The following is a 56330-nucleotide window of genomic DNA, read 5'->3' on the forward strand; positions in this document are numbered from 1 at the left end:
GGGGGCTTGGTGGCCGAAGATGACCGGCCCCGACGGCGAGGAAAGCCCGAGCCCGATCAACCCGTTCATCATGTGGCAGCAGCCGCATCCGATCTATCTGGCGGAGATGCTCTATCGCGCCGGGGGCGGGCGGGCGGCGCTCGACCGTTATGGCGCGCTGGTCGATCGCACCGCCGCGCTGCTGGCGAGCTGGCCACGGCGGGTCGGCGACCGGCTGGTGCTGGGGCCGCCGATCGTACCGGTGCAGGAAAATCACCCGCCGCTCGCTACCACCGATCCGACGTTCGAGATCGCCTATTTCCGCTGGGGGCTGGAAACCGCGCAGGCGTGGCGGGTGCGGCGGGGCATTGCCCGGCGGGCGGACTGGGACCGGGCGATCGCCGCGCTGCCGCCGTTGCCGCAGGCGGACGGGCGCTACCTGCCGGTCGCGACCGCGCCGGGCTTCTGGCGCACGGCGGCGAGTGCGGCGTGCAGCGGCCATGCGATGGGGCCGGACTGCCTCAACCGCGACCACCCCTCGTTCCTGATGGCGCATGGGCTGATCGGCGGCGGCGGGGTCGACCAGCAAGTGATGCGCGCGACGCTGGCGGGGGTGCGCGACCATTGGGACCTGCGCCAGACATGGGGCTGGGACTATCCGATGATCGCGATGACCGCCGCGCGGCTGGGCGACCGGGCGGGGGCGATCGACTGGCTGTTCAGTCCGCAGGCGAACAACCGGTGGGGGCCGACCGGGCTGACCCCGCGCGTTGAACTGGCGCCGGGCGAGCGCGGGCCGGACGGCATGGACACGAAGCGGGTGGCGGCGCTGTACGTGCCGTCGAACGGATCGCTGCTGCTGGCGGTGGGGATGATGGCGGCGGGCTGGGACGGATCGGTCGGGCCGATGCCGGGCTTCCCGAAGCAAGGCTGGCGGGTGCGGGTGGAGGGTGTGCGGCCGCTGCCGTAGGCCGGATCGACCTTCGACAGAACGTCCGGCTTCTCCCCTCCCTGGAAGGGAGGGAGCGGGGGTGGGTCGGCCGGTTGTGGAAAACGTACCGTCCCTCACGGACCTACCCACCCCCAGCCCCTTCCTTCTCAGGGAGGGGAGCAAGAGTTCTGGCGTTCCGGCTGAGTGTCGATCGGTCCTAAAGCATCGCCGCGAGGTCGACCGGCACGCCCTGCCGGCGCAGTTCGATCGTCACCTGCGGCATGTCGCCGGTGCCGGCCCGGCCGATCGGGGTGCCGGCGACCACCCGCCCGCCGACCGGGCCGACGCTGGCCGACAGGCCGGTGACGAGCGTGGTCCACCCATTGCCATGGTCGAGGATCACGATCCGGCCATAGCCGCGAAACCGCCCACTATACGCGATCTTGCCGGGCGCGGGGGCAACGACGTCCGACCCGGAGGCGACCGTAAAGGTGAGGCCCCGCGCGCGCACCCCGCTGTCGCTCACCTCGCCGAACCCCGTCGCCAGCCGGCCGCCATCGCCGAGCGGCAGGCGATAGGCATAGGCGAAGGCGGGCGGCATGTCGTCCGCGCCGGGGCGGGGCAGCGGGCCGGACAGCGCGCGGAGCCCGGCCTCGGTATCGCGCGCATTGTCGAGCGACTGCAACTGGTCGACGATGTCGCGTGCCTGTTCGCCGAGCGCGATCGCCCGGTCCGATTCGACCATCGCCCCGCGCGCGAGTTGCCGCGACCGCGCCCGCTGCGCCGCTTCGGCCTGCACCAGCGCCAGCCGCTGCGCCTCCAGTGCGCGGTTGCTCTGCGCCAATGCGGCAAGCGCGATCCCGGCCTGATCGCGCAGCCGTGCCGCCTGCGCGACATCGGCGCGCAGCGTGGCGGTGCGTTGCCGCATCACCGGCACGACGGTGCCGAGGACGGCACGGACATGGACCAGATCGTCGGTCGATCCCGGCTGGGCGAGCGCCATCCATGCCGGACGGCTGGCAAGCGATTGCAGCGCGCCGACAAGCCGCGCGATCGGTCCGCGCCGGTCGCCCAGCGCCGACTGGCGACGGGCGAGCAACTCGCCGATCAGCGCGACCCGCGCCTGTGCCGCCTGTCGATCCGCCTCGGCCGCCGCGATGCGCGCGCCGATCGCCGCCTGCGCCGCACGGGTACGTTCGGCGGCGGTGCGGGCGGAGGCGGCGGCGCTTTCCAATGCCCTGGCGCGAGTCGCGGCGGCCCCGGCCGCGCTCCGGGCGGTGCGCAGTCGCGCCTGCCCTGCTGCGACGGGATCGTCCTGCGCCCATGCTGCGGCCCCGCCCAGTGCCGCGAGCAGCACCGCAAGGGCGATCCGGCGTTTCATCCCTCGCGGTGATAGGGGTGGCCGGCGAGGATGCTCGTCGCGCGCCACAATTGTTCGGCGAGCATCGCCCGCGCCATCAGATGCGGCCACGTCGCCCGCCCGAAGGCGAGCAGCAGGTCGGCCTGCCCCCGCGCCGCATCGTCGAAGCCGTCGGCGGCGCCCAGCAGGAACCGCGTCTCGCGCACGCCATCGTCACGCCAGCGGCCGAGCTGGGTCGCGAACGCCATCGACGGCAGGTCGCGGCCTTTCTCGTCGAGCAGGACGATTCGCGTTGCCCCCTCGACCGGCGGCATCTTGCCGCCGGTGTCGGGCAGTTCGGTGATCTTCACCGGCCAGTTCACCCGCTTGAGATAGCGGTCGATCAGTTCGGCTTCGGGACTGCGCCCAATCCGCCCGCGCGCGACGATATGCAGCAGCACGGGTGGGCCGGGGTCAGGCGTGCGCGGTCGGGTTGAGCGTGTCGCCGAACGCCCACATCCGTTCCAGATTGTAGAAGGTGCGCACTTCGGGCCGGAACAGGTGGACGATCACGTCGCCGGTGTCGATCAGCACCCAGTCGGCGGTCGGCAGGCCTTCGATGCGTGACGGACGGCCGAATTCGGCCTTCACCCGCTCGGCCAGCTTCTGCGCCATCGACGCGACCTGCCGGCTCGACCGGCCGCTGGCGATGACCATGTAATCGGCGATGCTCGACTTGCCGGCGAGCGGGATCGACACCGTTTCCACCGCCTGATCGTCGTCAAGGCTGGCCAGCACCATGCGGTGCAGCGCCTCGGTTTCGTTCATGCCGGCGTCGGTCGTGTCAGGGGAGGTGGGCAAGGGGATTGTCGCTTTCAGATGCCTGTGCGCCGGACGTTGCGGGCACCATCGCCCACGCGGTGCCAGGCGGGATCGGCGGCGCGAATCGCGGTCGCCGAAGTCGGATCGGGGCGGAAGCGCAAACGGACCAGTGCCGGCAAACTCCACATCGTCCATCGTCTCGCCTGGCCTGCGGGCCGCGCATGGCGCCGCAACCAGCCCATCGCAGGACTAGCGAGGGCCTGCCCCTCATAGCCCGGACGCGCGATTACCGCAATCGCCACCGTCCGGGCAATCCCGCGCCAGTCGCGCCAGCGGTGGAACTGCGCCAGATTGTCCGCACCCATCAGCCAGACGAAGTCATGCTGCGGGTACAGCCGCACCAGTTTGCGCAGCGTATCGGCGGTATAGCGCGTGCCGAGCCGCGTCTCGATCGCCATCGGCCGGATCGGGGCGTGCCGCGCGATCCGCTGTGCCGAGCGCAACCGCGCCGCCAGCGGGGCCATGCCCTCCACCGGTTTCAGCGGATTGCCGGGCGACACCAGCCACCAAACCTCGTCCAGTTCGAGCGCATGTTTGGCGGCGAGCGAGATGCTGCGGTGCCCGCGATGCGCCGGATTGAACGATCCGCCGAGCAGGCCGATGCGGCTCATGGCCGGATCTGGCCGGTCCCGCGCACCACCCATTTATACGTCGTCAGCCCTTCGAGTGCGACCGGCCCACGCGCGTGGAGCCGCCCGGTGGCGATGCCGATTTCCGCACCCAGCCCGAATTCGCCGCCATCGGCGAACTGGGTCGATGCGTTCCACATCACGATCGCCGAATCGACCCGGGCGATGAAGCGTTCGGCAGTCGCGGCGTCGCCGGTAATGATCGCATCGGTATGGTGCGAGCCGTGCGCCGCGATATGCGCGATCGCCGCGTCCACGCCATCGACCAGCTTCACCGACAGGATCGCATCGAGATATTCGGTGTTCCAGTCGTCGTCGTTCGCTTCGAGAATATCGGGATGGAGCGCGCGGATGTCGGCATCGCCGCGCAACTCGCACCCGGCGTCGAGCAGCCCGGTCAGGATCGGCAGCGGATCGGCGAACGCCCGGTCGATAAGCAACGTCTCGGTCGACCCGCACACCCCGGTCCGGCGCAGCTTCGCGTTGACGACGATGTCGCGCGCCATCACCGGATCGGCGGCGCGATCGACATAGCTGTGGTTCAGCCCGTCGAGATGCGCCAGCACGGGAACGCGCGCCTCCGCCTGCACCCGCGCGACGAGGTTCTTGCCGCCGCGCGGCACGATCAGGTCGATCAGCCCTTCGGCGCGCAGCATTTCGCCCACCGCCGCCCGGTCGGTCGTCTGCACCAGTTGCACCGCCCCTTCGGGTAGGCCGCCGGCGGTCAGGCCGCGTTCGATCGCGGCATGAATCGCCCGGTTGCTGCGGATCGCCTCGCTCCCGCCGCGCAGGATCGCGGCATTGCCGGCCATCACCGCCAGCACGGCGGCGTCGGCGGTGACGTTCGGCCGGCTTTCGTAGATAATGCCGATCACGCCGATCGGCACGCGCACCCGGGTGAGCACGAGGCCGTTGGGCCGCTCGCTGCGATCAATCACCGCGCCGACTGGATCGGGCAACCCCGCCACCGCCTCCACGCCGGCAGCCATCGCCTCCAGCCGCGCGGGGTCGAGCCGCAACCGATCGAGCATCGCGCCTGACAGGCCGTTCGTCTCAGCGGCGGCGACGTCCTGTGCGTTGGCGGCGAGGATCGCGTCGCGGTCGTCGCGGATCGCGGCGGCGGCGTGGTGGAGCGCGGCGGTTTTGGTGGCGGTCGGCAATGTGGCGAGCGCTGGCGCGACCGAGCGCGCCATGGCTGCCATCGTCGCAAATTCCGTCGCCAAATCCCGATCGTCCATGTCCGCCGTCTCCCGATACGTGACACGCTCGTTCGGCCGGGATCGGCAAGCCGTCAAATGAAAAGGGGCCGCCGAAGCCGGCGACCCCTTTCGATATTGGACGATACGGACTTCAGAACGAGAAGCGCGTGCCGCCGTAGAAGGTACGTCCCTGCACCCCGTAGATGCCGCTGCCGGCACCGGTGCCGGTGAGGCCATAGGGCGGAAGCGTGTCGAGCATGTTGTCGACGCCGAAGTAGAAGCGGAACTTGTCGTTCGCGCGCAGGCCGATCTGGATGTCGTGGGTGAACTGATCGGGATAGTCCTTGAACGGGAACGCATCGAGGTTGGTCGGACCACGGCCCTGATGGGTGTGCTGGACTTCCCACGACGTGATCGCCTGCGATCCGGTCCAGTTCAGATCATAGCTGACGTCGAACGCGCTGGTCGCCGCGCTCAGGTTGAACCGGCCGCGCCATTCGGGATCGCCCAGCACGCCGTTCACGCGCAACGACTGGTCCGGTGCGGTGATGTAGATGAACTGTTCGCGTTCATCCAGCCAGCTCACGATAGCGCGTGCGACCACCGTCAGGTCGCCGATCTTGCGACGATAGGACAGGTCGACGTCGATACCCGAGGTCTTGAGGGCGGCATAGTTGAACGGCTGGTTCAGGAACGACGGACCGACGCGGCCGAGGTTCACCGGCGTAGCGACCCCCTGGAACACACGGTCGGCCTGGCCGGCGAGCGTGCCGTTGGTCAGCGGATTGGTGGTCGTGCGACGGAAGGTCGCGGCGCAGAACGGGTTGTCGATACCGACCGGGTCGTCATAGCAACGATCGATGATCGCCTGACCGCTCAGCCCGGAGATCACGTTCTTCACTTCGATGTCGTAATAATCGACGGTGAGCGCGAGACCCGGCAGGAACCGCGGCTCGAACACCGCGCCCAGCGTGAAGCTGTTGCTGGTTTCGGGCGACAGGTTCAGGTTACCCTGATTGAAGCCGGACAGGCCGCTGCCTGCGGTATTCTCCCACGGCACGGTCACGGTCTGACCATTGTCCTGCGTGTAGGTGATCTGCGTCGGCACCCCGGCTGCGGCGCAGTTGCGCGCACGGTTGGGGTTCACGCCACGCTGGCTGACGCCGCACGGATCGACGAAACCGTTGGCGAAGGTTTCCGACCGGGTAGCGTACAGATCGCCCAGGTTCGGCGCGCGAACGGCGCGGGCGTAGGTCAGGCGTACGCGGACGTCGCGAACCGGGGCAAAGATACCACCGACGTTATAGGCCCAGACACCTTTATCTGCCGTCGAATACTTCGAATAACGCCCGGCGCCTTCGATCGTCAGTTCGTGGATGAACTGGTCCTTGAGCAGCGGAACGCGAAGTTCGCCGAAGCCTTCGTACACTTCGACCGCCTTGGGATCGAACGCCGAGATCGAGTTCAGGAACGTCGCACCCGACTGGGTGAAATCGTCATAGTCCGAGAAAGCGTCTTCACGACGATATTCGCCACCGAGCGAGAAGCCGATGTTGCCACCCGGCAGGGTGAAAAGACCGCTCGTATCGCCGGAGATGAAACCGACCGCATTGATCTGTTCCGCCCACTGCTTGCGCGACGAGGTGAACAGAACATAGTCGAGCGCGGCCTGCGACGACTGACCGATGCCGAACAGGTTGAGCGGAACGCAACCCGGCATGTCGTTGGTGGTGACAGTGTCGTTGTTGACCGCGCAGACGATCTGGCCCGAAGCGTTGCGGACGGCACGGCTGGCCGCATTGAACTTCGCGACGTCAACGTTGCCGCCGGTTTCGTAATAGGTATCGGTGCGGCCGTAATTGCCGGAGATTTCGTAGGTGAGGTTGCCGGTGGTGCTGAGCGAACCGCGCAGGCCGGCGACCACGCGATAGGTGTCGCGGGTGTGGTCTTCGGCGCGGGTGCCGATGTCGTTATTGAAACGGTTCAGCGTGAACGACGTCGCGCCGGGGGCGAGGATGCTGCGCAGCGTCGCGACATTTTCCGCCGAAAGATACGGGTTGTCGAGGAAGAAGACGTTGGTCAGCAGGCTGCCGTTGAACGTCGGCTGGGTCGACGTCTGGTTCGCGGTGACGTGAACATATTTCGCCTCGACGAAGGCCTGTACGGCTGGCGAGAACTCATAGTTGAACAGCAGGTTGGTGTTGATGCGGTCCAGCCCGGGCAGGAGCATCGCGCCTTCCAAGCCGGTCGCCGTCTGTCCGCCATAGATGCTGCCGCCGATCGGACGGTTGTCGATGTCGAAGCGGTTGCGCACCAGCGTGCCCGCACCGTTGAACAGATAGACGTCGGACAGTTCGGCACCGGTGCCGGGACCGAAGGCCGCCGCCGGGTTCGCAGGGTTCGGAGCAAGCGCCCCGCGACCGCCGCTGCAGACCAGCCCCCGCCGGGTTGCGTTGGCGGCGGTGTTCGCCGGGCAGCTCGTCAGGACGGTGCCGCCGATCGAACGGTTCGAGAAGCGCGAACCGGGACGCGCGAAGAACGTCGTGTCCGAAATGCCGTCGCTGCCGTTGGGCAGACCCACTTCGTCGAGCGTGTATTCGGACGTGCCGAAAGTCGGCGTGCCCGAATAGGCACCGGTCTGATAGTCACGGTCGGTGAAATAGACGGGTTGCGAGCGGGCGTATTCGGCCGAGATCGCGATGTTGCCGCGATTGTCGTTGAAGTTCTTGCCGCCGACGATCGACGCGATGTACGAGCCGCGATCGCCGCGATCGGTCACGCCTGCCTGCACCCGCGCATCAAGACCTTCGAAATCGCGCTTCAGCACGAAGTTGACGACACCCGCGATCGCGTCCGAACCGTACACAGCCGACTGGCCGCCGGTCAGAACGTCGACGCGCTCGAGCAGGGCGTTCGGGATCGTGTTGATGTCGACTTCGTACGAGCCGGGCGACGAGGTGACGTGGCGGCGGTTGTTGACCAGCACCAGCGTGCGTTCGGTGCCGAGGCCGCGCAGATCGAGATAGTTGACGCCGGCGGTGCCGATGAACCGGGTCGAGTTCGCCTGGCTGAAGGTCGAGCGCAGCGCGGGCAACTGGTTGAGCGCGTCACCGAGCGACGTATCGGCGGTGTTGGTCAGCAGTTCGGCCGATACCGACGTCACCGGCGATGCCGAATCAAGGTTCGGACGCGCGATGCGCGACCCGGTGACGGTAATGACCTCGTCCGGGTTTTCGGTACGACATTCCGGGCGGACGTCGTTCGGCACGCAATCCCGCGAAGGCTCGCTGGCAAACTGAACGCGTTCCCCGCCCGTGTTCAAGGTCGAGGTCTGCGCAAAAGCGGCATGCGGCAGCAATGCCGCGCTGGCGAGCGCGGACGCGCTCAGCAAGCGGTAAAAATTCATGATGGTGTGCCCCGTTTTACAACCCGGTTGACCCGGTGTGGGGGCAGGAAATGACAAACGCGCCGGGCTGACAAGCAGCCACGGCGCGATATTTCAATTTCAATACACTCCTGTTGCATGAATGCAACATTAACGGAACGGCAGCGTACACGGCGTATTCGATAATGCTTCGGTTGCTGCGCAAAACCTAATAATGCTGCGCAGCAACCTTTCGTCACATGAGCCCGATTACCGTTCGACGCACATGGCGATGCCCATGCCGCCACCGATGCACAGCGTCGCGAGTCCCTTTTTCGCGTCGCGGCGCTTCATTTCGTAGATCAGCGTGGTCAGCACGCGCGCGCCCGATGCGCCGATCGGATGGCCGATCGCGATCGCGCCGCCGTTCACGTTCACCTTGTCCGACGTCCAGCCCATGTCCTTGCCGACGGCCAGCGCCTGCGCGGCAAAGGCTTCGTTGGCTTCGACGAGGTCGAGGTCGTCGACGCTCCAGCCGGCCTTTTCCAGCGCGCGGCGCGATGCCGGCACCGGGCCGATGCCCATGACCGAAGGATCGACGCCGGCGGTCGCCCAGCTCCTGATCGTGACCAGCGGTTCAAGCCCGCGCTTGGCAGCTTCGTCGGCCGACATCACGACGAGTGCCGCGGCACCGTCGTTCAGGCCCGATGCGTTGGCGGCCGTGACCGATCCGTCCTTCTTGAACGCCGGGCGCAGGCCCGACACGCCGTCGACGGTCGCGCCGGCGCGGATATATTCGTCCTGGTCGACCACGGTGTCGCCCTTGCGGCCCTTGATCGTGACCGGGGCGATCTCTTCGACGAAGCGGCCTTCGCTGCGGGCGGCCTCAGCGCGGTTCTGCGAGCGGACGGCGAATTCATCCTGCTCGGCGCGCGTCACCTGATATTGCTCCGCCAGATTTTCGGCGGTGATGCCCATGTGATAGCCGTTGAAGACGTCGGTCAGGCCGTCCTTTATCATCGTGTCGACCATCGGTGCGTCGCCCATCTTGGTCGGGCTGCGCAGTTGCACCGCATGGGCGGCGAGCGACATGCTTTCCTGTCCGCCGGCGACGACGATCGTCGCATCGCCGGTCTGGATCGCCTGTGCCGCCAGCGCGACCGCGCGCAGGCCCGATCCGCAGACCTGGTTGATGCCCCATGCCGGGACTTCCTTCGGCACGCCCGCTGCCATCGACGCCTGACGCGCCGGGTTCTGGCCGTGACCGGCGGTCAGCACCTGGCCCAGAATCACTTCCGACACATCCTCCGGCGCGATGCCGGCCTGGGTCAGCGCGGCACCGATCGCCTGCCGGCCAAGCTCATGTGCGGGAACGGCGGCGAACGCGCCGAGGAAGCTGCCCACGGGGGTGCGCTTGGCGGCGACGATGACGACATCGGACATTCGAAAATCCTTCTCCAACGGGTTTTGCGGCTATTTAGTATGCGAACCCTCGCTTAGCCAGCGCGCAAGCGGCTCCCATAGCAACGGGCGACCCCGCCGGCCGACGATCATGCCGACATGCCCCGCCGCGACGATTCGCCGGTCGGGCAGGCCGATCGCGCTGGCGGCGGGCACGATGCGGTCGTTTTCGGCGACGAATTCGACCAGCGGCACGTCGGGACGGGGGGAAACGGTCCGCCCGGCGATGTGCCAGCGGCCGGTGCCGGGCAGGTCGGCGTCGAACAGGTCGTCGAACATCTCGCGTCCCGTTGCATAGGGCAACGGCGCGCCGGCATTGGCCCAATCCTCCAGCGCGACGAACGCCCGCGCGGCGTCGCTGTCGGGTGCAAGGCCGGCGAACTGCGCGAACTTGTCGACGGTGCGCGCGGGATCGAGTTGCCAGAAGGCGCTCTGCAACACCTCGATCGGGACAAGGCCGAGATGCGCCGCGGTCGGCTCCGCCATGGTCCACAGGTCGGCGATGGCGGCGCGGGCGGGATCGCCGAAGCCGCCGAAATGCCATGGCGTCGCGACCAGCGCGATCCCGGCCACGGCCGCGAACGCCGCGACGCCGAGCGCCAGCGTGCCGCCGAGGCAATAGCCGACCAGCAGCGGCGGCGCCTCCAGCGTGGCACACAGTCGCGCCGCCGCCTGAACATGCGCGCCAAGGTCCATCGCCCGGTCGTCGGGCGTGGGCGTGCCCCAGTCGATCAGGAGAACGCGCAATCCCCGGCCGGTCAGCCAGCGCAGCAGCGAATTGTCGGGCGCGAGGTCGAGTACGAACGGCGGATTGATGAGCGATGGGATGACGACGACGTCCGGTCCGTGCCCGCCATAGTCGCGCAGCGTCACCCGCCCGTCGCTGGCGATTGCTGCCGGCGGGGCGGGGCGGGGGGTGCGGGCTGCGTCCTGATAGGCGCGAAGACCGGCCAGCGCACGGGCGCGACGATCGGGTTCGTTCGCGGTTTCGCTGCGCAGCATCGACAGAAACAGCGGCAGCGGTCGTGGGCTGTGTTGCGGCGCGGTATCAAGAGGTGTACCCATCTGAAAACTCTTTCGCGCAAGGACTTCGCATGAAGAAGCCAGTGGCCGACGGCAGCCCCGTCATCATCAAGAAATACGCCAACCGCCGGCTCTACAACACCGAGACGTCGTCCTACATCACGCTCGAACACCTGGCGCAGATGACCCGCGAGCATCGCGACTTCAAGGTCGTCGACGCCAAGACCGACGACGACATCACCCACAATGTCCTGACCCAGATCATCATGGAAGAGGAAAGCCGCGGCCAGACGCTGTTGCCGGTCAGCTTCCTGCGTCAGCTCATCACCCTGTACGGCGATTCGATGCAGGCGATGGTGCCGGGCTATCTGGAAGCATCGATGGACAGCTTCCGTCGCAACCAGGAGCAGTTCAAGACCGCCGTCGAGGGGGCGTTCGCCCATTCGCCGTTCGCCGAGATCGCCAAGCGCAATCTGGCGATGTTCGAGGCGGCGGCGCATGCGTTCAAGCCCGGTGCTCCGGGCACCGAAACGGCGGCCCCGGCGACGGCACCGGCTCCTGCTGCGTCCAAGACCGACGAGATGGCGGCGCTGCGGGCCGAATTGTCGCGGTTGCAGGACAAGATGGACAAGCTGGGCTGATCGCGCGGGCGGGGGGGGCGCTTCGGGCGCGACCGCCCGTCGCGCCCTCTTGCGCCTTCGGTTGAACCCGCTCGTTACTTCGGCTTGACGAACTTCAGCGTCATCCGGTCGCTCTCGCCGATCGCGGCATATTTCGCGCGGTCGACATCCTTCAACCGATAGGTCGGCGGCAGCGTCCAGACGCCGGCGGGCCAGTCGGCGGTATCCTTCGGGTTGGCGTTGACCTGCGACCGGCCGGCAAGGCGGAACCCCGCCTTCGTCGCGAAGGCGATGACCGAGCTTTCCTTCATATAACCCGACTTTTCTTCCGCGCCTGCGTCGCGCTGCTCGGGCAGGCGATGCTCGACGATGCCGAGCGTGCCGCCGGGCTTGAGCATCGCGAACATCGCGTTGAACGCCGCCTGCGCCTTGTCCGCGCCGCCGAAGCGCCAGTTGTGGACGTTGCGGAACGTCAGCACCTTGTCGGCGGTGCCGGCGGGGACCACCGGCTGGCCGGCGGCAGCGGGGAAGGCAGCGAGGCGGATCTTTGCGAACGCCGGGTCGCGCGCCTTGATCGCCTCGATTGCCTCCGCCCCGCGCGGCAAGGGCGCGGCGGCATAATAGGTGCCGCGTTCCGCCAGCATGGGGGCAAGGATTTCGGTGTACCAGCCGCCGGCCGGCCAGATCTCGACCACGGTATCGGTCGGCTTCACCCCGAAGAAGGCGAGCGTCTCGGCCGGATGGCGATAGCGGTCGCGCGCGGCATTGGCCGGCGTGCGCTTGGTCGAGGCGACCGCCGCCTTCACCGGCTGCGAGGGTGCCTGCGCCAGCAGTGGCGAAACGACGAGGGCAGCGGCACAAAGCACTGGCACGGCAAGGGCGGTTCGACGCATGGGGGGTACTCCAGTCGGGAGGGGTATGTGGACGGTCGGCAATGGCTATGGAGCATCGCGGCGGCCAGCGCGACCGTCTTCGCGGTCGCCGTGCTCGCCGAGCATCGCCGCAGCAAGCGCCACGATCCCGACCGCGTCGGCTGGATGCCGTGGACGATGGTGCAACTGGTGGCGATCCTGGTGACGGTATTCGCGGTCGCGCTGGCGCTGACCATGCGATAGCTTCACAGGACGCGCGCGGATGATGGGGGATCATCGCATGGACGGCTTCAATTTCATGTTCTCGCTGTTCGGGCTGCTGCTCGGGCTGGCGCTTGCCGAGGGACTGGGCGGGCTGTCGCGCGCGATCAAGGCGAGCCACAAGGTGCGGATCGGCTATTCGACCGCGCTGCTGGGAATCTTCGTGTCGTGCGATGTCGTGACGTTCTGGATGTACGGCTGGACACTGCGCAACGTGCTGCCGGTCAACTGGCCGGTGCTGTTCGGCGGTTTCGTCGTCACCGGCGTCTATTATGTCGCGACCGCGCTAATCTTTCCCGACGAGCCCGAAGCGTGGGACGATCTCGACACGCATTTCGACAAGCACGGGCGCAAGGTGCTGTTCGGGGTGATGCTCTGCAACGTCGCGCTGCTCGCCACGACCATCGCGCTGTTCGGGGCGCTGCCGCTGACGTGGCGCACCGTGATCGTCGCCTGGTCGTTCTTTCCGGTCAGTCTGGCGGCGATCCTGTTCTGGCGACGGCGGCCGGTGGTGCTCGCCTGCCTGTGCTGGCTGATCGCGCTCTATCCGCTGTCGCTGGTCTGGTAGCTCAATAGAAATTGGCCAGCGTCAGCTTGCGTTCGGCCCCGTCACAGATCGTGAGGGCGACGACGCGGCCGGGTTTGTCGGTTCCCCATTTGACGTCGACCCCGCCTTCGGGGGTCAGCGCGACCGGCTTGCCGTCGACCGCGCAGATCAGCTCATCGGCCTTCCATCCGGCCCTGGCCGCAGGACCGCCGGCCATGACGTGCAGCACGCGCAGCCGGGCACGATCATAGCCGAGCAGCAACCCGCTGGTCGATCGCGGCGGCGGCGGCGGGGGGTCGCCGACGGCGGCCAGCAGCATCTGTCCCGCCTTCGGATCGAGCAGCACGCGGTAGCGCTGGAGCAGCCCGGTGCCGATCCGCCCGGCGACGCCGACCTGTTTGGTGAAGCCGCCGTCGCCCTCGATCCGCACCTCGATCGCCCCGGTCTTCAGCCCGCCCAGCGTCACCGCGTCGGTGACGGCAAGGCCGGCGTCGACCACCCCGCCAGCGCCGAACGCGATCGTGCTGGTCACGCCCTTCACCACCGGCTTCGCTGCGCGCCACTGGGCCTGCGCGACGCTCATCGATCCGCCGTCGCCGGTGTCGAGCAGCATCGGCCGGATGCGGCGGCCATTCAGCGTCACCTGGGTGAGATACAGGCCACTGGTGCCCTGGATCGACAGCGGCACGCTGGCGCCGGTGAACGGCTTGCGACCGCTCGGCAGCAGGCGGAAGCGGCGGCCCTTGAAATCGATGTCGAGCGCATGGGCGGCGATCAGGTCGGTGCCGACCAGCATGTCGACATTGCCGGTCGCCCCGGCGAGCAGCCGCGGCAGGTCGATCACCGCCACCCGCCCGCTGCCCCGGGTCAGCGCGCCAAAGGCGACGCCGGTGGTCGACGCCCATTCGACCGATACCGATCCGCCGAGTGCCACGCCCTGCGCCGGCCCCTTGGCGTCCATCGCCAGTTTGGCGCGCTTCGCGAAATCGCCGCTGACCGCCGAATGGTTGAGCCCGGTATCGAGCAGCGCTACCGCCGGCACGCCGTTCACGCTCGCCTCGAAGCGCAGGTGGTTGGCGGTGGTGAGGGTGAAGGGCACCCAGCGCGCCTCCGCATCGGCGGCGAGGCGGGACTGGGCATGGGCGGGGGCGGCGGCAAGCAGCAGCAGCGCAAGGGCAAGGCGGGCGATCACACCCGGCAATGTAGGACGGACGAACGGCCGCCGCTACAGGCACGCCTCCAGCAGCGCATGGTCGAAGCCGAACTGCTTGGCCTTGTCGAGCGTATAGGGGCGCAGGCCCATCGAGCGATACTCGCCGAGAATCTTGCCGTCGGCGCTCTCGTCGAGATATTCGAACTTGAACAGTTCCTGCGTCACGATCACCGGGCCTTCCATCCCGATCACCTCGGTGATGTTGGTCACGCGGCGGCTGCCGTCGCGCAGGCGCTTCACCTGGATGATGAGGTCGACCGAATCGGCGATCTGGCGGCTGATCGCCTCCTTGGGCACCTTGATGTCCGACATCATCACCATGTTCTCCATCCGCGCGAGGCATTCGCGCGGGGAGTTGGAGTGGAGCGTCGCCATCGATCCGTCGTGGCCGGTGTTCATTGCCGCCAGCAGATCGAAACACTCGCTGCCACGGATTTCGCCGAGGATGATCCGGTCGGGCCGCATGCGCAGCGCGTTCTTCACCAGATCGCGAATGGTGATCTCGCCCTGCCCCTCAAGGTTCGCCGGCCGGGTTTCGAGCGGCAGCCAGTGCGGCTGTTGCAGCCGCAGTTCGGCGGCGTCCTCGATCGTCAGCACGCGCTCGCCGGGGTCGATCATCTTCGACAGGGCGTTGAGCATGGTGGTCTTGCCCGAGCCGGTGCCGCCCGAAATAACGATGTTGAACCGGCAGGCACCCGCGATTTTCAGCGCGGTCGCCATCTGCGTACTCATCGATCCGAAGCCGGCCATCATGTCGATCGTGATCGGCTTGGCGGAGAATTTGCGGATCGAGATCGCCGTGCCCTTGAGGCTCAGCGGCGGCACGATGACGTTGACGCGGCTGCCGTCCTTCAGCCGGGCGTCGGCCAGCGGCGTGGTCTGGTCGACGCGGCGGCCGACCGAATTGCAGATGCGCTGCGCGATCTGGAACAGATGCTCCTCGTCGCGGAAATTGATGTTGGCGAGTTCGAGCTTGCCCTTGCGTTCGACGAAGGTCTGTTCGGGGCCGTTGACCATGATGTCGCTGATCGCCGGATCGGCGAGCAGTTCCTCCAGCGGCCCCAGTCCCAGCAGTTCGTCGACCAGCACTTTTTCCAGCGCAAATTGTTCGCGCCGGTTGAGCGTCAGTTTCAGTTCGGCCAGCACCTCGCCGACGATCGGGCGGAATTCCTCGGCCAGTTCGTCCTTGCCGAGCGTCGAGGCGGCTTCGGGATCGACCCGTTCGAGCAGGCGGGGGAGCACCTGTTCCTTGATGCGGTGGATCGAGGTTTCGAACCCCTCGACCCGGCTGGTGCTCGCCTCGCCCGACAAGGCCTGCCGGTCGGCGAGGCGCTGCATCGCGTCGCCCTGCGGCATCGCGCCGGCGCTTTCGCCGGGCATCGGATCGGCCGACCCACCGGGCAGCGGCACTGGCGGAAACTGGCCGCCATTGTCGAGGTCGCTCGGCCGGGCCGGGCCGGGGCCGTGCATCGGCCGGGCGACACCGAACGATGGCCGCCCGCCGCCTGAGCCTCCGCCTACTCCGTTCCGTCGCCCGAATGCGTTCACGCTGGCCTACCCCATCGATTCTCACCGACGAGGGTACGACCCAAGGATTTACGTTTGCCTAACCACTGTTCCTGCGTTTTCACGCAAACGCCGCGCCGGTCCGGGTGGACCGACGCGGCATCCTGCGTCCGCTAGGGGCGATCGGCCCCAAGGGAAAGGCCGGGTCAGCCGGCCTGTTCGGCCAGCACCGTCAGCCCCTTGGGCGTGACTTCGGCGAAGCCGCCGCGCACCGCGATGCGTTCGGCATCGCCCTTTTCGGTGCGCTGGACCAGCAGGTCGCCGTCGCGGATCGTCGACATGAACGGTGCATGGCCTTCCAGCACGCCGAAGTCGCCCTCGGTGCCGGGAACGGTGACCATGTAGACCGATTCCGACCGCACCAGTTTTTCGGGGGTCACGAGTTCAAAGTGGAGCATTTCTAACACCTTACTCCCTCTCCCCTTCAGGGGAGAGGGCCGGGGAGAGGGGCTGTCCGGAGAGGTGTCGTCATGCCCCTCTCCCTAACCCTCTCCCCTGAAGGGGAGAGGGAACAGCGCTTTACGCTTCCTGCGCCATCTTCTGCGCCTTGGCGACGGCTTCGTCGATGCCGCCGACCATGTAGAAGGCGCTTTCGGGCAGGTGATCGTATTCGCCCTCGACTACCGCCTTGAACGACTTCACCGTGTCTTCCAGCGCGACGAACTTGCCGCTGATGCCGGTGAAGACTTCGGCGACGTGGAACGGCTGGCTGAGGAACTTCTGGATCTTGCGGGCGCGGGCGACCGTGACCTTATCCTCTTCGCTCAGCTCGTCCATGCCGAGGATGGCGATGATGTCCTGCAACGACTTGTAGCGCTGGAGCAGCGACTGCACCGCGCGCGCCGTGTCGTAATGCTCCTGACCCACCGTGCGCGGTTCCAGCACGCGGCTGGTCGAATCGAGCGGATCGACCGCCGGATAGATGCCGAGTTCGGAGATCGCGCGGTTCAGCACGGTCGTGGCGTCGAGGTGGGCAAACGAGGTGGCCGGCGCCGGATCGGTCAGATCGTCGGCGGGCACGTAGATTGCCTGCACCGAGGTGATCGACCCCTTGTTGGTCGAGGTGATCCGCTCCTGCAACGCGCCCATGTCGGTCGACAGCGTCGGCTGATAGCCCACCGCCGACGGAATACGGCCGAGCAGCGCCGACACTTCCGACCCCGCCTGAGTGAAACGGAAGATGTTGTCGACGAAGAACAGCACGTCCTGGCCCTCGACGTCGCGGAAATATTCGGCGATCGTCAGGCCCGACAGCGCGACGCGCGCGCGCGCGCCCGGCGGCTCGTTCATCTGGCCATAGACCAGCGCGACCTTCGATCCCTCGCTGGTCGGATTGCCGTCGGCATCCTTGGCGATGACGCCCGCGTCGAGGAATTCGTGATAGAGGTCGTTGCCCTCGCGGGTACGCTCACCGACGCCCGCGAACACCGACGTGCCGCCGTGCCCCTTGGCGATGTTGTTGATAAGTTCCTGAATGAGCACCGTCTTGCCGACGCCCGCGCCGCCGAACAGGCCGATCTTGCCGCCCTTTGCATAGGGGGCCAGCAGATCGATGACCTTGATGCCGGTGACGAGGATCGACGAATCGGTCGACTGGTCGACGAACAGCGGCGCCGATGCGTGGATCGGGGCGGTGGTTTCCGCGCCGACCGGGCCACGCTCGTCTATCGGTTCACCGATGACGTTCAGGATGCGGCCGAGCGTCTTGGGGCCGACCGGCACGCGGATCTGCGATCCGGTGTCGCGCACCGCCTGACCGCGGGTCAGACCCTCGGTCGCGTCCATCGCGATCGTGCGGACGGTGCTCTCGCCCAGATGCTGTGCGACTTCGAGAACGAGCCGGTTGCCGTTGTTGTCGGTTTCCAGCGCGGAGAGGATCGCGGGCAGCTCGCCGTCGAACGAAACGTCGACGACCGCGCCGATGACCTGGCTGATCCGGCCGGTATGGTTGGTGCTGCCCTGGGGCGCGTAGGTGTCTGCGGCGGTTGCCATCATGCTTTCCTATCTAGTCTCAACTGTTCAGGCCCGAAGTCGCATACGAAGGTCGGCAAGCGTTGCCTGCCATGCCGCGTATTCGTCCGTCTCCGCCCAGAGTTCGTTCAATTCGCTGGCATTCTCGACCAGATCCAGCGCACTCGACGCCAGCGTCCGATCGGCTGCGGCTGTATCGCCGTGACCGGCGGCCCATGCCGCCAGTTCCGGCTTCAACCGCGGGGCGGGCCGACCCAGCGCCGCCGCGACGAGTTCGAGAGCGGCGATCGCCTCTTCCGCCTCGTCATATCCGCCATTGTCGACATAGTCACGCAGACGATACCGGACATCGTTCCAGTCGCGGCTGTCCGCGACCACGCCGAGAAAATCGAGCGTGCTGTCGCACTCGTCGAACTGGACGCCCCAGGCACCCATCAGCGGCGCTCCGCTGGTACGGAGCGGGTAAAGGTCACGACCAGCCGGCGACCGCCATCGATCTTCTCGCGGGTGATCTGATAGCCGGCACCAGGAAGCGTGCCCGTCGCCGGGCTCTCGGTCATGATGCCGCGCTTCACCTCGTCACGGCCGGGAAGGCCGAGACTGGCGAGCGGCCGGTCGACCCAGCGCGAGAATTGTTCTTTCGCGAACGGGCTCGCGTCACGGTTCACGATGTCGAGCGAGAAAACCATCCGCTCGATCCGCTGCGCATCGCCGTTCACCGTCAGATGCGCGGTGTTGACCGGCTTGACCGACGGGTCGCCCATCGGCGTCGTCATTGCTTCGGCGACATGGCCGCCCGCTGGCGTAGGGGCATAGTCCGACAGGCGGAAACCCATCGAATTCAGCAACTCGATCGCCTTGGGCGCATCGCCGAACACCGTCGCCCAGCCACCGCTGACGAACGGCGACGGCGTCGGGCGGGGCTTTTCGGCCTCGCGCGACGGCTGGCCGCAGCCGGCCAGCATGGCGACGAGCGCCAGCAGGACGGCTGCCTTCGTCACAGCGCTTCGGCGCCCGAGATGATCTCGACCAGCTCGGTCGTGATCGCCGCCTGACGGGTGCGGTTGTACTCGATGGTCAGCCGGTTGATGAGATCGCCCGCGTTGCGCGTGGCATTGTCCATCGCCGTCATCTTCGAGCCCTGCTCCGACGCGGCGTTTTCTTTCATCGCACGATAGATCTGGACCGCGATGTTGGTCGGCAGCAGGCTGTCGAGGATCGCTTCCTCGCTCGGCTCGTACTCGACGACCGCGTCGGCGGCCGGCGCGCCGGTTTGCGCCGGGATCTTGACCGGGATCAGTTGCTGCTCGGTCGGCTCCTGCGTCAGCACCGTCTTGAACGTGGCATAGAACAGGTGGGCGACGTCGAACTCGCCCGCTTCGTAACGGCGGATCAGATCGTCGGCATAGCCCTTGGCATCGGCGAAGGTCAGCTTGCCCAGATCGCCCGGCTCGACCGCATGGATGAAGCCGTCGCGGAACTGACGCGCCAGCACCGCGCGGCCCTTGCGGCCGATCGTCAGGAACTTGACGGTCTTGCCCTGCTCCTGCAGCTCCAGCGCGCGGCGGCGGGCCATGCGGGCGATGTTCGAATTGAACGCGCCGGCCAGACCTTTGTCCGACGTCGCGACGACGAACAGGTGGACCTGGTCACGGCCGGTGCCGGCGAGCAGCGGCGAGCTGCCCTCGGTGATCTGCGCGGTGCTCGCCAGGCTGGCGACGACCTGCTCGACCCGGCTGGCATAGGGGCGGCCGGCCTCGGCCGCTTCCTGCGCGCGGCGCAGCTTCGCGGCGGCGACCATCTTCATCGCCTTGGTGATCTTCTGGGTCGATTTGACCGAGTTGATCCGCAGTTTGAGAGCCTTGAGCGACGCCATATTCTTCTTCCTGCTCCCTCTCTCCGCCGTGCGGGGAGAGGGTCGGGGAGAGGGGGCCTCTCGTTACCGAGCGGCCCGCACTTCCCCTCTCCCAACCCTCTCCCCTGAAGGAGAGAGGGCTACAGTGGATTTACGCGAAGGTCTTCGCGAACTGGTCGAGCGCCGCCTTCAGCCCCGACTTGGCTTCGTCGCCCAGATCCTTGGTATCGCGAATCTTGGTGAGGACGCCCGCATGGTTCGCGCGCAGGTCCGACAACATCGCCTGTTCATAGCGGGTGACGTCGTTCACCGGCACCTTGTCGAGATAGCCCTGCGTACCCGCGAAGATCGACGCGACCTGCTCCTCGAACGGCATCGGGCTGAACTGCGCTTGCTTGAGCAGTTCGGTCAGCCGCGCGCCGCGGTTCAGCAGCTTCTGGGTCGAGGCGTCGAGGTCCGAACCGAACTGCGCGAACGCCGCCATTTCACGATACTGCGCCAGCTCCAGCTTGATGCTGCCTGCGACCTTCTTCATCGCCTTGGTCTGCGCGGCCGAACCGACGCGGCTGACCGAGAGGCCGACGTTGATCGCGGGGCGGATGCCGGCGAAGAACAGGTCGGTTTCAAGGAAGATCTGGCCGTCGGTGATCGAGATCACGTTGGTCGGGATGTACGCCGACACGTCGCCCGCCTGCGTCTCGATGATCGGCAGCGCGGTGAGCGACCCGCCGCCGTTCGCATCCGACATCTTGGCGGCGCGCTCGAGCAGGCGGCTGTGGAGATAGAACACGTCGCCCGGATAGGCTTCACGGCCCGGCGGACGGCGCAGCAGCAGCGACATCTGGCGATAGGCGACGGCCTGCTTCGACAGATCGTCGAACACGATCAGCGCGTGCATGCCGTTGTCGCGGAAATACTCGCCCATCGCGGTGCCGGTGTAGGGCGCCAGATACTGGAGCGGCGCGGGGTCCGACGCGGTGGCGGCGATGACGATGGAATATTCCATCGCGCCGTTTTCCTCGAGCGTGCGAACGAGCTGCGCGACGGTCGAGCGCTTCTGGCCGACCGCGACATAGACGCAGTAGAGCTTCTTCTTCTCGTCGGTGCCGGCGTTGGCCGCCTTCTGGTTGATGAAGGTGTCGATCGCAACCGCCGACTTGCCGGTCTGGCGATCGCCGATGATGAGTTCGCGCTGGCCACGGCCGACCGGCACGAGTGCGTCGATCGCCTTCAGCCCCGACTGCATCGGTTCGTGGACCGAGGTGCGCGGGATGATGCCCGGCGCCTTCACGTCGACGCGGCTGCGCTGATCCGACACGATCGGGCCCTTGCCGTCGATCGGGTTGCCCAGACCGTCGACCACGCGGCCGAGCAGGCCCTTGCCGACCGGCACGTCGACGATGGTGCCGGTGCGCTTGACGGTGTCGCCTTCCTTGATCGACGAATCGGACCCGAAGATCACGACGCCGACGTTGTCGGCCTCGAGGTTCAGCGCCATGCCCTGGATGCCGCCGCCGAACTCGACCATCTCGCCCGCCTGGACGTTGTCGAGCCCGTGGATGCGGGCGATGCCGTCGCCGACCGACAGCACCTGGCCGACTTCGGACACCTGTGCTTCGGTGCCGAAGTTGGCGATCTGGTCACGGATGACCTTCGAGATTTCTGCGGCGCGGATATCCATGACTTAACCTTTCATCGCGTGCGCGAGCGTGTTCAGACGGGTCTTGATCGAGCTGTCGATCATCTGGCTGCCGATCTTCACGATCAGGCCGCCCAAGAGCGAGGGGTCCACCTTGAGGTCGATCGCGACCTCGCGGCCGACGCGGTGGCGAAGCTGCTGTTTCAGCGCATCGACCTGCCCGTCGTCAAGCGGATGGGCCGAAGTGACTTCGGCGTTCGTCTCGCCACGCTGGCGCGCGGCAAGATCGCGAAAGGCGCGGATGATCGCGGGCAGGTCGCCCAGACGGCGGTTCTGCGCCAGCACGCCAAGGAAATTGCCGGTCAGGGGATCGAGGCCGAGCACCGGGCCCAGCGCGGCGATGGTGCGCGCGGCATCGTCGCGGCCGATCAGCGGGCTCTTGAGGAGCGCGGCGAGATCATCCGATTCGGCAATTCCCGCCTGAAGCGACTTCAGGCTCGCCTCGACCGCCTGCACTTGGCCGTGATCCTGCGCCAGACCGAACAGCGCGGTGGCGTAACGGCCGCTCAGACTCGCCTGAATCGTGGTAGCGCCGCCGGTAACGTTGCCAGTCATTCCGCTGGATGTCTCCACGCGCGCGTCCTTGGGTTGAGGGATCAACGATGTCGTCCCATGCGTGAAAGGGGGCGGCACTCCCCTTGTCCGGCGGCGCGAGTCTGTCTCGCGGCTGCTGGAATCGGCCCGTGCGCCCCCGATGGGTCGTGCGCCCGCTAGCATCGGTGTCATCATTTCGCAAGCTTTGCGGAACCGCCGGGTGACTCGTCCGTAGGCCGAAGCTGAACCGGAGATGAGGGGACGGGATATGGGCGACATCCAGCGCATGACGATGGCCGACGGTGCCGGGATCGACGTCTATCGCGCCGAACCGGCCGGGTTTCCGCGCGGCAGCGTGGTGGTGGTGCAGGAAATTTTCGGCTTGACCGACCATATCCGCGAGGTGGCGGACAGTTATGCGGCGGAAGGCTATCTCGTGCTGGCCCCCGCGCTGTTCGATCGCGAGCAGCCGGGGTTTCAGGCCGGGTATGACGGCCCCGACTTCGACCGTGCGATCGAACTGGCGCGCAGGATCCACCCCTTCGACCAGTCGGTGGCGGATGTCGCGACCTGCGTCGAGATGCTGGAGGGGGTCCAGCCGGTGTTCGTCGTCGGCTATTGCTATGGCGGGTCGGTCGCGTGGGCGGTGGCGGCGCGGGTGGACGGGATCGCGGCGGCATCGGCCTATTACGGTAGCATGATCCCCGACAGCGCCGACGTGCCGCGCGTGCCGACGATCGCCCATTTCGGCCGACATGATGCGGGGATTCCGGTCAAGAAGGTCGAGGCACTGGCGAAGCACCCGCCAGCGAATGCCGCCATCCATCTCTACGACGCGGGACACGGCTTCAATTCGGACCGGCGCAAGGATTATGACGCCGGGAGCGCGGCCCTGGCGCGGGCGCGGACGCTCGAGCTGTTCGACGCCAACTCCGGAAGCGCCGGTTGGATGGACGTGTCAGAGATTGATCGTTCTTCCTGAGCGGAGGCCGGTATCACCCCGCCTTGGTGCAGCGATAGACCAGCCGCTCGTTGGCCTGTGCCGGCAGCGCGGTGCGGATCGCCGATTGCTGCGTCGCCAGCGCGGCGCGGGCGCCGGTACCGCTCTCGCACGCCTTTTGCTGCACCTGACCGCGCAAGGTCCGCGCGCGCTCCATCGCCTCGGCCGACAGGAGATAGCGGCTGTTGGTGTAGCTCCCGCTGACCGGATCGAAGCGCAGGACCGAGACGGTCGCATCCTCGCCGGGCACAAGGATACGCTCCCAGCCGCCGCCCGGCGCTTCGGCATATTGGGTGCGGCGGTTCATGCAGCCATCGGCGCGCCAGTCGAAGCGGACGGTTTCGACCGGCGAGACGATGATCCGGCTGCGTTCGGGCACCAGCGTGCATTGCAGCACGCCGGCCAGCGGCGTCGCGCGGGTCGCGGCGGTGGCGGCGTCGCCACCCTTGACCGAGGCGGGATCGAAATCGGGACGCAGCACGAACACGATGATCGCGCCGGCGAGCAGCACGGCCCCGCCGCCCGCCGACCATCTCGCCCGGCGCGGGTCGCCGCGGCTGGCCAACAGGCCAGCACCCCCGGCCGCCAGCACCGACAACGCCAGCAGCAGCGCCGCCAGCGCGATCATGTTCTCGCGTGTCTCGGCATTGTCGGCACGCGCGGTGTCGAGTGCGGCCAGCCGGTCCTCACGCGCGCGCTCGGCGGCGGCGCGGGCGCGTTCGCGGTCCTCGACCGACTGGCGTTCGGCATCGGCCCGGTCGCGCGCATCGGCATCGGCGAGGGTGACGCAGGGGGTGGCGATCGTCGCGACCGGTTGCCCGGCGTCGCGCAGGAAGGCGACGAGTTCGTTATCGGCGATGGCGAAGGCGAAGCTGGCGTCTCCCTCCTCGCCGCGGGTCAGCGCCGAATTGACGCCGAGCACCCGGCCGCACCGGTCGAGCAGCGGCCCGCCCGAATTGCCGCGCGCGATGCTGGCGGTATGGACCAGCACCGCCGTCCCCTCCAGCCTGCGATTGCCCGACAGCACGCCCTGCGAGCGGACCGGCGCGGTCGGCGTCACGAAATCGTCGGCCGAGCGCGCGGTCGCCAGATCGACGTTGCCGGGATAGCCGAGCGCGATCGACGCATCGCCCTCGCCCAATGCCCCGGTGTAGAGGGTGAGCGGCGGCAGGCGCACCTCGCGCACCTCGATCAGCGCGAGGTCGCGCGCGGTGTCGACCCGCAGTAGCCGGCCTTCATACGACCGCTCGCCCTCCGACGGCACGATCGCCAGCACCGCCTCGCCCGGATAGCGTTCGAGCAGTTCGACGACATGGGCATTGGTGACGATCCGGTTCGGCGCGACGGCGAAGCCGGTGCCGTGTTCGATGTCGACCATCTCGCCGTCGACCGTCGCGATCGCCAGCACACGCACCACGCCGCGCGCCGCCGCCGACACGTCGTCGGCACGCGCCGCCGGGGCCAGTACGGCGCCCAAGCCCAGCATCAGCGCCCATGCGAGCAGCCACCGAACCATCGTCATTCCCCAAACGCTGTTTCGCGCCGCCGTTTCGGGCAAAGCGGCCATCGGTGCAAGGGTCAGCCGGTCCTGGCGTCCTTGTCGTCGTCATCCTCGCTGTCGGCGGCGGCGGGCGCGGGCGTGCCACGCCAGCGCGCCAGCGCCGCCTTCGCCCCGCCCGCGTCGATCGCCGCGATCAGTTGCTGGGCAAGGACGCCGCTGCGCCCGCCATGCGGCGAATAGGCTACTGGTCCCAGCACGCGGCGCGCCTCGTCGGCGCGATCGGTTTCGAGCAGGACGCGCGCCGCCTGCATCCGCAATCCCCGGTCCTGCGGCGCGAGCAGATGCGCGCGCAGCAGAGCGTCGCGGGCGTTGGCGGTCGGAGTCTGCCCCGGCACCTGATAGGTCTGGTAATAGAGCAGCAGCGGTTCGGGATCGTCGTTCTCGATCGTGTTTGCCGCGAGGAACGACCGGCGGATGCTGCGCCAGCGTTCGGGCGCGGCGTCCCTCGCGGCGCGCGCCTGCACCATCCGTGCGCGGCCGAGCAGGATGTGGCCGTCGATCGATTTGGGGTCGGCGGCGATCGCACGGGCCGCCGCCGCCTCGGCGATGGGGAAGTTGCCGGCGTGGAACTCGACCTCGGCGAGCAACGCCTGCGCCGCTGCGTCGTTCGGATAGGGAGCGGCGGCGCGCCGGGCCAGCGGCAGCAGCGCCAGCGCCTGCGTCCGGTCGGTGCCGCGCTTCGACCGGATGCGCACCGGCATCATCGCCGCTTCGGCCGGGGTCAGCGCGCGGACGCTGACGTCGGCCTTGGGCACCGCGCCCGCCGGCATGATCGAATAGCGCAGCCCCGAACGGACATAGCGCGACAGATCGCGGTCGAGCTGTTTCAGGTCGCCGAAACTCTCCGCCGCCTTCGCCGCGCTCTGCCCCGACACGATCGCGCGCATGAACCGGTCGAGCTGTCCGCGTCGCGTCGGATCGAGCAGCAACATATGCGTCAGCGCCCAGCCGCCGGCGTACAGCGCGCCGCGGTCGATCGTGGTCGTATCGCCGGTCAGGAGCATGGTGGCGGACACCGGCATGCCGGTCTGGAACTGGCGCGCGCGGTACATCGGCGGGCGCGCCACCTCGACCGATCCGTCGTCGCGCAGGCGGGTGGGGGCGAAGAACTCGGCGAATCCTTCGACGAACCACACAGGAAACGCGGCCTCGGCCCAGTTCGAGAGCATGAAGTGGTGGGTGTATTCGTGGAACAGGACCTGTTGCGAATCGATGCCGTTCGTGCCGCCGTTTCCGCCATGTTCGGGCACGAACGCGACCGATCCGGCCGCGCGCGGAATGTAGAAGCCCGCGACATTGCGCTGTCCGACAAGCTTGCTGATCGTCGACAGGTCGCCGGTGACGTAGACGTTCACCCGGTTCGGCACCGCGATCGGTTCGGACGGCATCTTGGTCAGTTGCCGCAGCACCTTGTCGAACCGTTCGAGCCGCTCGGCATAGCGCGCGACATCGGCTGCGGGATCGTCGGCATAGACGATGAAATGGTCCGATCGCGCCTCATGCCATTCGGCCCGTGCCGCCACCGGCCACAGCGCCAGCAATACCGCCAACCCCATGCGAATCATCAACGTCGCTCCGTTTTCTCGTCCGAAAGGATTAGCGGCGCGGCATGACGCCGCCAAGTCGGCTGCGGGCGGGTGCGATCGACGGGCGTTCAGCCGGCGGGTTTCTCCGGCTTCGTTTCGGCCGCGCGCCACGTGGCGAGTGCGCCCGTGGCCCCGGTGTCGTCGATCGCCTTGATGACGGTGGCCGCCAGCGTCGCCATCTCGCCGCCATGCGGCGAATAGGCGACCGGTCCCAGCATCCGCTTCGCCTCGACCGGCTTGTTCGTCTCCAGCAGCATCATCGCGGTTTCCATGCGCAGCGACCGGTCCTGCGGCGCGAGCGATTGCGCGCGTGCCAGCGCCTCGCGGGCGTTCGCGCTCGGTTCGCGGCCGGCGGCGGCGAAGCTGCGATAGAACAGCATCAGCGGTTCGGGATCGTCGTTCTCGATCGTGTTGGCGGCAAGGAACGACCGGCGGATGTCGCGCCACTGCGCCGCGTCCTGCGAGCTGGCAACCTGCGCCGCCGCCATCCGCGCCATGCCGATATAGACATGGCCGTCGACCGATTTCGGATCGGCGGCGACCGCGCGGCGTGCGGCGGCTTCGGCGGCACCATGGTTGCCGGCGTCATATTCCGCCTCGGCCAGCACCACCTGCGCCGCCGGGTCATTGGGGTAATAGGCGGCGGCCCGCTGGGCGAGCGCCAGCACCACCTGTGCCTCCTTCGCATCGACGCCGCGTTTCGAGCGGATGCGCGCCTTCATCGTCGCCGCCTCGCCCGGCCCCAGCGCGCGCACCGCCACCTTCGCCTGCGGGATCGTGCCGGGCGGGATGATCCGGTATTTCAGGCCGGAGGTCAGGTGAGTACGCAGATCGCGGCTCAGCACCGTCAGATCGCCGAACGCGGCGGCGGCCTGCGCGCCGGTCTTGCCCGCGTTGATCGCCGCCATATAGCCATCAAGCTGTCCGCGCCGCTTCGGGTCGGTCAGCAGCAGATGGGTCAGCAGCCAGCCCTCGGCATAGATCGCCTCGACGAACATCTTTTTCGGGTCGCCGGTCAGCAGCGCCTCGGCGGTGACGGGCAGGCCGTTGGCAAAGGCATAGCCGCGATACATCGGCGGCCGGGCGACCTCGATCGAATCATTGGCGCGGATGCGGGTGGGGGCGAAGAATTCGGCGAACCCCTCGACGAACCACGCCGGGAACGCGCCATCGGCCCAGTTCGACAGCATGAAATGATGGGTATATTCGTGGAACAGCACCTGTTCCTCGCTCAGATCGTCCGCACTCTGGCCCGCGCTCTTGGGCACGATGGCGAGCGATCCGCCCGCGCGCGGAATATAGAAGCCCGCGACATTGGCCGATCCCGACAGCTTCGCGACCGTCGAGGTGTCGTTGACGACATAGACGGTAACGCGGTTGGCCGGCGATACCGGCGTCGCGGGAATGCTGGTCAGCATCCGCAACGTCTTGTCGAAGCGTTCGAGCCGTTCGGCGAAGCGCGCGACATTGGCGGGCTTGTCGTCCGAATAGACCGTGAAATGGTCCGACGACGCCTCCTGCCATTCGGCCTGCGCCGCGACCGGCCAGAGCGTCAGCAGCGCCGTCGCCAGTGCGCGAATCATGATCGTATCGCTCCCCCGTTTTCCCCGGACGCAATGCTATGCTGCGCAGCATGCTTCGCCAAGCGGGCGCGGGCGTACCGTAGGTTTAGGACCGATCGACATTCAGTCAAACAGCGGCTCGTGCATCCCCCCTCCCTGACCAGGGAGGGGTTGGGGGCGGGTGGGCCGGTTGTGGAGCGCTACCGTTTCCTCTCGGGCCGACCCACCCCCAGCCCCTCCCTTGTCAGGGAGGGGAGCAGATCGGGAAGCCAATTCGTTGAATGTCGATCCGGTTTACAGGAAGCTGTACGGGTCGACATCCACCGCGACACGGACCTTCGCGCCCCATTCGACCGAGGCGAGCCAGTCGCGGATCACGTCCTGAACGTCGAGGCTACGGGTCGCGTGGATCAGCAGGCGGAAGCGGTGACGGCCGCGCAGCATCGCGAGCGAGGCGGGGGCGGGGCCATAGACGTGGCACCCCTCGACCTGCGGTTGCGCCCGACCGATCGCGCGCGCGGTGGCTTCGGCGGCGCTCTTGTCCTCCGACGATACGATGATCGCGGCATAGCGGCCGAACGGGGGCACGGCGGCTTCCTCGCGCGCTTCGGTTTCGGCGGCATAGAAGCTGTCGGCATCGCCTGAGATCAGCGCCTGCATCACCGGGGCGGAGGGCTGCGTGGTCTGGATATAGACATGGCCGGGCTTCGACCCGCGCCCGGCGCGTCCCGCCACCTGCGCGATCTGTTGAAAGGTGCGCTCGGCGGCGCGCAGGTCGCCGCCCTGCAACCCCAGATCGGCGTCGATCACCCCGACGCAGGTGAGGTTGGGGAAATGATAGCCCTTCGTCACCAGTTGCGTGCCCACCACGATGTCGATGTCGCCCGCCTCCATCCGGCCGACGAACTCCGCCGCCTTGGCCGGCGACCAGATGGTGTCGGAGGTGACGATGGCGATCTTCGCCGTCGGCCACAGCGCCGCCGCCTCGTCGGCGATGCGCTCGACGCCGGGGCCACAGGCGACGAGGCTGTCCTCCGCCTTGCATTCGGGGCAGGCGCGCGGCGTCGGGATCATATGGCCGCAATGATGGCATGACAGCCGGTGGATCAGGCGATGCTCGACCATCCATGCGGTGCAGTTGGGGCATTGGAAGCGATGCCCGCACGACCGGCACAGCGTCAGTGGCGCATAGCCGCGCCGGTTGAGGAACAGCAGCGCCTGTTCCTTGCGGCCGAGCGCCTCGTCAATCGCCTTGACCAGCGGGGCGGCGATCCAGCGGCCGCGCTCGGGCGGCTGGTCGATCAGGTCGATCGGCTCGATCGTCGGCAACTGCGCCTTGCCGTAACGGCCGGGGAGCTTGAGTTCGGTATAGCGTCCCTGCGCCACCTGTTGCCGCGTCTCGATCGCCGGCGTCGCGCTGGCGAGGATCACCGGACACTGTTCGAACAGGCCGCGCATCACGCTCACGTCGCGCGCGTGATAATGGACGCCTTCCTCCTGTTTGAAGCTCGTCTCGTGCGCCTCGTCGACGACGATCAGCCCGAGATCGGCATAGGGCAGGAACAGCGCCGATCGTGCGCCGACCACCACCTTCGCCTGTCCGCTCGCGATCGCCCGCCATGCCCGGCGGCGCTGCGTCGAGCGCAGGTCGCTGTGCCACGGCACCGGCTCGCAACCGAAGCGCGCGGTGAACCGCTTGAGGAACGGTTCGGTCAGCGCGATCTCGGGCAGTAGCACCAGCACCTGTCGCCCGGCGCGGATCGCCGCCGCCACGGCCTCGAAATACACCTCGGTCTTGCCCGATCCGGTGACGCCGTCGAGCAGGAAGGGGTGGAAAGCATCCGCCTCGACCGCTTGGGTCAGCGCATCGGCCGCCGCCGCCTGATCGGCCGAGAGTGCGGGCACATCATGGTCGGGATCGGGTTCGGGATAGGCCTGGTCGATGTCGACCGACACCGCCTCGATCGCGCCCTGCTTCACCAGCCCGCGGATGACCGCGTCGGACACGTCGGCGATACCGGCCAACTCGCGCACCAGCCCGCGCCGCTCACCGATCCGCTCCAAAGCCTGTTCGCGTTGTGGCGTCATGCGATCGGGCACCACGCCGGTCGCGCGATATTCGATGGCGAGCTTCGCCCCCTCCAGCGCCGAATTGGAGGCGAGGCACATCCGCAGCACCGACGCCGGCGCCGCCAGATAATAGCCCGCCGTCCATTCGACCAGCCGCCGCAGGGGAGCGGCGATCGGCGGCACGTCGGCGACGGCCAGTAGCGGGCGGAGGCGATTGTCGCCGACTTCCTCGGTCGCGAGGCGATCGGCATCCCACACCACGCCGACCAGTTGGCGTGGCCCGAGCGGGGCGGTGACGATCGATCCCGCCTCGACGGTCATGCCGTGCGGCACCCGGTAGTCGAGCGGACCGAGCGCGGCGTTGAGCAGGAGGACACGGGCACGGGACATCGCCGCGATAGATAGGGCGTGCGGGCGGCGTTGGGAATTGGCGGCGGGCGGATCGCCCTTGCTTGCCCCATTCTCCGCGACGCGAACGTCCCGCTCCGGCCGGTTTCGTTGCCGCGTCGATGCGCGACGGCTTCCGTTGTGCCGCCGATGCCCTGTAGAAGCGCAAGATATTTCCGTAAAACAGAAAGAAGCATCATGCCGGACGCGACGCTGCTGCCCCCTGCCAAGGCGAAGCTGTGTCGTCTTGCCGGCGCGGTGTTCCTGTTGTCGGCGCTGGCGATGCCGTTCGTCATCGTGACCGCCGGGGTTACGCCGGGCGCCTCGCCCTATTGCGACACCGGCGACGGGTGCGTGTGGAAGGCGCAGCCCGGCGTGCTGCTGGCGGAGGAAACCCGGATCGAGGTCGCAGCGTCCCCGGTGACGCAGCGCCGGTTCGACGCCTATGCCGCGCGCGGCGACGTGCGGATCGGTCTCGCACTGATCGATGCGGTCGATACCGTGCCGTTCGCCTTGCTGATACTCAGTGTCGGGCTGGCGCTGCGCCGGCTGGGCGGGGCGGGGCGCGATGCGTTGCCGCAGGCGCTGCGCTGGCTGCGCCGTGCGGCGATTGCCGCGATCGCCTGGTCGCTGGCGCAGCCGGTGTATGAATCGCTGCTCGAAACCCTCCTGTCGCCGGGCACGCCCGACGGAGCGATGATCGTCCTCTCGATCGGCTTCGGCATGATCGGCACCGCCTTGCTCCTCGCGTTCGCCGCCTATGCCGCCGTCTGGGCGCTGGAGGCCGCCGTGCGGGCGCAACGCGATCTGGCCGAGTTCATCTGATGCCGGTGATCGTCAACCTCGACGTGATGCTGGCACGGCGCAAGGTCCGCTCGAAGCAACTGGCCGAGGCGGTCGGGATCAGCGAATCCAACCTGTCGCTGCTGAAGTCGGGCAAGGTGAAGGGCGTGCGCTTCTCGACGCTGGCCGCGATCTGCCGCTTCCTCGACTGCGAACCCGGCGATATTCTCGGCTACGACCCGTCCGACGACGATCTTCGCCCCGAAAGTGTCGACGATTGAGGGGTATCCTGCGGGCCATTGCGGCCTTGCTCCCATCCGGCCGGCCGCCCCGATACCCGGAAAATCGCGCAAAACTATCGTCCGAATCGAGGTCCCGGCCCCCGAAACGTCGATCGGTTATTGCCAAGACGGGGTCGATCGGCATAGGCAGGGCCACTTGCGGGACACGACTCGATCGTGATTCTCGCCTTGTTCATATCGTATCGAAAGCGAAGCCAGACCCGTCATGCAGATTATCGTCCGCGACAACAACGTCGACCAGGCCCTCCGCGCACTCAAGAAGAAGCTGCAGCGCGAAGGCGTCTATCGTGAGATGAAGTTGCGCCGCCACTACGAGAAGCCGTCCGAGAAGCGCGCCCGCGAGCGTGCGGCCGCGATCGGCCGCGCCCGTAAGGCCGAGCGCAAGCGCGCAGAACGCGATCGCTGATCGCGACGGCGCCGCCGCCCCGTGACGACCATCGGCACCCGGATCGACGAGACGGGTACGCCGGTGCGCGACGGCGGTGCCTTCTACCTTCGCCGTGACAGGGGCGGGCGCTATCGGCTCGAACTCCACCGTACCCCGGTGGACGAGGTCGAGAAGCGTGTCCGCGTGGTCGGCACGCTGGTCGACGCCGATCTGGTCGATGCCGATGGTATCGGCTTGGCCTGAGCGCCTGTCCGCGAGTGTTTGATGTTCGCGGCCCTTATCCGTGCGGATGCGCGCTGCGATAGACGTCGAGCAGATGGGCCGCATCGACGGCGGTGTAGATCTGCGTCGACGACAGGCTGGCATGGCCGAGCAGCGCCTGCAACGACCGCAGGTCCGCGCCGCGCCCGAGCAGGTGCGTCGCGAAGCTGTGGCGCAGCGCATGCGGACTGGTGCGGTCGCCCAGCCCCAGCGCGCGCCGCGCGGTGCGCACCGAACGGCGCACCACCCCGGCGTCGAGCGGCCCGCCCTTCGCTCCCCGGAACAGCGGCGCGTCGCGCGCGGTGCCCCACGGTTGCTGGGCCGCATAGGCGTCGACCGCGGCGCGTACCGGCGGCAGCAACGGCACGATTCGCGTCTTGTCGCGCTTGCCGGTGACGCTGAGCGTTTCGCCGAGCGGCAATGCGGCGCCGGTGATCGCCAGTGCCTCGCCGATCCGCAGCCCCGCGCCATAGAGCAGCAGCAGCACCGCCCAGTCGCGCGCGCCGATCCATGGTTCGGCGGCGGCGTCGGCGACTTCCTCCGCCAGCGACACGACCTCGTCGGGCGCGATCGGGCGGGGCACGCCGCGCGCTACTTTCGGGCCGCGTAGCCGGGGGACGGCGGTGCTCCCGCCGACGAACGTCAGGAACGCCCGCACCGCCGATAATTCGCGCGCGGCGGAAGCGTTGGTGAGGCCCGCCTCGCGACGATGGGCGAGGAACGCACGCAGATCGGCCGGGGTAAGGGCCGCCAGCACCGGGCCGTCGACCGCGCCGCCGTGATGCGTTTGGAGAAAGGCGATCAGCCGCTCGGCGGTGGCGGCATAGGCGCGCACGGTATGCGCCGACCGCCGCCGGTCGCGCGACAGATACGTGGCGAAGGCGAGCGGAAGCGGCGGGGACATGGGCGACAGGGTAGCGGTGAAGGGCGGCAGAGGGAACCGGTGCGGCGCAGGCTTGGAAGCCGGGCGGATCAATCTTCGGCGATGCCATTGGCAAACCCGTCACCCCGGACCTGTTCCGGGGTCCACCGTGCCGCAATCGACACCGCTGGATGAGCGATGCCATTGCCGGTGGAACGGTGGACCCCGGAACACGTCCGGGGTGACGACGGATCGGGCCTGAAAACGCCGCCCGGATTGTTCAATGTCGATCCGTCCTGACCCGAATCGTGCCGATGCACGTCCTGCGGTGCCGGCACGTCTCACGGCCACCCATTCAGGATACGCTGTGGGTGGCCGGGCGGGAGGGGGAGCGGGCGGGAACCGCCTTGAAACTGGCTATCCCGCCAATTCCCCAGCGAACGCTCAGCCGATCGTCTGGCCCGATTTCGCCCAGTCGGCCATGAAGCCTTCGATGCCCTTGTCGGTCAGCGGATGCTTCACCAGCGCGCGGATGACCGAGGGCGGCGCGGTCATCACATCGGCGCCGATCTTCGCCGCCTCAAGGACGTGGATCGGGTGACGGACGCTGGCGACGAGGATTTCGGTGCCGAAGTCATAGTTGTCGTAGATCAGGCGGATGTCGCTGATGAGGCCCATGCCGTCGAAGCCGATGTCGTCGTGCCGCCCGACGAACGGCGAGATGAAGGTCGCGCCGGCCTTGGCCGCCAGCAGCGCCTGATTGGCCGAGAAGCACAGCGTCACGTTGACCATCGTCCCGTCGTCGCTCAGCGCCTTGCAGGTCTTGAGGCCATCGATTGTCAGCGGCACCTTCACCGCGACATTGTCGGCGATCCTGCGCAGGATTTCGGCCTCGCGCATCATGCCCACGTGGTCGAGCGCCACGACCTCGGCCGATACCGGCCCCGACGTGACGGTGCAGATTTCGGCGACGACCTCGAGGAAGTCGCGGCCCGACTTGTGGATCAGCGACGGGTTGGTGGTCACGCCGTCGAGCAGGCCGGTGTTGGCCAGTTCGCGGATGTCGGCGATGTCGGCGGTGTCGGCGAAGAATTTCATGTCGGGCAGGTCCATCGAATCGGGAACGGGATGGGTCGCGCCATCGCCTATCGCACGCCCGGGGGCAACCTTTCGGTAATAGCGTGCTATTAGGCTTTTATGATGTCCGAATCCCTTGCCCCCGTCGATCCGCACGACGCCGTGGACCGGGTCCTGACGCTGCTCAGGGCTGCCCCCGACAGCCAGTTCGAGCAGTTGGTCCTGATCGCCCGCGAACTGATCGGCACGCCGATCGCCGCGATCAACATGATCGGAAGCGAACGGCTGTGGTCGAAGGCGACCATCGGCATCGATCGGCTGGAGATGCCATGCACCGAATCGCTGTGCCATCAGGTGGTGCTCGACGATCGGCCGCTGACCGTCGACGACTGCACGCTCGACGATCGCTTCGCCGACCTCGGCCTTGTGACCGAAGGGGGCCTGCGCTTCTATGCCGGGGTGCCGCTCCACGCCGTCGATCCGCAGACGGGCAAGCGCCATGCCATCGGCGCGATGTGCGTCGGCGACCTGCGTCCGCGCTCGCTCGACCCGGTAAAGCAGGATGCGTTGCGCGCGCTCGCCGATCTCGCCGAGACGGTCATCGCGACCCAGGTGTCGGTCGGCACCGCGGTCGAACTGGCGACGGTTGCCAACGATCACGCCCGCGAACTGGCGCGACAGGAGCGGCTGTTCCGCCATGCCGAGCGGATGGCGATGATCGGGTCGTGGCGGCTGGGGCTGCCCGACAACGACATCCACTGGTCGGAGGGTATCCGCCGCATCCATGAACTGCCCGCCGACGCGCTGCTGCCGCTGGACGAGGCGATGCAATTCTATCCGCCGCACGCGCGGGAGGTTGTCGGCGCCTCGCTGGCCGATGCGATCGAGCTTGGCGGGCCGTTCGATTTCGAAACCGATTTCGTGACCGCGACCGGGCGGCACCGCCGCGTGCGCTCGATCGGCGAGGCGGAGTGCGATGCGAACGGTACGGTCGTGGCGCTGACCGGCGTGTTCCAGGACGTGACCGACCGGCATCTGCTCGAACAGCAGCTTCGCCGCTCGGCCTCGACCGATCCGTTGACCGGTATCGCCAACCGTGCGGCGTTCGATGCCGAACTGGCGCGCGACATCGCCTTTGCGGTCGACGGCGGCGGGACGTGCGGGCTGATCGTGATCGATCTCGATCATTTCAAGACGATCAACGACACCCATGGCCATCTGGCAGGGGACGACGTGCTGCGCGCGGTCGCGCAGCGGCTGTGCGCGCCGTATCTCGACAACGCCTTTGCCGCGCGGATGGGCGGGGACGAATTCGCGGTGATCCTGCGTACGCATGGCGACTGCAACCGGGCCGATGCGCTGGCCGCCCGGCTGGCGGCCGACCTGTCCAGACCGACCGACAGCGACGGGCGGACGCTGCCGGTTTCGGCGACGCTGGGCTATGCCGCGGTCACGCCGGAGACGGCGACCGTCCGCGACCTCCTCCACGCCGCCGATGCCGCGCTCTATGTCGCCAAGCGGGCGCGAACCCCCGTCACCGCCGGGCGCGAGGCTTCCAGGTGACGACGCGGTAAAGATAGCCGAGGACGATCGCCACCGACAGCGCGATCGCCGCCGGGCCGACATAGCGGTCGATCTGCTCAAAATTCGATCCCAGCCACAGCCCGGCATAGGCCAGCACCGCGTTCCAGAGGATCGATCCGGTAAAGGTCGCCAGCACGAAGCGCCAGTGCGGCATGCACGCCATGCCGGCGGGCAGCGAGATCAGCGTGCGGAACGTCGGCATGAAGCGGAAGACGAACACCGTCTTGCCGCCATGTTTGCGAAAGAAGCGCTGGAGCTTCTCGACATCCTCCCATTCGACCGTCAGCCACCGGCCCCAGCGATCGACGAAGGGTTTCAGGCCGTGATACCCGAAGCGGCGCCCGATCGCGTACCAGAAATAATTGCCGGCGGTCGTGCCAGCGGTGCCCCACAGCAGCAGCGGCAGCATCGCCATGTCACCCCGCGCGACCGCCATGCCGCCCAGCCCCATGATGACTTCGGACGGCACCGGCGGCACGACATTCTCGAGCGCCATCAACAGGAAGATACCGAAATATCCACCCCAGGCGATGGCATCGAGGATAAAGCTGGTCATCGGGCGGGAACGTCCGGGGCGGGGTTTCGTGCCGTTTCGGCAATTCAGCCTGGCTGAATTGCGATGGTGCCGGCCCGCTCCCCCTCCCCGCCACCCATCAGGATACTCGCGTGGGTGGCGGGGAGGGGGAGCGGGCCGGCACCGCTATCCGCGTTAGCGGACCAGACTACCGTCCCTTTACCCGCGCCTCGATCGCGTCCCAGATCATACCCGCCACGTCGGTCCCGTCGAAGCGTTCGATCGCGACGATGCCGGTCGGCGACGTCACGTTGATCTCGGTCAGCCATTCGCCGCCGATCACGTCGATCCCGACGAAGATCAGCCCGCGCCGCTTCAGCTCCGGCCCCAGTTCGGCACAGATTTCGCGCTCGCGCGCCGTCAGTTCGGTCCTGGCCGCGGTGCCGCCGACCGCGAGGTTCGAGCGGATCTCGCCCTCGCCCGGCAGGCGGTTGACCGCGCCCGCCACCTCGCCATCGACCAGCACGATACGCTTGTCGCCCTTCGCCACCGCCGGCAGGAACGCCTGCACCATATGCGGTTCGCGGTAGGCGGTGTTGAACACCTCGATCAGCGACGACAGGTTCTGCGCATCGGCATCGACCTTGAAGATCGCCTTGCCGCCGTTGCCGTGCAGCGGCTTCACCACGATCGATCCGTGCTGGGCAAGGAACGCACGCGCTTCCTCGACCGATCGGGTAATGAGCGTCGGCGGCATGAAGTGGCGGTAATCGAGCACGAACAGCTTTTCGGGCGCGTTGCGGACCGATGCGGGATCGTTCACCACCAGCGTCCGGCCGGCGATCCGCTCCAGCAGATGCGTCGCGGTGATATAGCCGAGGTCGAACGGCGGGTCCTGCCGCATCAGCACGACATCGGCCTCGTCGCCAAGGTCGAGGCGGACGGACTCGCCCAGCGTGAAGTGATCGCCCTCGACCCGGCGCACCGTGACCGGGCGGGCGTGGGTCCAGACATGGTCGCCCGACTGGTTCAGGTCCTCGGGCGCATAGTGGAACAGCCGGTGGCCGCGCGCCTGCGCCGACAGCATCAGCGCGAAGGTGGAATCGCCCGCGATGTTGATTCCGGCGATGGGGTCCATCTGCACGGCGACGGTCAGCGACATGGGGCAACTCCGACTGGGACTGGAGGTTCAGCTAGGCGCGGGCGGGCGCAATGTCACGTTTCGTGTTGAGGGCGGACCACTCCCCTCCCTGACAAGGGAGGGGCTGGGGGTGGGTCGGCCTGCGAGGACAGGTTCGGCCCGCCCCGGACCTACCCACCCCCGATCCCTCCCTTGTCAGGGAGGGGAGCAGAAGGGCGCTACCGACCGACCTACCGCAGCGGCGTGCCCGAATCCTTCCACCGGTCGAGCACCTGCGATTCGGCCGGCAGGGTCGTCGGCAACGGCACCGCCGCCGCAACCGGGCGCACCGGCGCGGACGTCGCGACCGGCACCGCTGGCAACGGCGTCAGCGGCACCGGCGTAGTGACGACGGCCAGCGCCGCCACCGCCGGCGCGACCGGCCGCAGCGGTCCCGGCAATGGCTCGCCCCCGGCATAGCGGTCGCGGAACGCGGCGGGCGTGCCCCACCACCCCTTCCACCGGTGAAAGAAATGCGCGCCGAACACCCCGGTCATCACCAGCGATCGGTTCCACGACGGCGTGACCGCATAGGTATGGTAATGCGTCGCCATGCCGACCGGCGCGAATACCGCACCGGCCAGCGCGTCCCTCGCCACCGCCCTTGCCCGTGCCCATGCGGCCGGGGCGGGGGTGCGCGCCATCGCCCCGTCGCAGGCGAAGCTGAACTGGCACACCGGCTTGTCCGACCCCTGATACACCACGCCGCACACGCTGGCGGGAAAGGCGGGATGGCGCACCCGGTTGAGCACGACCTGCGCCACCGCGCGCTGCCCGGCATCGGGCTCGCTCGCCGCTTCGTAATAGATCGCGGTGGTCAGGCATTGCAGCGCGCGCGCCCGGTCGCTTGGGGTTCCCCGCGCATGGAACGGGGCCGCCGCCTTGATCGAGGTGTCGGCCAGGTCGACCGCCGCCTGCTGCTCGCTCACCGGCAGCGCGGGGAGCGGCGCGGTGCCGGTCACGCCGGGCATGGGCCGGACCGGCGGCGGGGCATCGGCGAACAGCAACGCCGCGCCGGGAAAATGCGCATCCGCCTCATAGCCGGTCGGCGCAGGCAGCGGCGGCGCGGGCGGGGCGGCCTGCTCGATCGTCGCGATTCCCGCCCGCGCGGTGAACGCCCCGCCGAGCAGCAGCATGGCGATGCCGCCGATCAGCTTCGTCCGCCGGGGAAGATTCGCCAGAACACCCATGGTGCGCGCTGTAACCGATCGCGCGACCCAAGGCTCCCCCGCCTTTCACACCGTGCCGTCATGGGACGATCGTGGCTTATATTCGCCGCGCTGGCTGACAGGATCGTCGCCATGCGACCGATACTGGCAATCCTGACCCTCCTGCTCCTGCTGCCCGGTATCGCCATGGCCCGACCCACCTCCGCAGGCACGCCGATCGCGATCGGCACCAGCCACAGGATCGATTCGATCGTGCTGGGCGACCGGCGCGAGCTGAACGTCTGGCTGCCCGAAGGCTATGCCACATCCGCTACCCGCTACCCGGTGGTCTATCTGCTCGATGGTGCGCGCGATCAGGACTTTCCCCATGTCGCGGGGCTGGCCAGCCTTGCCTCGCTGAGCTGGACGTTCGGGCCGTTCATCGTCGTCGGCATCCAGACCCGCGATCGGCGCGCCGAACTGACCCCGCCGCCGGTCGATCCGCGCTATCGGTCGGCCTTTCCGGCAAGTGGCGGCGCCCCGCGTTTCCGCCGCTTCCTCGAACGCGAGGTGATACCTTTCGTCGAACGACGCTATCGCGCCAGCGGCAAGCGCGCGCTGATGGGGGAATCGCTTGCCGGGCTGTTCGTCGTCGACACGCTGCTGACCCAACCGGCGTTGTTCGGCGATTATATCGCGGTCAGCCCCAGCCTGTGGTGGGACGATCGCCGGGCGCTGCGCGATCCGGCGCTGGCGACGCGGCTGGCACGGGCAGCGAACGTCCGCCTGTTCCTTGCCCATGCCGACGAAGGCGGGACGATGCAGGACGGCATCGACCGGCTGCGTGCCGCGCTGGCACCGCTGCCGCCCGGCATGGTCATGCTGCGCTACGCCGACCACCGCACCGATGCGACGCACGCCACCGTCTATCACCGTGCCGCCGAGGAAGCGCTGCGCTGGCTCTACCCCGCGCCGCCCTATGACAATGGCCCGACGCCATGGTTCATGATCGAGGGGGCGTCGCCACCGGCGACCGCACCGATGCGGTAGCGACCATCGTTCGCCGTCACCGCTGCAACAGCGCCATCGCCACTCCCGCGCCCATCACCGCGCCACCGCCCGCCCGCCGGGTCCAGCGACGGACACCCGCACGGCGGACCAATCCCGAGGCGTGCGACGCCGCCAGCGCATAGCAACTGTCGGTCGCCCCGGCGATCCCGACGAAGGTCGCGATCAGGATCGCCGCCTGCGGCACGAACGGCTGGTCGGCGCGGACGAACTGCGCGGCGAAGGCGACGAAGAACAGGATCGTCTTGGGATGAAAGGTGCCGACCGCGACATTGGTGAGGAACGCCGCGCGCGGGGTGACGGTGCGCGGCGGCCGGGCCGGGTCGCCATCATCGCCGCTGCGCAGGATCGCGATCAGCCCGATGCCGATCAGATAGGCAGCCCCGATCCATTTGAGGATCGTGAAGGCGACCGCCGACGTGCCGAGGATCACCCCCGCGCCGGCCAGCGACACGCTCATCGCGATCAGGTTGCCGACCGCCATGCCCGCGACCGATGCCAGCGCGGTCGCCCGCCCCGACGTGAACGCGAAGCCGATGATGCTCGCGACGCCGGGACCGGGGATCACGCCCATCACGAACGAGGCGGCGGCGAAACCCAGCCAGAGATGCGGGTCCATTGCGTATCACCTTGGCTATGTCGTCCCGGCCCGCGCCGGGACGACCCACTGCTCCCTACTTCACTCCCAGATCGGGCCGGGCCAGATCGACCGACGCCGCCGGGATCACCACCAGTCCCGGATAGGCGGCGCGCAGCGGTGCGAGGAATTGCTTGGCGTCGCCGACCACGACGATGCTCGCCGCCGTGGGGTCCATGATCCGGCCCGCGACCTGTTGCACCGCCGCCGGGTCGACCGCTTCGATCGAGGGGAGGAAGGTCGCGATCCGCGCCAGCGGCACGCCGTCGGCGACATAGGTGGCGATGGTGCCGGCGATGCCGCTGGTCCGCTCGACGGTGCGGCCGAAATTACCCGCCAGCACCGCCTTGCGCGTCGCCAGTTCGGCTGCCGGCGCGGGTTCGGCGCCCAGCCGCTGCATCTCGTCGGTGATGATCTTCACCACGTCGGGGGCCGACGGGTTCTTGGTCTGCGTGGCGGCACTCACCGCCCCGCCCAGCTTGCGCGCGTCGAGTTCGGAGCGGGCACCATAGGCAAGGCCGCGCTTGATGCGGATTTCCTGGTTGAGCCGCGACGAGAAACCCACGCCCAGCGTCGCATTGGCGACGGCGGCGGGGAAATAGGCGGCGTCGCTGCGCGCGATCCCTGGCCGCGAGACGACGACGCCCGCCTGTCCGGCATCGGGCATGTCGACCACGATCACCCGCGGGGCGGGCGGGGCCGCTTGCGGCGCGGGCGGCGTGGCGGTGCCGGGCGCGCCGCGCCAGTCGCCGAACAACTGCTGCGCCAGCGCCGCGCCCTGATCGGCGGTCAACTCGCCGACCAGCACCAGCGTGGCTTGGCCCGGAACCCATGTCGCGCGATAGGCGGCGGTCACGTCGGCACGGGTGATCGCCTTCAGCGTCGCGGGCGTGCCGCTGGCGGGATGGCCATAGCCCGAGGCGAAGGTGACGCGGTCGGCGATCAGGCTGGACAATTGCCCCGGATCGGTCAGCGCGACGCTGACGCCATCGATCGTGCGGGTGCGCAGCCGCACGATCTCGGCTTGCGCGAACGCCGGGTTGCGCGCGACATCGGCGAGAATGCCGAGCGCGGGGGCGGCCTGCGCCGACCCGACGGTCAGCGTCACGCTCTGCGAATCCCATCCGGCACCGCTCGAAATACTGCCGCCCAGCGATTCGATCGCGCGCGCGATCTCGGTCGCCGACCGGGTGGTGGTGCCCTGCGTCAGCAGTCCGGCAGCGAGTTCGGCGGTGCCGGCCTTGGTATCGCCGTCACTCGATGACCCCCCTTGCGCCACCAGTGCGGCGGTGACGATCGGCAGTCCGCGCTTCTCGACCACCACGACCCGTAGACCGTTGGCCAGCCGCCGTTCGACCGGCACCGGAATGGCGACCGCGACCGGTGCGGCGGGGGCGGGCGGCTGGACGCGCTGGCCTTCGGGCGCGGGGGTATGGATGGCGATGCCGGCGGGCACGGCCAGCGGCGCGGTGACGACGCTGTCGGCGATGGCGATCGTATCGCTGGTCGCGGTCGCCGGCCTGGCGCTGTCGGGCAGATAACGGATCGCCGCCGACCGGTTGTCGGCCAGCCACGTGCGGGCGACGCGCTGGACGTCGGCCGGGGTCACGCGGGCGATGGCGGCAAGCGACTTGTCCGCCGCCTGCGGATCGCGCTCGACGATCACGCCCTGCGCCAGCGCCGATGCCTTGCCCTCCGCCGTTTCGCGTTCGAGCAGCGCGGCGGTGGTGATCTCGTTCTTGGCTTCGCTCAGTTCGGCAGCGCTGGGGGGCGTGGCGACGAGCTTGGCGATCTCGCGGCGCAGCGCCGCCTCGCCATCCTCGACCTTCTTGCCGCCCGCGAGGATGGCATAGAGTGCCAGCGTGCCCGGTCCCTGCTTGTCCTCGGCAAAGACGCCGACGTCCTGCGCGATCTGGTCGCGGTAGACGAGGCTCTGGTGCAGCCGCGAATTGTCGCCGCCCGACAGGATGGTGGTCAGCACCGCCAGCGCCGCCTGATCGGGGTGACTGGCGGGCGGAATCGGATAGCTGATGAGGACGGCGGGGAGCGGCGTATTGGCTTCATAGACGGTCTTGCTGACGGCCCGCTCGCGCACCGGCTCGGCCACGGTCACGCGCGGGATTGGGCGGGCGGGTTTGGCGATGGGGCCAAAATACTGGTCGACCCAGCGGTCGAGTTGCGCGGGATCGAAATTGCCGGCGACCACCAGCACCGCATTGTCGGGGCGGTAATAGGTCGCGTGGAACGCGCGGATGTCGTCGATCGTCGCCGCATCCAGATCGGCGATCGATCCGATGCCGGGCCGCGCATAGGGGTGCCGGCTGTACGACAGCATCGGGTAATATAGCCCGAACAGCTTGCCATAGGGCTGGGCGAGGATGCGGCTGCGCAATTCCTCCTTCACGACCTCGCGTTCCGATGCGAAGGTCTTGGGATCGACGACCAGCGTCGCCATCCGGTCGGCCTCGGCGAACAACAGCCGTTGCAGGTGGTTGGCCGGCACCACCTCGAAATAATTGGTATAGTCATCGGCGGTCGAGGCGTTGTTGTACCCCCCGACATCCTCGGTCAGCCGGTCGAGCTGCTCGGGCACCAGATTGCGCGTCGCCTTGAACATAAGATGTTCGAACATATGCGCAAAACCGGAGCGCCCGGCGGGATCGTCCTTCGAGCCGACATCATACCACACCTGCACCGACACATTGGCGCTGGACGTGTCGCGGATGGCATAGACGCGCAGCCCGTTGGCCAGCGTTCGTTCGGTATAGGCGATCGGCGGCACGGTGGCGCTCGCCGCTGCGAGGGCCGGGGCCTGCTGCGCATGGGCGGGGGCAAGACAGGCGGTCGAAAGCAGCAGCGCGAGGCCGAGACGCATGGGGGCAATTCTCCGGGCGGAAACGATGCCCCGGGGTGTGGCGCGCGGCGTGGGGAGGTGTCAACGACTATGCCTCCCCGCCGCCACCGGGCGGGGAGGGGTGTTCCCTCAGCCTTTCTTGCGCCCCGCATTGGCGTACAGCAGCGCTGCCGCCAGCGCCGCCGATCCGATGCCGAGCCCGACACCGATCGGCACCAGCGGCCAGTGCGACGGGCGGGCCGGGGTCTTGGCATTGGCGGTGGCATCGGCCGCGCGCTTGGCATCGCGCGCGGCGGCGGCGATTTCGTTCAGTTCGGGCTTGTCGGTCATGGGGTCCTCTCCCTCTGGTTTGGGGCTCAACGCTTCTGATCGGCGTAGCGTGCCCGGAAATCGGTGGCGAAGGCGGCCAGCGTGTCGTTCGTGATCGCGGCGCGCAGATCGGCCATCAGCGCCTGATAGAAATACAGATTATGTTCGGTCATCAGCATCGCACCGAGAATCTCGCCCGCGCGCACCAGATGATGGAGATAGGCACGGCTGAAATTGCCGCAGGTGGGGCAGGCGCAGGCTGGATCGAGCGGTCCCGTATCCTCGGCGAACTTGGCGTTGCGGATGTTGATCGGTCCGCCGCGGGTGAACGCCTGTCCGGTGCGGCCCGAGCGGGTGGGGAGCACGCAGTCGAACATGTCGATGCCGCGTTCGACCGCGCCGACGATGTCGTCGGGCTTGCCCACGCCCATCAGATAACGCGGCTTGTCGACCGGCAACTGGCCCGGCGCATAGTCGAGCACGCCGAACATCGCTTCCTGCCCCTCGCCGACCGCAAGGCCGCCGACCGCATAGCCGTCGAAGCCGATGTCGATCAGCGCGTCGGCCGAAGCTTTCCGCAAGCCTTCGTCGAGCGCGCCCTGCTGGATGCCGAACAGGGCGGCGCGCGAGGCATGCGCTTCGCCCGCATCGAAACCGGCGCGGCTGCGGCGTGCCCAGCGCATTGAGCGTTCCATCGCCTTGGCCTGCACCTCGCGGGTCGATGTCGTCGGGACCAGTTCGTCGAACGCCATGACGATGTCGGAGCCGAGCAGCCGCTGGATCTCCATCGATCGCTCGGGACTCATCAGGTGGCGGGTGCCGTCGAGGTGGCTCTTGAACTCGACGCCGTCCTCCGACCGTTTGGTCAGTTCGGACAGGCTCATCACCTGATAGCCGCCGCTGTCGGTCAGGATCGGCCGGTCCCAGCCCATGAAGGCGTGAAGGCCGCCCAGCCGCGCGACCCGTTCGGCGCTGGGGCGCAGCATCAGGTGATAGGTGTTGCCGAGCAGGATGTCGGCCCCGCTCGCGCGCACGTCCTGCGGCTTCACCGCCTTGACGGTGGCGGCGGTGCCGACCGGCATGAACGCGGGCGTGCGGATGTCCCCGCGCTGCATGGCGATGGTGCCGGCGCGGGCGCGGCCCGAGGTGGCGGTGACGGTGAAAGCAAAACGCGGGGCCATAAGGCGAGCCGTCATGCCGGAGCCTTGGCCGTCTGTCGACCATTGTCGCGCCGCCAGAAGGAGAGAGTCGATAGCCGAACCGATCAATCCCGGTGACGCCGCCGCCGCCGACACGATCGACGACGGCGAGTGCGTCGATTGTGGTGGGACCGGAAAGGTGATCGACGGGATCAGGGGAGGTTGAGCGTCACCCCCGATCCATGACGCACCCTAGGCGGCGTGGACAAATTCCTACACAATGATGTTTGCCGGTAGGCGTTGATGTGTATGATCCTCGTATGGTGGGATCGCAGAACCTGATCCGAAGGGCATGGCGCTGGTTCGTAACACCGCCGACAACGGCCAAGCTCTGGAAAAGGGCGGCAGTGGCGCTCTGGCTGACGCCTCCCATCATGCTGTTTCCGCTGTTCCTTCCGCTGCTCGAGCCGTCCACGCTGCCAGCGATGGTGGCTGAATATTGGTTGGTATATGCGCTGTTCTTCGGCATCCCGGTCGCGTTGGGAGCTTTTTGCTGGGGACGAGCGAACCACGTAGCTCGAAGATGATTGACCCAGCAAAAGAGGATTGATTCAACGCTGCCTTTTGGAGGCAGGCTTGAGCCGGGGCGATCTTACCGACACAGAGTGGCGCATTCTGAAGGATTTGCTGCCGATCGAGCGCAAGAACCGGGGTCGGGGCAGACCTCCCGAACAGAACCGTTCGATCATCAACGGCATACTCTGGCGGCTTCGGTGCGGTGCGCCGTGGCGCGACGTGCCGCCAAAATACGGGAGCTGGAACACCATCTATCGCCGGTTCCGGCGGTGGAGCGAGGCAGGGGTCTGGGAGATCGTGGCGGTGACGCTGGCCGAGATCATGGCGGAGACTGGCCACTACAGCATCGACAGCACCACCGTTCGCGCCCACGTCTCGGCAGCGGGCGGAAAAGGGGGGCTCATCGACGCGCTCTTGGCCGCTCGCGGGGCGGGTTCACCAGTAACTTCACTGCCTGGCTGATGCCCTCGGGCTGCCGCTCGCCTTCCACCTGACAGGCGGCGAGGCGGCAGACCGCAAGGCGTATGACGCCCTGATCGTCCTTCCGGAGCGCACACCAGATGCGCTGCTGGCCGACAAGGGGTACGATGCCGACGCCATCCGTGCCGACCTTGCCAAACAGAATATCAAGCCCGTTATTCCCGGTCGCTTAAACCGCCGGGTGAAGATCGAGCATGACCGGACGCTCTACAAGCAGCGCAATCGCATCGAGCACATGTTCGACCACCTCAAAATCAACCGTGCCATTGCCACCCGTTATGACCAACTCGCCAGCAGCTTCCTCGGCATGGTCCACATCGCGACCGCCAGATACTGGCTCAAATTTGTCCACACCGACTAGGCGGCGTCTGCATTTAGGATTCCGAAAAGGCGCGAGTTCTGATTCAAGGTTGGTGAAGGAGCCTGACCTTGAGCAGACGTACGCTGACGGACGAGCAATGGGACCGGATTGCGGGGTATCTTCCCGGTCGCGAAGGGACGCGTGGACGCAGCGGTGTGGACAACCGGCTGTTCGTGGATGCGATCCTTTGGATGGCGGGGAATGCGGCGCGTTGGCGTGACTTGCCGGAGGTGTTTGGCAGGTGGACAGGGGTGCATGCCCGGTTCCGAAGATGGTCGCATGCTGGCGTTTGGGAACGACTTTTCCATAGCTTGGCCGACACGCCGGACTTCGAATACGTCCTGATCGACAGTACCATCTCGAAAGCCCACGCCGATGCCAGTGGGGCAAAAGGGGGGCTGAAGCTGCCGCGATCGGCCGGTCGCGTGGTGGCCTGACGACCAAGCTGCATGCAGCCGTCGACGCCATCGGTCTACCGATCCGTATTCATCCGACACCCGGGCAATGGGGCGATCGCCCCCAGGCCGAGGCGTTGCTGGCCGGCTTGGAGGGCGTCGGCCACGTCATCGCCGACGCTGCCTATGACGCCGATCCGCTACGCGCCTTCATTGCCGACGATCTCGGAGCGAGCGCACACATAAAGGCCCATCCCAACCGAATCGCCAGGCCGGCCATCGACTGGCCCATCTACAAGGAACGCCATCAGGTCGAGTGCTTCTTCAACAAGCTCAAGCGCTTCCGTCGTATCGCCCTGCGCTGCGAGAAAACCATCACCCCCTTTATGGGCTTCGTCCACCTCGCATCCGCCATGATCTGGCTACGCTAAATGCAGACACCGCCTAAACTGCGTCGAGCGCCTGTTCGAAATCGGCGATCAGGTCATCGGCATCCTCGACGCCGATCGAGATGCGCACCAGATTGTCGGTGATGCCGAGCGCCGCCTTGCGCGCGTCGGGCACCGACAGGTGGGTCATGCCCGCCGGGTGGCTCGCCAGCGTTTCGGTGCCGCCCAGACTGACCGCCAGCTTGGCGATGGTCAGCGCGTCGAGGAAGGCGAACGCCTCCCGCTCGCCGCCCTTGAGATACAGCGAGAAGGTCGATCCGCCGCCGGTGCAGTGGCGCGCGTAGATGTCGGCCTGTCGTTCCATGCCCCTGGCGTCCTTGAGGAAGCCGAGATAGCCGACCCGTTCGACCTTCGGGTGATCGCGCAGGAAGGCGCAGACCTTTTCCGCATTCTCGCCCGCGCGGCTCATGCGCAGCTCCAGCGTCTCTAGGCTGCGCAGCAGCATCCATGCGGTATTGGGGTCGCAGATCGTGCCGATGGTGTTGCGCATCGAGCGGATGGTGTTGATGTGCTCCTTGGAGCCGAGCACGCCGCCCGCCACCAGATCGCTGTGGCCGCCGGCATATTTGGTGAGCGAATAGACGACCAGATCGGCACCGTGGCGGAGCGGCTGCTGCCACAGCGGCCCGAGGAAGGTATTGTCGATCGCGATCGGCGTGTCGGCGGCGTGATCGCCGAACACCGCGTCGCGGGCGGCGGCCACTGCTTCAATATCGACCAGCGCGTTGGTGGGGTTGGCCGGGCTTTCGAGGTAGATCAACGGCACGCGGCCGTCGGCCTTGCGCAACACGCCCTCGATCTCGTCCTGCGTCGCGCCGGCCGGGAAGTCGAGATACCGGACGCCGAAGCGGCCCAGCACGCGGCCGATCAACGTCTCGGTCGCGGCATAGAGCGGCCCCGAATGGATGATCGTATCGCCCGGCTGGACCATCGACAGGAACAGCGTGGCGATCGCCGACATGCCGCTGGAGAACACCAGCGCGTCCTCGGCTGCTTCCCACACACCCAGCCGGTCTTCGAGGATTTCCTGATTGGGGCCGTTGAAGCGCGAATAGACGAGGCCCTCGGCCCCGCCGGGCCGCTTGCCGGTCACGCCCTCAAAATGGCGCTTGCCCGCCGCCGCACTCGGAAAGACATAGGTCGAGGTCGCGAAGATCGGCGGTTTGAGCGAGCCTTCGGACAGTACCGGATCATAGCCGTGGCCCATCATCAGCGTCGCGGGTTTGAGGCGACGGCCACCGATCGTGTCGACCGTCGGCTTCGGACGACGGCGCGGCGGTACGCCGGTCAGATCGGCTTCGGTTTCGTCGGTCATTTCGAGTCTCTCCGTATTTTTACGCGAGCCTAGCGGTAGTTTCGTTGGAAACCAAATTGGGCCGCCTGATCGATCCGTCATTACGGCGGAAGCCGGAATCCATGGATGGGGAGACGATAGCGACCGATCGCCGCCGCCCGACACAATGGATTCCGGCCTTCGCCGGAATGACGGTTCAGGCGGAAAGCCCGATCACCGACAATTGCCGCCCGTAATCCGGCTCGCCGCGATGCGTCGCGCGGCGGAAGCTGAAGAAGCGGTCGGGATCGCCATAGGTGTCGAGTCCCATCGCCTCGACCCGGCGCACGCCCGCCATCGCCAGCCGGTGCGCGACATAGGCTTCGAGATCGAAGCGGGCGTGGCCCGGCCGGTTCTCGGCGAAGAAACGTTCGTTCGCCGGGTCGGTGGCGCAGAATCGTTCGGCGAAGGCGAGGTCGACTTCGTAGCTCGCCCGCGCGATGCACGGGCCGATCGCGGCGACGATCCGGTCGGGCCGCGCGCCCAGCGTCACCATCTGCGCGATCGTCGCGTCGGTGATGCCGTTCAGCGCGCCCTTCCACCCGGCATGCGCCGCGCCGACGATGCCCGCCTCGACATCGGCGAACAGCACCGGCGCGCAATCGGCGGTGACGATGCCGAGCAGGATGTCCGGCCGGTCGGTGACGAGCGCGTCGCCTTCCGGCCGCTGTTCGTCGCCATAGGCGGTCAGCACGCGGACGACCGAGGCGGAATGGGTCTGGTACAGCCCGCACAGCGCCGCGCCGGGCAGCACGGCGTCGACCGCCCGCGCGCGGTTCGCCGCCACCGCCGCCGGATCGTCGGCCGACCCCAGCCCCACGTTCAGCCCCGATACCAGCCCCTGCGACACGCCGCCCCGCCGGCCGAGGAAGCCGTGCGCCACGCCCCCCAGCATTCGGGCGCGGATCACCTCGACGTCGTTCATAGCGCCAGCCGCATCACATGATCCTCGTCCGCCTGGGTGCCGACCATGAAGGCATAGCTCCCGACCCGCACGAAGCCATAGCGTTCGTAGAAGCGCCGCGCGCGGTGGTTGTCGACGAAGACCGAGAGATAAAGCTCGTCCGCACCGCTCGCCCGCGCGGTTGCCAGCACCGCTTCCATCATCCGCGCGGCAAGGCCGCTGCCGTGCCATTCGCGGCGGATATAGAATTGGCGCAGTTCGATCGGCGTTCCCCGCGGCTCGAACGGCAACGAGCGCGGCCCGAGCTTGGCATAGCCGGCCGTATCGTCTCCGGCCATCGCCAGCAGGATGTGGAAGCGCGGGTCGGCCAGTTCGCCCACCCAGCTTTCGGGCGTGTGGCTGGTCAGGAAGGCGGCGAGGTCGTCGGGGCGATAGAGGGTGCCGAACGTCTCGACGAAGGTGTCGCGCCCGATCGCCGCCAGCCGATCGGCGTCGTCGATGGTCGCGGGGCGCAGCACCGGCGTCATGCGAACCCCGCCGGAACTGGCCAGCCGGGCGAGGTGATCGCGATCGCCTTGAACAGACTGCCCATCTGATCCCCTTCGACCAGCCGGTCGCGGTCGGCGCGCAAGCCGTCGGCGCGTTCGGGCGATTTCGCCGACAGCGCCTGCACCCGCGCGTCGATGCCGAGCGCGGTGAGCAACGCGCCCTGTTCGGCCGGGCCATAGGCGACGGCATCCTCGGCCCGCGCGGCTTCGGCCAGCGTCGCGAAGTCGACATGCGCGGTCAGGTCCTGCTCGCCGGGATCGTCATAGGGGTTGACGAAGCCGTGGCCGCGCACCGCCTGCAACGTGTCGCCGATCGCCGGGCCGCTATAGCCATAGTCGATGATGATCGCGCAGCCGCCCTGCGCGACGATCCGCTTGGCCAACTGGCGCATAATGGCGACGGCGGCGGGGGCGGTTTCGAGCACCGATCCGATGGGGGCGTCGCGCAGGTGCGGCGGGATGATCGGGTCGAAGCCGCGCGCGCCGACGATCGGCAGGAACAACGTATCCTGACACGCCACCAGCCGCTCGCGCCACCCCTCGGGCGTTTTGACCAGTTGCCGGATCGGCAGCGCGTCGAAGAATTCATTGGCGACGACCAGCAGCGCGCCGTCGTCGGCCACGCCGACCAAATCGAACGCCCATTCGGCGTGCGGCACCCGTTTCGCCTGTTCGGCGCGCAGCGTCGGCGACGTTTCGACGAACTGCACCGGAGGCTTGCAACCGGCCGCCGCCATCGCGCGCAGCGCATCGGCGGCAAGCGTGCCGCGTCCCGGCCCCAGCTCGACATAGTGCGCCGCCGGGCGGGCGGCGCGATCCCACTGGTCGGCGAGCGACAGGCCGATCAGCTCGCCGAACATCTGGCTGATTTCGGGCGCAGTGGTGAAATCGCCGTTCGCGCCCAACGGATCGCGCGTCGCGTAATAATGCGCGTTGGCCGCACCCATGAACTGGGCGAGGCTGACCGGCCCGGCCAACGTGATCGCCCGCGCCAGCCGATCGGGCAGCGCACCGTCGGTCTCGCTCAAGCGACGCTCTCCGTCCCGGCGATCGGCTCGACGCGGACGCGGCGGCGCTTGGCGGTGGCGATCAGATAGATGCCGCCCGCCAGCATCGGCAGCGTCAGCCACTGGCCCATGTGCAGGCCGGTCGTCTGCGCGAATTCGGTAAGCTGGGCGTCGGGCTCGCGCCAGAATTCGACGAAGAAGCGCGACAGGCCGTAGCCGAGCAGGAACGTGCCGACGAGCTTGCCCGGCTGATAGCGCGCGTCGGTCTTCCAGAACATGAACCACAGCACCGCGAACAGGACGAGGCCCTCCAGCCCCGCCTCGTACAACTGGCTGGGGTGGCGCGCCGGATCGATCCCGCCGGCGACGGTGCGCGGGAACACGATTGCCCATGGCACGTCGCTCGGCCGGCCCCACAATTCGCCGTTCACGAAATTGGCGAGCCGGCCGAAGAACAGCCCGAACGGCGTGCAGCAGGCGACGTAATCATGCACGCGCAGCCAGTTCAGCCCATGTTTGCGCGCCAGCAGGATGATGCCGATCATCGTGCCGATGACCCCGCCATGGAACGACATGCCGCCGTCCCACAGCCGCAGGATCTTGACGGGATCGAGAAACATCTCGGGCGCGTAGAAGATCGCATAGCCCAGCCGTCCGCCCAGAATGATGCCGAGCGTCGCGTAGAACACGAAATCGTCGGCATGCCGCCTCGCCATCGGCGCGCCCGGCTGGTCGAGCAGCTTGAGCAGATACCACCAACCGACGAGGATGCCGGCGATATAGGCCAGCGAATACCATTTGAGCTGGAAGAAGCCGAGGTCGAGCGCGACCGGACCGATGCCGAGGTCGGCATAGCGAATATGGCCCGCGGCCATGCCGATGTCGCCGGCGGCGGCGGCGAGGGTGGAAAGGATCAAGGGGCAGGCTCCGGCTGTGTCGCAGGCGTAGTATCGGGGTTGGATGCGGGAGGAAACCATTGTTACTCACCCCTCCCCGGTCGCCGGACGATCTGATAGGGCCGGGGTCATGTCGGTGCCGCCCAACCCCAAGCTTACCCGCCGCACGCTGCTGATCGGTGGCGGGGCGGGGGTCGGGCTGATCGTGGCATGGGGGGTGTGGCCGCGCCGTTACGGCGTGAATCTCGCGGCGGCCGAGGGGGAGACGGTGTTCGGGCCGTACCTCAAGATCGGCGCGGACGGACAGGTGACGGTGGCGGTGCCGCAGGCCGAACATGGTCAGGGCGTCTATACCGCGCTGCCGCAGATCGTCGCGGATGAACTGGGCGCCGACTGGCGCACCGTCGCGGTGGAGGCGGCGCCGATCAACCCGCTCTATGCCAATCCGCTGGCCGCCGGCATCCTGTTCGGCGACGCGCTGGCGCTGCTCCCCGAAGCGACGCGCACTGCCTATGCCGAGCGCAACACGCTGATGCTGACCGGCGGGTCGACCTCGATCCGCCGGTTCGAGGGGCCGCTGCGCGAAGCGGGTGCGGCGGCGCGGGTGTTGTTGTGCAAGGCGGCGGCACGCGGCTGGGGCGGCGACTGGCGCAGTTGCGGCACGGCGGACGGCTTCGTCGTGATGGGCGAGCAGCGTGAGCGCTTCGGCAAGCTGGCCGAGGCGGCGGCAGGCGAAAGCCTGCCGGGCGGGGAACTGCCGTTTCGCACCGGCGAGGAGAAACGGCTGGTCGGCCAGCCGCTCCCCCGGCTCGACGCGCCGGCGAAGGTAGACGGGCGCGCGACCTTTGGCGGCGATATTCGGTTGGCGGGCATGGTCTTCGCCTCGGTCCGGCAGGGGCCGATCGGTGATACCCGGCGGATCGCTGTCGACAAGGCGGCCGTGGAGCGCCTGCCCGGCATGGTCGCGGTGGTCGAGAACCCCGGCTGGGTCGCGGCGGTGGCGACGACATGGTGGGCGGCCAATCGCGCACTCGACGCGATGGCCCCGCGGTTCGAGACGCATGGGCTGATCGACGACGCCTCGATCACCGCCGCGCTCGACGGGGCACTGGCGGTCGAGGGCGCGCGGGTCCATGCCGGCGGTGACATCGACGCTGCCTTCGCCGGTGCCCGGACGCAGACCGCGACCTACCGGGTGCGCGCCGCGCTCCACGCCGCGATCGAGCCGACCAGCGCCACGGCGGTATGGCGCGACGGCACGCTGACCCTGTGGCTCCCGACGCAGGCGCCGACGCTGGCCCGTGCCGCCGCCGCCCGCGCGATCGGGGTGGCCGAGAACCGCGTGATCCTGCACCCAACGATCGCCGGGGGATCGTTCGGCGCGAACCTCGACACCCGCGTCGCCGAACAGGTGGCGGTGCTGGCGCGGCGGCTCGACCGACCGGTGCAACTGACGTGGTCGCGCGGCGAGGATTGTCTTGCCGACCAGTATCGCACGCCCGCCGCCGCACGGATGACGGCGCGGCTGGCGCGTGGCGGGCGGATCGCCGGGTGGCAGGCGCGGATCGCCGCGCCGCGCACCGGACGCGACCTTGCCCGCCGGTTGCTGGGCGGCGATGTCGCCGCGTCGCTCGCCATGGCGCTGCCCGGCGACCATGGCGACGCGCTGGCGACCGATGGCGCGGTGCCGCCCTATGGCATCGCCAATGTCGCGGTCGATCATCATCCCGCCGAACTGGGCCTGCCCGCCGGCTGGTGGCGATCGGGCGCGCATAGCTACACCGCCTTCTTCACCGAATGTTTCCTCGACGAGCTTGCCGGGTTCGCCGGGGTCGAGGCGCATTCGTTCCGCATCGCGATGCTCGGCGGCGACGTGGCGCTGGCCCGCTGCCTGTCAAGCGTCGCGACGATGGGCGGCTGGCAGGGCGGGGTGCCGGGCAGCGCGCAGGGCATCGCCTGCCACCGGATGCGCGGATCGGCGATCGCCTGTCTGGCCGAGGCGCGGATCGAGGGCGGGCGGGTGAAGGTCGACCGGCTGGTCGCGGCGGTCGATTGCGGGCGGATCGTGAACCCCGATCTGGTGCGCCAGCAGATCGAGGGCGGGCTGCTGTTCGGCATGGCGATGGCGACCGGTGCCGCGACCGGCTTCACCGCGAACCTGCCCGATGTGCGCGGCTTCGGCGGGCTGAACCTGCCGCGCCTCGCCGACAGCCCGGAAATGCTGATCGAATTGGTCGAATCGGATGCCGATCCGGGCGGGGTCAGCGAACTGGCGGTGCCGGTGGTGGCCCCGGCGATCGCCAACGCACTGTATGCGGCGACGGGGCGGCGGTATCGGTCGTTGCCGTTGCTGGCGTAGTTTGCGGTTCTGGTTCACGCGAAGACGCGAAGAAGAAATGGGTTCGCGCAGAGGCGCGGAGGCGCAGAGAGGGAGCGCTATGGAAACCGCTCGCAACCGGTAGACACCTGCCCGCGCTTCCAAGAAGCGAGACGGCCGCTTCGCGGTTAACCGTCCCGCGAACGCATCCCCTCCGCGCCTCTGCGCCTCTGCGCGAAAATTTCTTCTTTATATCCTTCGCGTCTCCGCGCCTTCGCGTGAAAACCGAAACCGCTTGCCCCAACCCCGCCATTCGCGCGTTACACCGCGCCATGGACCGTCCGACGAATCACCCCGTATTCCCGCCCCGCCGCATCGGCGTGCTGTTGATGAACCTCGGTACGCCCGACGATCCTTCGCCACGGTCGGTGAAGCGTTATCTGGCCGAATTCCTGTCCGATCGCCGCGTCGTCGAATTGCCGGCGATCGCGTGGCAGCCGATCCTGCGCGGCATCATCCTGAACACCCGGCCGAAGAAGTCGGCGCATGCCTATCAACAGGTGTGGAGCGATCGGGGGTCGCCGCTCGCCGCGATCACCCGCGCGCAGTCGGAGGCGATGCAGGGCGCGTTCGGCGAGGGCGTCGTGATCGACTGGGCGATGCGCTACGGCAATCCCTCGATCGCCAGCCGGATCGATTCGCTGCGCGAGCAGGGATGCGACCGCATCCTGCTGGCCCCGCTCTACCCGCAATATTGCGCAGCGACGACCGCGACCGCCAACGACAAGGCGTTCGCGCATCTGGCAAAGCTGCGCTGGCAGCCGGCGGTGCGCACGCTGCCGCCCTATTACGACGATCCGGCCTATATCGACGCGCTCGCCACGACGCTGCGCGAGGATCTGGCGAAGCTCGATTTCGAGCCGGACACGATCGTCGCCAGCTTTCATGGGATGCCCAAGCGCACGCTGCAACTGGGCGACCCCTATCATTGTCATTGCCAGAAAACCGCGCGGCTGGTGTCCGAGGCGCTGGGCCGGCCGCTGACGATCGCGTTCCAGTCGCGGTTCGGTCCGGCCAAGTGGCTGGGGCCGGCGACCGACGAGACGCTGGTCGAGCTGGCGAAGGCGGGCAAGCGCCGCGTCGCGATCTTCGCGCCGGGCTTTTCGGCGGACTGTCTGGAGACGCTGGAGGAACTGGCGATCCGTGGACGCGAGAGCTTCGTGGAAGCGGGCGGCACGGATTTCGCCTATCTTCCTTGCCTGAATGCCGAGCCGCACGGCAATAAAATGTTGCGCAACATCATCGCACGCGAACTTGCGGGATGGATCGACCCCGCCTAGCAGGGACGAAACATTTGGGAGAGAATGCATGGCACGGGTAGCGATCGTCACCGGCGGCACGCGCGGCATCGGCGAGGCGATCAGCCTTGCGTTGCAGGAAATGGGCGTCACCGTCGCCGCCAATTATGCGGGCAACGACGAAAAGGCGAAGGCGTTCACCGAGCGCACCGGCATCGCCGCGTTCAAGTTCGACGTGGGCGATTTCGAAGCGACGCAGGCGGGCGTCAAGGCGATCGAGGAAGCGCTCGGTCCGGTCGACATCGTCGTCAACAACGCCGGCATCACCCGCGACGGCACGCTGCTCAAGATGAGCTACGAGATGTGGGACGACGTGATCCGCACCAACCTCGGCGGGTGCTTCAATCTCGCCAAGGCGACGTTCCCCGGCATGCGCGACCGCAAATGGGGCCGGATCGTCAACATCGGTTCGATCAACGGTCAGGCGGGCCAGTACGGCCAAGTCAACTATGCCGCCGCCAAGTCGGGCATCCACGGCTTCACCAAGGCGCTGGCGCAGGAAGGCGCGCGGTTCGGCGTGACCGTGAACGCGATCGCGCCGGGCTATATCGACACCGACATGGTGGCGGCGGTGCCGGCCGATGTGCTGGAAAAGATCGTTGCCAAGATTCCGGTCGGCCGTCTGGGTCAGGCGAGCGAAATCGCGCGCGGCGTGGCGTTCCTGTGTTCGGAAGAGGGTGGCTTCGTCACTGGATCGACGCTGAGCATCAACGGCGGGCAGCACATGTACTGACGGACGAAGGCGGGGAAGCAAGCTTCCCCGCCGGTCCGCGCCAAGTCGGGCAAAGCCCGGCAAGGCACGGATCGTCCGGCACGGCCGGCGGGGGCCAGATGCCCCCGACCGACGGCGGCTTTGCCGTCGTCGCCTTGGAAAGCGAACCACCCGACCCAGAACGCCTTACCTGACAAGCGGTAGCGTTCCTGATCCAGCAGCATCGTGAGCGGCCCGGTGGACCCCGGAACAAATCCGGGGTGACGGTAGCGCAGGCGGCGAGCTTCTGCCCGCCAACCCTTCCCCCACACCAGCCCGCATGGCATGACCCGGTCCCATGACCGACTCCCGCCCGCTCGCCTATCGCCACACCCCCGGCACCGGTCGGACGATCCTGTTCCTGCCGGGCTATGCCTCCGACATGACCGGCACCAAGGCGCTGGCGATCGAGGCATGGGCGATGGCGCAGGGCCGCGCGTTTCTCCGTTTCGACTATGCCGGTTGCGGCGACAGCCCCGGCGTGTTCGAGGACCAGACGCTCGCCGGCTGGCGCGACGATGCGCTGGCGATGATCGATGAGGTGATCGCAGGGCCGGTAGTGCTGGTCGGATCGTCGATGGGCGGGTGGATCGCGCTGCTCGCCGCGCGGGCGCGACCCGAGCGGATCGCCGGACTGGTCGGCATCGCGCCCGCGCCCGACTTCACCGACTGGGGCTTTACCCAGGCGGAGAAGATGACACTGCTGACGCAGGGACGGATCGAGCGGCCGTCGCCCTA

55 protein-coding genes (2 of these 55 only partly in view) are annotated in these 56330 nt (G+C 68.0%); 19 read left to right on the top strand and 36 right to left on the bottom strand.

Going from position 1 to position 56330, the window contains the following annotated elements:
* Positions 1 to 949, top strand: the final stretch of a protein-coding gene (locus LRA89_RS00470) for a hypothetical protein (RefSeq protein WP_230635541.1). The gene continues 1259 nt to the left of window position 1, outside the view; 949 of the gene's 2208 nt are visible here — the last part of the coding sequence; its start codon lies beyond the left edge, outside the window; it ends in the stop codon at positions 947 to 949.
* Between the two features lie 178 nt (positions 950 to 1127).
* Here LRA89_RS00470 and LRA89_RS00475 read toward each other — a convergent pair whose 3' ends face one another.
* The 8 genes from LRA89_RS00475 to LRA89_RS00510 form a co-directional block, all read right to left on the bottom strand.
* Positions 1128 to 2291, bottom strand: coding sequence for a murein hydrolase activator EnvC family protein (locus LRA89_RS00475; RefSeq protein ID WP_230635543.1), 1164 nt, complete (start codon positions 2289 to 2291; stop codon positions 1128 to 1130).
* Complete coding sequence (locus tag LRA89_RS00480; protein ID WP_230635544.1) at positions 2288 to 2710, bottom strand: 23S rRNA (pseudouridine(1915)-N(3))-methyltransferase RlmH; 423 nt, start codon at positions 2708 to 2710, stop codon at positions 2288 to 2290. Before LRA89_RS00480 ends, LRA89_RS00475 begins: the two co-directional genes overlap by 4 nt.
* Positions 2711 to 2723: 13 nt before the next feature.
* Positions 2724 to 3077: a ribosome silencing factor gene (gene rsfS, locus LRA89_RS00485; RefSeq protein WP_055757643.1), complete on the bottom strand. Its 354-nt coding sequence runs from the start codon at positions 3075 to 3077 to the stop codon at positions 2724 to 2726.
* 47 nt (positions 3078 to 3124) lie between these two features.
* Positions 3125 to 3742, bottom strand: coding sequence for a nicotinate-nucleotide adenylyltransferase (locus tag LRA89_RS00490; protein ID WP_230635546.1), 618 nt, complete (start codon positions 3740 to 3742; stop codon positions 3125 to 3127).
* Positions 3739 to 4998, bottom strand: a complete 1260-nt coding sequence (locus tag LRA89_RS00495) for a glutamate-5-semialdehyde dehydrogenase (protein WP_268934887.1) — start codon at positions 4996 to 4998, stop codon at positions 3739 to 3741. Before LRA89_RS00495 ends, LRA89_RS00490 begins: the two co-directional genes overlap by 4 nt.
* A gap of 112 nt (positions 4999 to 5110) precedes the next feature.
* Complete coding sequence (locus LRA89_RS00500) at positions 5111 to 8365, bottom strand: TonB-dependent receptor domain-containing protein (RefSeq protein WP_230635551.1); 3255 nt, start codon at positions 8363 to 8365, stop codon at positions 5111 to 5113.
* A 228-nt stretch (positions 8366 to 8593) separates the two neighbouring features.
* Positions 8594 to 9766: an acetyl-CoA C-acetyltransferase gene (locus LRA89_RS00505; protein WP_055757651.1), complete on the bottom strand. Its 1173-nt coding sequence runs from the start codon at positions 9764 to 9766 to the stop codon at positions 8594 to 8596.
* 30 nt (positions 9767 to 9796) lie between these two features.
* The gene (locus tag LRA89_RS00510) at positions 9797 to 10849 is read right to left on the bottom strand and encodes an alpha/beta fold hydrolase (RefSeq protein WP_230635553.1); all 1053 of its coding nucleotides are present in this window, start codon (positions 10847 to 10849) and stop codon (positions 9797 to 9799) included.
* 29 nt (positions 10850 to 10878) lie between these two features.
* On the opposite strand from LRA89_RS00510, the gene phaR reads away from it, so the two are divergent.
* Positions 10879 to 11448, top strand: coding sequence for a polyhydroxyalkanoate synthesis repressor PhaR (gene phaR / locus LRA89_RS00515; RefSeq protein WP_056498564.1), 570 nt, complete (start codon positions 10879 to 10881; stop codon positions 11446 to 11448).
* A gap of 74 nt (positions 11449 to 11522) precedes the next feature.
* Here phaR and LRA89_RS00520 read toward each other — a convergent pair whose 3' ends face one another.
* Positions 11523 to 12320, bottom strand: coding sequence for a class I SAM-dependent methyltransferase (locus LRA89_RS00520; RefSeq protein WP_230635554.1), 798 nt, complete (start codon positions 12318 to 12320; stop codon positions 11523 to 11525).
* Positions 12321 to 12347: 27 nt separating this feature from the next.
* Between LRA89_RS00520 and LRA89_RS00525 the strand changes: the two genes are divergently transcribed.
* Together LRA89_RS00525 and LRA89_RS00530 are read left to right on the top strand one after the other, a co-directional pair.
* Positions 12348 to 12542 carry a hypothetical protein gene (locus LRA89_RS00525; protein WP_230635556.1) on the top strand — a complete coding sequence of 65 codons (195 nt, stop codon included), beginning with the start codon at positions 12348 to 12350 and terminating at the stop codon, positions 12540 to 12542.
* Between the two features lie 37 nt (positions 12543 to 12579).
* The gene (locus tag LRA89_RS00530; protein ID WP_230635558.1) at positions 12580 to 13128 is read left to right on the top strand and encodes a hypothetical protein; all 549 of its coding nucleotides are present in this window, start codon (positions 12580 to 12582) and stop codon (positions 13126 to 13128) included.
* A 1-nt stretch (position 13129) separates the two neighbouring features.
* On the opposite strand, the gene LRA89_RS00535 is transcribed toward LRA89_RS00530, so the two are convergent.
* From LRA89_RS00535 to LRA89_RS00575, 9 genes are all read right to left on the bottom strand, one after another.
* Entirely contained in the window at positions 13130 to 14299 is a 1170-nt protein-coding gene (locus LRA89_RS00535) for an aspartyl protease family protein (protein ID WP_230635560.1), read from the bottom strand.
* A gap of 33 nt (positions 14300 to 14332) precedes the next feature.
* The gene (locus tag LRA89_RS00540; protein ID WP_200911075.1) at positions 14333 to 15868 is read right to left on the bottom strand and encodes a CpaF family protein; all 1536 of its coding nucleotides are present in this window, start codon (positions 15866 to 15868) and stop codon (positions 14333 to 14335) included.
* Between the two features lie 164 nt (positions 15869 to 16032).
* Entirely contained in the window at positions 16033 to 16284 is a 252-nt protein-coding gene (locus LRA89_RS00545; protein ID WP_055757661.1) for an ATP synthase F1 subunit epsilon, read from the bottom strand.
* Positions 16285 to 16405: 121 nt separating this feature from the next.
* Positions 16406 to 17878 (bottom strand): F0F1 ATP synthase subunit beta, encoded by a 1473-nt coding sequence (atpD, locus tag LRA89_RS00550; protein ID WP_056498571.1) that lies wholly within the window; start codon positions 17876 to 17878, stop codon positions 16406 to 16408.
* Between the two features lie 27 nt (positions 17879 to 17905).
* A complete protein-coding gene (locus LRA89_RS00555; RefSeq protein WP_056498573.1) occupies positions 17906 to 18292 on the bottom strand; it encodes a DUF4259 domain-containing protein in 387 nt (128 codons plus the stop codon).
* Positions 18292 to 18858: a hypothetical protein gene (locus tag LRA89_RS00560; protein WP_230635562.1), complete on the bottom strand. Its 567-nt coding sequence runs from the start codon at positions 18856 to 18858 to the stop codon at positions 18292 to 18294. Before LRA89_RS00560 ends, LRA89_RS00555 begins: the two co-directional genes overlap by 1 nt.
* Positions 18855 to 19733, bottom strand: coding sequence for a F0F1 ATP synthase subunit gamma (locus LRA89_RS00565; protein ID WP_055757668.1), 879 nt, complete (start codon positions 19731 to 19733; stop codon positions 18855 to 18857). The genes LRA89_RS00560 and LRA89_RS00565 overlap by 4 nt, the downstream gene beginning before the upstream one ends.
* A 130-nt stretch (positions 19734 to 19863) precedes the next feature.
* A complete protein-coding gene (gene atpA / locus LRA89_RS00570) occupies positions 19864 to 21393 on the bottom strand; it encodes a F0F1 ATP synthase subunit alpha (protein ID WP_055757670.1) in 1530 nt (509 codons plus the stop codon).
* 3 nt (positions 21394 to 21396) lie between these two features.
* A complete protein-coding gene (locus tag LRA89_RS00575) occupies positions 21397 to 21966 on the bottom strand; it encodes a F0F1 ATP synthase subunit delta (protein WP_055757671.1) in 570 nt (189 codons plus the stop codon).
* A 247-nt stretch (positions 21967 to 22213) separates the two neighbouring features.
* Between LRA89_RS00575 and LRA89_RS00580 the strand changes: the two genes are divergently transcribed.
* The gene (locus LRA89_RS00580) at positions 22214 to 22927 is read left to right on the top strand and encodes a dienelactone hydrolase family protein (protein ID WP_230635564.1); all 714 of its coding nucleotides are present in this window, start codon (positions 22214 to 22216) and stop codon (positions 22925 to 22927) included.
* A 13-nt stretch (positions 22928 to 22940) separates the two neighbouring features.
* Here LRA89_RS00580 and LRA89_RS00585 read toward each other — a convergent pair whose 3' ends face one another.
* The 4 genes from LRA89_RS00585 to LRA89_RS00600 all read right to left on the bottom strand — a co-directional run bounded on the left by LRA89_RS00585 (position 22941) and on the right by LRA89_RS00600 (position 30114).
* Positions 22941 to 24461, bottom strand: coding sequence for a trypsin-like peptidase domain-containing protein (locus tag LRA89_RS00585; RefSeq protein WP_230635566.1), 1521 nt, complete (start codon positions 24459 to 24461; stop codon positions 22941 to 22943).
* 62 nt (positions 24462 to 24523) lie between these two features.
* Positions 24524 to 26074, bottom strand: coding sequence for a tetratricopeptide repeat protein (locus LRA89_RS00590; RefSeq protein ID WP_230635568.1), 1551 nt, complete (start codon positions 26072 to 26074; stop codon positions 24524 to 24526).
* Between the two features lie 86 nt (positions 26075 to 26160).
* A complete protein-coding gene (locus LRA89_RS00595; RefSeq protein ID WP_230635570.1) occupies positions 26161 to 27675 on the bottom strand; it encodes a hypothetical protein in 1515 nt (504 codons plus the stop codon).
* A gap of 273 nt (positions 27676 to 27948) precedes the next feature.
* Positions 27949 to 30114: a primosomal protein N' gene (locus LRA89_RS00600; RefSeq protein ID WP_230635571.1), complete on the bottom strand. Its 2166-nt coding sequence runs from the start codon at positions 30112 to 30114 to the stop codon at positions 27949 to 27951.
* 195 nt (positions 30115 to 30309) lie between these two features.
* On the opposite strand from LRA89_RS00600, the gene LRA89_RS00605 reads away from it, so the two are divergent.
* The 4 genes from LRA89_RS00605 to LRA89_RS00620 all read left to right on the top strand — a co-directional run bounded on the left by LRA89_RS00605 (position 30310) and on the right by LRA89_RS00620 (position 31827).
* Positions 30310 to 30936 carry a hypothetical protein gene (locus LRA89_RS00605; protein WP_156351535.1) on the top strand — a complete coding sequence of 209 codons (627 nt, stop codon included), beginning with the start codon at positions 30310 to 30312 and terminating at the stop codon, positions 30934 to 30936.
* A complete protein-coding gene (locus tag LRA89_RS00610; RefSeq protein ID WP_056498580.1) occupies positions 30936 to 31175 on the top strand; it encodes a helix-turn-helix domain-containing protein in 240 nt (79 codons plus the stop codon). The genes LRA89_RS00605 and LRA89_RS00610 overlap by 1 nt, the downstream gene beginning before the upstream one ends.
* Positions 31176 to 31401: 226 nt before the next feature.
* Positions 31402 to 31602 (top strand): 30S ribosomal protein S21, encoded by a 201-nt coding sequence (gene rpsU / locus LRA89_RS00615; protein ID WP_055757686.1) that lies wholly within the window; start codon positions 31402 to 31404, stop codon positions 31600 to 31602.
* Between the two features lie 21 nt (positions 31603 to 31623).
* The gene (locus tag LRA89_RS00620) at positions 31624 to 31827 is read left to right on the top strand and encodes a DUF5818 domain-containing protein (protein WP_230635573.1); all 204 of its coding nucleotides are present in this window, start codon (positions 31624 to 31626) and stop codon (positions 31825 to 31827) included.
* Positions 31828 to 31861: 34 nt separating this feature from the next.
* Here LRA89_RS00620 and LRA89_RS00625 read toward each other — a convergent pair whose 3' ends face one another.
* Together LRA89_RS00625 and fsa are read right to left on the bottom strand one after the other, a co-directional pair.
* On the bottom strand, positions 31862 to 32749 hold the full coding sequence (locus LRA89_RS00625) for a tyrosine recombinase XerC (protein ID WP_230635575.1): 888 nt from the start codon (positions 32747 to 32749) through the stop codon (positions 31862 to 31864).
* A gap of 402 nt (positions 32750 to 33151) precedes the next feature.
* Positions 33152 to 33805 (bottom strand): fructose-6-phosphate aldolase, encoded by a 654-nt coding sequence (gene fsa / locus LRA89_RS00630; RefSeq protein WP_056499253.1) that lies wholly within the window; start codon positions 33803 to 33805, stop codon positions 33152 to 33154.
* A 102-nt stretch (positions 33806 to 33907) separates the two neighbouring features.
* Between fsa and LRA89_RS00635 the strand changes: the two genes are divergently transcribed.
* A complete protein-coding gene (locus tag LRA89_RS00635) occupies positions 33908 to 35347 on the top strand; it encodes a diguanylate cyclase domain-containing protein (RefSeq protein WP_230635577.1) in 1440 nt (479 codons plus the stop codon).
* On the opposite strand, the gene LRA89_RS00640 is transcribed toward LRA89_RS00635, so the two are convergent.
* From LRA89_RS00640 to LRA89_RS00650, 3 genes are all read right to left on the bottom strand, one after another.
* Entirely contained in the window at positions 35319 to 35924 is a 606-nt protein-coding gene (locus LRA89_RS00640; RefSeq protein ID WP_055757692.1) for a DedA family protein, read from the bottom strand. The two genes, LRA89_RS00635 and LRA89_RS00640, sit on opposite strands and share 29 nt — an antisense overlap.
* Positions 35925 to 36090: 166 nt before the next feature.
* Entirely contained in the window at positions 36091 to 37044 is a 954-nt protein-coding gene (gene gshB / locus LRA89_RS00645) for a glutathione synthase (RefSeq protein ID WP_056498586.1), read from the bottom strand.
* Positions 37045 to 37253: 209 nt separating this feature from the next.
* Positions 37254 to 38252, bottom strand: a complete 999-nt coding sequence (locus LRA89_RS00650) for a cell wall hydrolase (RefSeq protein ID WP_230635579.1) — start codon at positions 38250 to 38252, stop codon at positions 37254 to 37256.
* Positions 38253 to 38363: 111 nt separating this feature from the next.
* Between LRA89_RS00650 and LRA89_RS00655 the strand changes: the two genes are divergently transcribed.
* Complete coding sequence (locus tag LRA89_RS00655; protein WP_230635581.1) at positions 38364 to 39260, top strand: alpha/beta hydrolase; 897 nt, start codon at positions 38364 to 38366, stop codon at positions 39258 to 39260.
* A 16-nt stretch (positions 39261 to 39276) separates the two neighbouring features.
* On the opposite strand, the gene LRA89_RS00660 is transcribed toward LRA89_RS00655, so the two are convergent.
* The 4 genes from LRA89_RS00660 to tgt form a co-directional block, all read right to left on the bottom strand.
* Positions 39277 to 39897, bottom strand: a complete 621-nt coding sequence (locus LRA89_RS00660; protein ID WP_056498592.1) for a LysE family translocator — start codon at positions 39895 to 39897, stop codon at positions 39277 to 39279.
* Positions 39898 to 39952: 55 nt separating this feature from the next.
* Complete coding sequence (locus LRA89_RS00665) at positions 39953 to 42790, bottom strand: M16 family metallopeptidase (protein WP_230635582.1); 2838 nt, start codon at positions 42788 to 42790, stop codon at positions 39953 to 39955.
* A 108-nt stretch (positions 42791 to 42898) separates the two neighbouring features.
* On the bottom strand, positions 42899 to 43099 hold the full coding sequence (locus LRA89_RS00670; RefSeq protein WP_055757703.1) for a hypothetical protein: 201 nt from the start codon (positions 43097 to 43099) through the stop codon (positions 42899 to 42901).
* A gap of 26 nt (positions 43100 to 43125) precedes the next feature.
* On the bottom strand, positions 43126 to 44259 hold the full coding sequence (gene tgt, locus LRA89_RS00675; RefSeq protein WP_443024920.1) for a tRNA guanosine(34) transglycosylase Tgt: 1134 nt from the start codon (positions 44257 to 44259) through the stop codon (positions 43126 to 43128).
* A 365-nt stretch (positions 44260 to 44624) separates the two neighbouring features.
* Here tgt and LRA89_RS00680 point away from each other — a divergent pair, with 365 nt between their 5' ends.
* The 4 genes from LRA89_RS00680 (at position 44625) to LRA89_RS00690 (ending at position 46460) form a co-directional block, all read left to right on the top strand.
* On the top strand, positions 44625 to 44804 hold the full coding sequence (locus LRA89_RS00680; RefSeq protein ID WP_230635587.1) for a hypothetical protein: 180 nt from the start codon (positions 44625 to 44627) through the stop codon (positions 44802 to 44804).
* A 49-nt stretch (positions 44805 to 44853) separates the two neighbouring features.
* Positions 44854 to 45255, top strand: coding sequence for an IS5 family transposase (locus LRA89_RS20440; RefSeq protein ID WP_268934888.1), 402 nt, complete (start codon positions 44854 to 44856; stop codon positions 45253 to 45255).
* 28 nt (positions 45256 to 45283) lie between these two features.
* Positions 45284 to 45634 (top strand): transposase, encoded by a 351-nt coding sequence (locus tag LRA89_RS20445; protein WP_268934890.1) that lies wholly within the window; start codon positions 45284 to 45286, stop codon positions 45632 to 45634.
* Positions 45635 to 45702: 68 nt separating this feature from the next.
* Positions 45703 to 46460, top strand: a protein-coding gene (locus LRA89_RS00690; RefSeq protein ID WP_230635589.1) for an IS5 family transposase whose coding sequence is annotated in 2 segments (ribosomal slippage) — positions 45703 to 46021 and positions 46021 to 46460 — 759 coding nt in all. Because the reading frame shifts where the segments join, the coding sequence is not laid out codon by codon here.
* Positions 46461 to 46473: 13 nt separating this feature from the next.
* On the opposite strand, the gene LRA89_RS00695 is transcribed toward LRA89_RS00690, so the two are convergent.
* The 5 genes from LRA89_RS00695 to lgt form a co-directional block, all read right to left on the bottom strand.
* The gene (locus LRA89_RS00695) at positions 46474 to 47793 is read right to left on the bottom strand and encodes a cystathionine gamma-synthase family protein (protein ID WP_230635591.1); all 1320 of its coding nucleotides are present in this window, start codon (positions 47791 to 47793) and stop codon (positions 46474 to 46476) included.
* Between the two features lie 175 nt (positions 47794 to 47968).
* A complete protein-coding gene (gene pgeF / locus LRA89_RS00700) occupies positions 47969 to 48736 on the bottom strand; it encodes a peptidoglycan editing factor PgeF (protein ID WP_230635593.1) in 768 nt (255 codons plus the stop codon).
* Positions 48733 to 49242 (bottom strand): GNAT family N-acetyltransferase, encoded by a 510-nt coding sequence (locus tag LRA89_RS00705; protein ID WP_230635595.1) that lies wholly within the window; start codon positions 49240 to 49242, stop codon positions 48733 to 48735. The genes pgeF and LRA89_RS00705 overlap by 4 nt, the downstream gene beginning before the upstream one ends.
* A complete protein-coding gene (locus tag LRA89_RS00710; protein ID WP_443024913.1) occupies positions 49239 to 50291 on the bottom strand; it encodes a class I SAM-dependent methyltransferase in 1053 nt (350 codons plus the stop codon). Before LRA89_RS00710 ends, LRA89_RS00705 begins: the two co-directional genes overlap by 4 nt.
* Positions 50288 to 51187, bottom strand: a complete 900-nt coding sequence (gene lgt / locus LRA89_RS00715; protein ID WP_443024914.1) for a prolipoprotein diacylglyceryl transferase — start codon at positions 51185 to 51187, stop codon at positions 50288 to 50290. Before lgt ends, LRA89_RS00710 begins: the two co-directional genes overlap by 4 nt.
* Before the next feature lie 109 nt (positions 51188 to 51296).
* Here lgt and LRA89_RS00720 point away from each other — a divergent pair, with 109 nt between their 5' ends.
* From LRA89_RS00720 to LRA89_RS00735, 4 genes are all read left to right on the top strand, one after another.
* The gene (locus LRA89_RS00720; protein ID WP_230635597.1) at positions 51297 to 53525 is read left to right on the top strand and encodes a xanthine dehydrogenase family protein molybdopterin-binding subunit; all 2229 of its coding nucleotides are present in this window, start codon (positions 51297 to 51299) and stop codon (positions 53523 to 53525) included.
* 290 nt (positions 53526 to 53815) lie between these two features.
* Entirely contained in the window at positions 53816 to 54823 is a 1008-nt protein-coding gene (gene hemH / locus LRA89_RS00725) for a ferrochelatase (protein ID WP_230635599.1), read from the top strand.
* A 28-nt stretch (positions 54824 to 54851) separates the two neighbouring features.
* On the top strand, positions 54852 to 55574 hold the full coding sequence (gene phbB, locus LRA89_RS00730; protein ID WP_055757720.1) for an acetoacetyl-CoA reductase: 723 nt from the start codon (positions 54852 to 54854) through the stop codon (positions 55572 to 55574).
* A gap of 316 nt (positions 55575 to 55890) precedes the next feature.
* Positions 55891 to 56330: the 5' portion of an alpha/beta fold hydrolase gene (locus LRA89_RS00735; protein WP_230635601.1), read on the top strand. It continues 268 nt past the right edge of the window; 440 of the gene's 708 nt are visible here — the first part of the coding sequence; its start codon is at positions 55891 to 55893; its stop codon lies off the right edge, out of view.

This window comes from Sphingomonas sp. Leaf4, assembly GCF_920939515.1.
Taxonomy (GTDB): Bacteria; Pseudomonadota; Alphaproteobacteria; order Sphingomonadales; family Sphingomonadaceae; genus Sphingomonas.

Coding starts and splice junctions, on each gene's coding strand:
- LRA89_RS00610 (WP_056498580.1), top strand. CDS start 30,936: ATGCCGGTGATCGTCAACCTCGACGTGATGCTGGCACGGCGCAAGGTC.
- LRA89_RS00520 (WP_230635554.1), bottom strand. CDS start 12,320: ATGCGTCGAACCGCCCTTGCCGTGCCAGTGCTTTGTGCCGCTGCCCTC.
- phaR (WP_056498564.1), top strand. CDS start 10,879: ATGAAGAAGCCAGTGGCCGACGGCAGCCCCGTCATCATCAAGAAATAC.
- LRA89_RS00625 (WP_230635575.1), bottom strand. CDS start 32,749: ATGTCCCCGCCGCTTCCGCTCGCCTTCGCCACGTATCTGTCGCGCGAC.
- rpsU (WP_055757686.1), top strand. CDS start 31,402: ATGCAGATTATCGTCCGCGACAACAACGTCGACCAGGCCCTCCGCGCA.
- LRA89_RS00500 (WP_230635551.1), bottom strand. CDS start 8,365: ATGAATTTTTACCGCTTGCTGAGCGCGTCCGCGCTCGCCAGCGCGGCA.
- LRA89_RS00600 (WP_230635571.1), bottom strand. CDS start 30,114: ATGTCCCGTGCCCGTGTCCTCCTGCTCAACGCCGCGCTCGGTCCGCTC.
- LRA89_RS00635 (WP_230635577.1), top strand. CDS start 33,908: ATGTCCGAATCCCTTGCCCCCGTCGATCCGCACGACGCCGTGGACCGG.
- LRA89_RS00695 (WP_230635591.1), bottom strand. CDS start 47,793: ATGACCGACGAAACCGAAGCCGATCTGACCGGCGTACCGCCGCGCCGT.
- fsa (WP_056499253.1), bottom strand. CDS start 33,805: ATGAAATTCTTCGCCGACACCGCCGACATCGCCGACATCCGCGAACTG.
- LRA89_RS00595 (WP_230635570.1), bottom strand. CDS start 27,675: ATGATTCGCGCACTGGCGACGGCGCTGCTGACGCTCTGGCCGGTCGCG.
- LRA89_RS00720 (WP_230635597.1), top strand. CDS start 51,297: ATGTCGGTGCCGCCCAACCCCAAGCTTACCCGCCGCACGCTGCTGATC.
- LRA89_RS00650 (WP_230635579.1), bottom strand. CDS start 38,252: ATGGGTGTTCTGGCGAATCTTCCCCGGCGGACGAAGCTGATCGGCGGC.
- LRA89_RS00705 (WP_230635595.1), bottom strand. CDS start 49,242: ATGACGCCGGTGCTGCGCCCCGCGACCATCGACGACGCCGATCGGCTG.
- LRA89_RS00575 (WP_055757671.1), bottom strand. CDS start 21,966: ATGACTGGCAACGTTACCGGCGGCGCTACCACGATTCAGGCGAGTCTG.
- LRA89_RS00655 (WP_230635581.1), top strand. CDS start 38,364: ATGCGACCGATACTGGCAATCCTGACCCTCCTGCTCCTGCTGCCCGGT.
- LRA89_RS00640 (WP_055757692.1), bottom strand. CDS start 35,924: ATGACCAGCTTTATCCTCGATGCCATCGCCTGGGGTGGATATTTCGGT.
- gshB (WP_056498586.1), bottom strand. CDS start 37,044: ATGTCGCTGACCGTCGCCGTGCAGATGGACCCCATCGCCGGAATCAAC.
- LRA89_RS00495 (WP_268934887.1), bottom strand. CDS start 4,998: ATGGACGATCGGGATTTGGCGACGGAATTTGCGACGATGGCAGCCATG.
- atpD (WP_056498571.1), bottom strand. CDS start 17,878: ATGGCAACCGCCGCAGACACCTACGCGCCCCAGGGCAGCACCAACCAT.
- LRA89_RS00605 (WP_156351535.1), top strand. CDS start 30,310: ATGCCGGACGCGACGCTGCTGCCCCCTGCCAAGGCGAAGCTGTGTCGT.
- hemH (WP_230635599.1), top strand. CDS start 53,816: ATGGACCGTCCGACGAATCACCCCGTATTCCCGCCCCGCCGCATCGGC.
- LRA89_RS00555 (WP_056498573.1), bottom strand. CDS start 18,292: ATGGGTGCCTGGGGCGTCCAGTTCGACGAGTGCGACAGCACGCTCGAT.
- phbB (WP_055757720.1), top strand. CDS start 54,852: ATGGCACGGGTAGCGATCGTCACCGGCGGCACGCGCGGCATCGGCGAG.
- pgeF (WP_230635593.1), bottom strand. CDS start 48,736: ATGAACGACGTCGAGGTGATCCGCGCCCGAATGCTGGGGGGCGTGGCG.
- rsfS (WP_055757643.1), bottom strand. CDS start 3,077: ATGAACGAAACCGAGGCGCTGCACCGCATGGTGCTGGCCAGCCTTGAC.
- LRA89_RS00670 (WP_055757703.1), bottom strand. CDS start 43,099: ATGACCGACAAGCCCGAACTGAACGAAATCGCCGCCGCCGCGCGCGAT.
- LRA89_RS00545 (WP_055757661.1), bottom strand. CDS start 16,284: ATGCTCCACTTTGAACTCGTGACCCCCGAAAAACTGGTGCGGTCGGAA.
- LRA89_RS00585 (WP_230635566.1), bottom strand. CDS start 24,461: ATGGTTCGGTGGCTGCTCGCATGGGCGCTGATGCTGGGCTTGGGCGCC.
- LRA89_RS00660 (WP_056498592.1), bottom strand. CDS start 39,897: ATGGACCCGCATCTCTGGCTGGGTTTCGCCGCCGCCTCGTTCGTGATG.
- LRA89_RS00665 (WP_230635582.1), bottom strand. CDS start 42,790: ATGCGTCTCGGCCTCGCGCTGCTGCTTTCGACCGCCTGTCTTGCCCCC.
- LRA89_RS00565 (WP_055757668.1), bottom strand. CDS start 19,733: ATGGCGTCGCTCAAGGCTCTCAAACTGCGGATCAACTCGGTCAAATCG.
- atpA (WP_055757670.1), bottom strand. CDS start 21,393: ATGGATATCCGCGCCGCAGAAATCTCGAAGGTCATCCGTGACCAGATC.
- LRA89_RS00490 (WP_230635546.1), bottom strand. CDS start 3,742: ATGAGCCGCATCGGCCTGCTCGGCGGATCGTTCAATCCGGCGCATCGC.
- LRA89_RS00475 (WP_230635543.1), bottom strand. CDS start 2,291: ATGAAACGCCGGATCGCCCTTGCGGTGCTGCTCGCGGCACTGGGCGGG.
- LRA89_RS00510 (WP_230635553.1), bottom strand. CDS start 10,849: ATGGGTACACCTCTTGATACCGCGCCGCAACACAGCCCACGACCGCTG.
- LRA89_RS00530 (WP_230635558.1), top strand. CDS start 12,580: ATGGACGGCTTCAATTTCATGTTCTCGCTGTTCGGGCTGCTGCTCGGG.
- LRA89_RS00580 (WP_230635564.1), top strand. CDS start 22,214: ATGGGCGACATCCAGCGCATGACGATGGCCGACGGTGCCGGGATCGAC.
- tgt (WP_443024920.1), bottom strand. CDS start 44,259: ATGGCCCCGCGTTTTGCTTTCACCGTCACCGCCACCTCGGGCCGCGCC.
- LRA89_RS00505 (WP_055757651.1), bottom strand. CDS start 9,766: ATGTCCGATGTCGTCATCGTCGCCGCCAAGCGCACCCCCGTGGGCAGC.